This window comes from Sphingobium fontiphilum (assembly GCF_014196635.1).
GTDB lineage: Bacteria > Pseudomonadota > Alphaproteobacteria > Sphingomonadales > Sphingomonadaceae > Sphingobium > Sphingobium fontiphilum.
This window is the reverse complement of sequence record NZ_JACIEB010000002.1, coordinates 451,902-507,114: the sequence shown is the minus strand read 5'-3', so window position 1 is coordinate 507,114 and position 55,213 is coordinate 451,902. Positions and strand designations below refer to the sequence as shown.

The window sequence follows — 55,213 nt, the reverse complement described above, 5'->3', positions numbered from 1 at the left end:
GGGACTGGATCGATCCGACCCAGCAATTATCTCCGGGATCGCAAAAGGAGGACGAAAGAGCGCGTCTGACCGATAAGCCGATGGCTGCGCTGCCGAGAGATTTTTGCCCCATCCGTCGGACGCGGCCGCCATCAATCGCGGCCATGGCTGTCCCGGCCGCCTTCCGAAATGCGCAAAGGCAGGCTAAAGCGCGCCATGATCTCGATTCATCCGCTGTGCGACCTTCCCGAAATTGCCGCTGGCGACGACCTTGCAGCCCTGTTGCGGGGCAGCCTTGCATCGGCGGGCCTGCTGCCCCTGAAGGCAGGCGATGTGCTGGTGGTGACCCAGAAGATTCTGTCCAAGGCGGAAGGGCGCATGATCGACCTTGCAGCGGTCGAGCCGGGAGCGGAAGCAGTCGAACTGGCCGCAAGGACGCGCAAGGACGCGCGGCTGGTCGAACTGGTCTTGCAGGAAAGCGTCGCGATCGTCCGCGCGGCGCCCCATGTGCTGATTACCCGGCACCGGCTGGGCCATGTGATGGCGAACAGCGGTATCGACCGGTCCAATATCGGTCCTGGCGAAAGCGAGCGCGCCCTGTTGCTGCCGGTCGACCCCGATGGATCGGCCCGGCAACTGGTTGAAGCCTTGTCGGCGGATAGTGGCGGCCGCGTCGCGGTCGTCATTTCGGACAGCTTCGGGCGTCCCTGGCGCTATGGCGTGGTTGGCGTGGCGATTGGCGCGGCGGGGCTGCCTGCGCTGGTCGACCGGCGCGGCGATCAGGATCGGGACGGGCGGCGGCTGGAAGTGACGCAGATCGCGCTGGCAGATCAGATCGCGACCGCCGCCACCCTTGTCACTGGCGAAGGCGCTGAAAGCGTACCCGCCGCGCTCATTCGAGGCCTGTCGCTGCCCGAGGGCGAAAATGGCGCGGCCGCCATCGTCCGCCCGGCGGAGGAGGATCTGTTCCGGTAAGCGGGCGCGTCAGGCGGGGTCGGCATCTGGTTGGCGGGATGGGTGGGCGCGGGCCACCGCCTCAATCCTCGCCATCGCCTGTCCCACGCGCCGCAGCGTGGGAAACGGCTCCAGATCAACCCCGAAACGCTCGGCCGAATAGAGTTGCGGCACGAGATAGCAATCGGCCAGACCCGGATCGTCACCATGGCAGAAGGCGCCGTCATGGCGCCCGACCAGCGTCTCCAGCGCCGCAAATCCCTCCGCGATCCAGCGCCCGATCCAGCCGTCGACCTGGGCCTGGGTGGCGCCGAATTCCGCGCGCAGATGGCGCAGCACGCGCAGATTGTTGAGCGGGTGGATGTCGCAGCCGATCAGCGCCGCCATCGCCCGGACGTGCGCCCGTCCAAGAGCATCGGCGGGGAGCAGCGGCGGGGCCGGCCAGCGTTCGTCGATCCACTCCAGAATGGCCGGACTTTGCGTCAATATGCCCCCGTCCGTTTCCAGCGCCGGCACCAGTCCCTGCGGCGCGATGGCGCGATACTCCGCGCTGTGCTGAGCGCCTGTGCGCAGGTCGTGGCTCACTTGCGCATAGCTGATCCCCTTGAGGTTCAGGGCAATCCGGACCCGGTAAGCCGCGCTGGAGCGCCAATATCCATGGAGCCGGATCATGTCAGGCCGCCGGTTCCACGATGGCGCGGCATTCGCCAAAGCCGATGGATATGCGGCCATCCGCAACCGCTGTCGCCCGCATCAGAATCTCGTCGCCGTCCTCGATGAAGCGGCGCTCTTCCCCGGTCGGAAGGATGACCGCCTGCTTGCCGCCCTGCGAGAGTTCCATGAGGCTGCCGAAGCTGTCCGGCGTGGGGCCCGACAGGGTGCCAGTGCCCAGCAGGTCGCCCGGCATGAGGTTGCAGCCGTTCGAGGCATGGTGGGTGACGATCTGCTGCGCTGTCCAGTACATGGCTGATGCGTCGCCGCGCGACAGGCGATGCGGTTGCATCCCCGCGCTTCGCATTCCGGCGCTCGACACAAACGCCTCCAGTTGGATGGATAGCGCGCCTTGGGCCTGATCCTGCTCGTCCCACAGATAGTCGAGCGGTCGGGGATCGCCAGTCGGGCGCGGCGGCTGCGCCATGCGGAACGGGGCCATGGCTTCGGACGTGACCACCCAGGCGGAGATGGTGGAATGGAAGTTTTTCGCCAGGAACGGGCCCAGGGGAACATATTCCCACGCTTGCAAGTCGCGCGCGGACCAGTCGTTCAAAAGGCAGAAGCCGGCAATGTGATCGGCGGCGTCGCCAATGCTCACGGCGTCGCCCAGTGCGTTGCCCTTTCCGATCCAGACGCCCAGTTCCAGTTCATAGTCTAGCCGGGCGCTGGGGCCGAATGTCGGCGCGGCGGCGTCTGCAGCCTTGCGCTGGCCCCTGGGCCTGCGAACAGGCACGCCCGAAGGCCTGATCGAGGATGCGCGCCCATGATAGCCGATCGGAACATATTTATAGTTGGGAAGCAACGGGTTGTCCGGCCGGAACAATTTGCCGATATTCGTGGCGTGATGAATGCCGACATAAAAATCCGTATAATCGCCAATCGCCATGGGCAGGTGCATCTGGCACTCGCCGGCAGGGATCAGATGGGGTTCGACGCTCTCCCGAAAACCTGCATCGCACAATAGCCTGCTCAGCGCCTTGCGCAGTTCGGCGCGTCCGGGCGCTGGTTGCGACAGCAGGTGAACCACGCTGTCGCCGCCCAGCGCGTCGCGGCCGACCGGGAGGTGCTGCTCGAGCGCCGCCAGGTCGAGGATATGGTCGCCGATGGCGACACCCAACCGGCGGCGGCCCCCGCGATGCGTGAATAAGCCATAAGGCAGATTCTGGACCGGAAACTGGGAATGGCCGTTGGCGCCGACCACCCAACTGTCGAGCGCGGGATCATGGGTTTCGTCGATCGTTGGAAAAGTCACGCGCTTTCGCCTCTGTTGCGCCCGTGGGGCGGGGGAAGCCGCGCCTTGCCAAAGCCCGCCCAGCAATCGTCATAATCGCGCTGAAGCAGCGGCGTCGTCAGCGCGAAGCGGGTGGGTTGGAACACATGGCGGCTTTCGAACATGAACGCCATGGTGTCGGTGATCCGATGCGGTTTCAGATCGGCGGCGACCGCCGCCTCATAGCTGGCCAGATCGGGGCCATGGGCGGACATGCGGTTGTGCAGCGACGCCCCGCCCGGCGCGAAGCCTCCCGCCTTGGCATCATAGACGCCATGGATCAGGCCCATGAACTCGCTCATCACGTTGCGGTGGAACCAGGGTGGGCGGAATGTGTGTTCGGCCACCATCCATCGGGGCGGAAAGATCACGAAGTCGCAATTCGCCGTGCCCGGCATGTCGGATGGCGATGTCAGCACGGTGAAGATCGACGGGTCCGGGTGGTCGAAGCTGACGGTGTTGATCGTGTTGAAGCGCCGCAGATCATATCTGTAAGGCGCGAGGTTGCCGTGCCAGGCGACGACATTGAATGGCGAATGCGCCAGCGTCGTCGTCCAGAGCGAACCGCAAAATTTCTGAATGACATTAAAGGGCGCGTCGTCGTTAACGAACGCGGCGACCGGCGTTTCGAAATCGCGGGGGTTGGCCAGCCCGTTGGAGCCGATCGGCCCCAGTTCGGGAAGCCGGAACGCCGCTCCGTAATTTTCGCAGACATATCCCCGCGCCGCGCCATCGGGCAATTCGACCATGAAGCGAAGCCCGCGCGGAACAACCACGATCTGCTCGGGTTCGGCGGATATCACGCCCATCTCCGTCACGATCCGCAGCCGGCCCTGTTGCAGCACGATCAGCCATTCGCCGTCGGCACTGAAAAAGGCGCGCCGTCGCATCGACATATTGGCGGCATAAAGATGCACGCCGATGCCGACGCCGATTTGCGCATCCCCGTTGCCGCACAGCGTGACGAGCCCCTCCACAAAGTCGGTCGGCTCATCGGGCAGGGGCAGGGCGTCCCAGCGCAGCCGGTTGGGCGTTGGCGCCGCATCGTTAAAGGGGCCGGTTCGCAAATGCGATGCCTGATCAAACGGGACATAGGCGGGATGACTTGCTGACGGATAAAGCCGGTAGAGCCAGGATCGCAGATTGTCTCTGCGCGGGGCGGTGAAGGCGGTGCCCGACAATTGTTCGGCATAAAGGCCATAGGGCGGTTTCTGCGGCGAATTCTGGGTCAGCGGCAATGCGCCCGGCACGGCTTCGGTGGCGAAATGGTTGGCAAAGCCGGGCATCATGCCGCCTTCATCCCCGGCGCGCCCGGCGACTGGCGGCGGCATCCTCTCCCAGGCACTGTCCATAGCATCGTCTCATCTGATGTCTTTTGATACTATATGCGCCATTGCAAAATTGGTGTCAAATGATACCAGTTTTGCAATGGCCAATTCCCACCTGCCACTCGACAGCTTCATGCCCTATCGCCTCTCTTTCACGGCCGGGCTGGTCAGCGAGCACATCGCCCACGCCTATGAAACGCAATTCGGCATCGACGTGCCGCAATGGCGCGTGCTCGCCTGGATCGCTGAGCGCGATGGGATCACACAGCAGGAGATCTGCCAGCGGACGAGGATGGACAAGGTATCCGTCAGCCGCGCGGCGATAGCCCTCAACAGGCGCGGTCTAGTCGAAAGACGACCCCATGCGCGCGACGGAAGGTCGCATATGCTGGCCTTGACCCCGTCCGGGATCAGTCTTTACGAACAGATCGTCCCGCGAGCCAGGGAACTGGAATCCCGCATCTTCGCTCAGTTTTCCGACGAGGAAAGGGAGGGCTTCATGGCCATCTTGCGCAAGATCGATGCGGCGGCGACAGCCCTGCACAAGGCCGGGACGCCGGGCCATCCGCCCGACGACCGGCAGTGGCCGGAAGCCTTGGACGAATAGACGCGGCTACCGCTACGCCAGCGAGGATTGTCGCCGAGAGAAATATAGGCGTTCATGCACCTGTTGCCGAAACTCGAAAAATGGCCGCTCGCGCCGATTGGCCCTGCAGAAGCAAGAGGAATCCCGGCGCGTCCAGGTGCGCCGCAAGGGCAAGTCGCTATCTGCGACCTTGGGCATACGGGCCGACGCCTGGGCGATCGCAGCCGAAGCGCAAATCCTCGCTGGCGCGATTGTCGAGAGCCGGACATGTAACGGTTTTGGGCCGGTCAATTGAGAGTTTAGCGCACGATCAAGGAGGCCGACGAGATGATGAAGCATAGCGAGGAGTTCAGGCAGGAGGCTGTGCGTATTGCGCCGACCAGCGGCCGGAGATTGACGGTAGGGCGCAACGACCCTCGCGCCCATCACCTCATCGTCGCGGGCGCGTTGCGGCGGTGCCTGGCGACGATAGCAAACCTCATGTCGAGTCCTTCGCACAGAAGGGACGAGTTTTTTCAGGATGTCGCGTTCCGCCTTCATCTGGCCGTTCGCTGGAAAGGCACGCCCCGGATCGGCGGCGAACTCCCTTACCCATTTGCACAGCATGTTCTCGTGCACATCCACATCGCGAGCAGCCTGTGCCACCGCACACCGCGTTCGCGCACCAACCGCACCGCCTCAAGCTTGAACGCGCGGCTGAACTTCCTGCGTTGCATTGTGGACCTCCGACAGGTGAAATCATCCTGCCTCGGTATCCGCCAAACCGGCAGCAGGCCGCATCATCGACACCTCATTTGATTGCCAATCGGGCAGCATCCGAGCTGGCCTCCAGCAACCCCAGGCGGATGGTCGGCTGATTTGCGCCAACTGTGATCGGTTGCGCGACGAGGGTCTTACGGCTTCGCGCCAAGCGCAGATCGTAGGACCCGTAGCGGACCCGTTCAAAACTGAAAAATCCGTCAAATTCGGTCCTGATCGAGTAAGCGACGACACCTTTCGCGTCGACAAGCTGAAGCGCTTCGCCCGGCGCTTCCCGCCCATCAATCACCAGGCTGCCTTCCAGCGTCGCGGTGCCGACGATGCCTAGCTCGACCGGTGTCGCCACTCCGGCCCGCGGCACGGCGGATATGCCCTTTCCGCTCGCGACCTCGAAGGGATCGGCGATCGCGCCTTCGTCGAGCGAGACGCGCACCGGAACGGCAGGTTCCAGCCCTTCGATCAGCGCGACGGGGTCGCACGGCTTCCCATGCTTGCGCGCAGTGTCGCCGCGGCTCTTGCAGGTCGCGATAGGGACGTCGTTCACAAGAAGCCCAGGCGCTGCAATCAGGGGTTCGTTGGGCTGACGCGCGCCATCGCCGTTCGTGTCGCGATAGGCGCTGACCGCGATGCTGCCGCTCGCCGCCCGCGCGCCCGATCCGATCCGCCCGAACCGCCCTTGGCCATTGGCGCCGATGCTGAACTGGAGCGCCAGTCCCAGCGAGAAGGCGCCGCGGGTGTCTGCCTGCGCATTGCCGGTGACGGACGCAAAACCAAGATCGCGGGTGTAGGACAATCCCGCATAGGCGTAACGATCGCGATTGGCATATCCCAGCGTTGCCTGCGCTTCGCCGCTTTGGCCAAGCGAGCGGCTGGCCGTCGCCGCCGCGCCGATCATCCGGGGGCGGGGCAGCAGCGCCCAGTCGGCCTCGCCCCGCAGCCGCAAGGCGCCGAAGCGGCTGTTGAACAACAGGCTGGCGGTCGCCTCCGACCGGCCCGATCCACCAAGGGGCGTAACGCGTTGCCACCCCAGTGAGGCGCTGGCGGACAATGTGCGAGTCGCGATGGAGGCGCGCGCCTGCGCCTGCAACATTTTATCAGAACGCGAAATGGTTGAGCGCAGATCGAAATGCAGCGGCATGATGAGGCCGGCCATGCGCACCTGACGATCCAGCGCGACGGCCGTGACCGCGCGCTGCCGGGCATCCAGCCGCTCGCTGGCCATGCCGTGATTGCGGATCGCCTCAATGGTGAAGCTGGTCTTGAGCAGTTCGCCGATCGCATAGGCGCGCACCGCGCGTCCGCCGCCCTGCGCCTGCGCGATGGAAAATTCGGTCAGCATGCCAAGCATGCTGGCGCGCGCCGCCGCTTCGGCGAAATTCCCGACTTTTCCGCCTGGCAAAGGATGACGATGCGCCGCGATGGACAGCGATGTCCCTTTGCCCAGGCCGTATTCGAACCCGATATCGGACCGCCAGCCCGACCGCGCCGGCGCCGACCCTGGCGCCAGATCCGGCGATCCTGAAAAGCGGATCAGGTCGTGGCGATCCTGCACCACGGCGCCATACCACCAAAGCTCGCCCGGACCCGGCGTCTGGCCGGCGATATTGTAGCTGCGGCGTTCCCGCTTGACCTGGCCCTGCGGCCCATAGCGCACGATGTCGAAGGCATTGACGCCGGAGCGCAGGTCCACATCCTGAAATTCATAGCGGCCCGTGGCGCCGTCGGTCACGCTGCCCAGCAATTCGCCATTGCGATACAGTTCGACGTCCCATCCCTGCGGCAGGTCGCCGACAAAACTCACCTGGTCATAGCGCGCCGCCATGCCCAGCGGCCGGTTGGTGACGGTAGCGCCGCGCCCGGGTGTGGCGAGCGCGACCAGCCCCGTCGAGGGGCTGATGACGTCGCCAAGCGCAAATTCGGACGCATGCAAGGGGCCAAGAAGTGCGCGCTGAGCGCTCGCGCGATAAAGTTTGAGGCGCATCGACTGTGGCATCCCGGCTTCGTCGGATGCCAGCCGCATGTCGGCGGAGAGATAGCCAAGCTCGCCGGCTGCGAACAGTTCATACCGCGCGCGGCGCGTGACCGCGCCATCGACCGCGCGGTCGGCCGCCAGTGCGGCGCCGACGTCAATCGATGGCGTGCGCCAGAGGCGGTAGGGCAAAGCGACTTCGGGAAGGGCTTCGCGAGGCGCGACCGCCCCTTCCTTCAACCGGTAGGCCGCTTCCGCCCGCTTCATCGCCGCCTCGATCGGCAAGCCGCCTTGCGCAGTGACCGTCAGGATCGCATTGGCATCGTCCGCCACAAAGTCCACGCCGAGCCAGAGGCCGAGATCCTCCGCCCGCACGCACCAGCCCGAGCGGCTTTCCCAGATCGTGTCCGCCTTGAGCGCCGCATATTGGCCGCCGAACCGCACGTCGCCCCGCGCGCGATCGATGAGGATATGGCGTTGTTCGTCGAACGCCCAGCCTTCGGCGCGCTGGCCGTCCGGACTGACGGTGATCGCGACCTGAAGCGTGTCGATGACGTCGCGAAAGTCGAGACAGAGCCCGGCCGGGGTGTTGAACGCGCGTATGCCCTGCCCGATCTGCATCGCGCCGATTCGCGCGTCGAACAGCATGGCGTCATCGGGGTCGGTGCGCAGTTGCGCGCTCGCAGGGCAGGGGGCGAACAGCCCCAGCAGGGCGACCAGCAGCCACAACCAGGCGCGCCTGGCCGCCTGAACCGGCCTGACCATCGCAACGGACCCTTGCCGGCTTTAGCGGACGGGAACTTCGCTGGGCGCGCCGCCCCTGGCGGCGGCGTCATTCTCTACGAAGCGCGCCGACAGTGCGCCTTTGGCGCCTGCCAGCTTCTCCGGCGGCACGGGCACGAACAGGCTGCGTTCCTCGACTTCGGCATAGGCGGCGATGCCCTTCACCGTGACGACCGGCTTGGCCTGTCCTGCCGCCATCAGGTCGATCGAGCCATAGGCGGACCGGGCGCCGGTTCGCGCGATGGTGACGGTAACGCCGCTCTGTCCGTCCACGGCGCTGCGCTCTGCGCTTACGATGCGGGCTTCGCCCGCCACTTCGCCGATCCGCACGATGACGGGAATGGCGACGCCATAAATGGGCGTTAGCGCGATCGACATGCCATCGGCCGCTGGCGCTGTGCCGGGGGCGGGCGGAGCCACGGCGTCGGGCACGGCGCGAAACAGGAGGTGCGCGCGATATTCGCCCGGCGCGAGCGTCGGCGGCGCCCGCACGCCGATCCGCACCGTCTGCGCCTGCTGGGGCGCCAGCGTGACTTTGCGCGGGGCATAGTTGAGAATTTCGAGCGCCGCGGCTTCCGCCGGCGTGGCGGCCTGTTCGTCGACCGGCTTGATCTGGCCGGTGCGATCCATCCGCCGGAGCACCAGCGAGATGCGATAGGTCGTCGTGCGATCGCCTGTATTGCTGACGACGACCTCCCCGCCGCCGCCGCCGGGCAGCACGAGGCGGGTCGGCGCAACCAGCAGGTCGCCCTGCGCAAGCGCGGGTTCGGCGACCATGGCCGCACAGCAGGCAGCCGCAGCCGCCTTCAGAAATCTCCGAAGCATATATGTCACCCCTTGATCGATCGGCGTCGTTTCCAGCGTGCCGAGCGGGGGACATGTGCATGACAAATGGTTAGCATCCCGCTAACCATGATCCGCGCTACTGATATTCGACGCTGACCAGATAGCTGCCTTCATAGCTGCCCTCGGCCTGGTTGCTGCTCACTGTCAGGGCGCCGCCGACCGAGAAGGCGTTTTTGGCATTGCCAGGGCGCAGCACCATGATGTTCTGCGAAGGCGTAAGCTGGACGTCGAGCGTGGCCCCCCGGGCCGTGCGCAGCCGGGCGGGCGACAGCAATATCGCGACGACATAATCCTTGGCGCCGGTGATCGCGAACAGGCCCGGACTGGCGCCGCCCAGGCAGCGTATCCCCATGCAGGTGAGGGAACCGGACGGACTGAGGGTCGCCGTTCCACTGGCGCTGCTCGCCGCGATGACGCCGAAGCTGATGCTGCGAATTTCATCGATAGCCGGGCGGTTGTGCGGGTTGGCGGCCCAAGCCGAACTCGCTGTGCTGACGAGCAGGGTGAGCATGGCCAGGCGCAGCAACAGGCGCGTGCTGCCGGGCTGGCTCATTGGTAGTGGACCGATATGGAATATTGACCGGAATAGACACCGGCCGGCTGGTTTGCCGCCACCTTGAGCAAGCCGCCGATCCTGACCGTAGCATTGCCCCCGGCCAGCGTCAGATGGCGCGCAGAGACCGAGAGCGTTACCGGCATGGCATGCGAGGCGCCGTCCGACAACGTCACGGTGGGATCGTCGATCGAGACCGAGACGCTTTCGCCTGGAATGCCGGCGATAGCAAAGGCGCCCGCGCTGGCGGTGCCGAGGCAGTTCAGGCCTGGTCCGCAGACCCGGGCGCCGTTGGTGCGCACACGCACTGTCGAGGCGCGGGCGGACGCGAACAAGGCGCCGAAATTGAGATTGGCGGTTTTGGTTACGGCGACCGACCGCAGGATCTGGACGGTGGCTTCGCCCCGGCGGGCGTCGCTTCGGCGGCTGCTCGACACAGGGTCGTGATCTTCATCGCCTGCAATGGCCGGCATCGCGGCCAGACCGGCCGCCAGGAATGCACATAACAGGAAAATCGCGCGCTTCATCGTCGGCCCCCGCAACGCAGGTGCCAAAAGATGGTAAAGGCGGTCTTAACGCGGCGATATGTCGCCAATGACCGAACCGGACCACCGCCCAAGGTGGCCCGGTTCGAACAGCCCTGTCACTTACTGATAATTGACCGAGACCGAATATTGACCGGCATAGGTGCCGGCCGCCTGGTTTGCGCCGACATTCAAAGTTCCCGCGATCTTGAAGCTGCCCGTTCCGCCAGCCAGCGTCATCGAACTGGTCGACGTGTTGAGCGCAACGGTCATGGCGTTGGCGCCGCCGTCGGACAGGGTGATCGTCGGATTGTCGATGGCGACGGAGACGGTTTCGCCGGTCGAACCGGTCACGTTGAACGCGCCAGCGGTGGTCGTGCCATAGCAGGACAGGCCCGAACCGCATGTGCGCGTGCCGCTTTCGGCGATCGCCACGGTCGATGCCGTGCTCGATGCCAGCACCTTGCCGAAATTGAGGTCAGACGATTTGGCGACGGTGATCGCCTGCAGGATCTTGACGGTTGCATCGCCCGTCGCCGACGTTGCATGGGCAGGCGCCGTGATCATGCCGGCAGCCGACACCATCCCGGCAAGGCCGAGGCCCTTTACTATAAGCTTGTTCATTGGACACACCCCTTGAAGCAGATTTGGAGCCGGTCTCCAGCGACCGACGACGCCTTTTAGGCTTCCAAGTCTGCATTCACGGTTATCGGCCATGGTTAACGGCGCGTTCACCATCGACAAAGGCCGGACTGGTCCCGCCTGTCGTCAATAAGTCATTGATACTCAAACTTTATTTCATACTGGCCGGCATAGGAACCTAAGGACTGATCCGCGCCGATCGCCAATGTGCCGCCTATGGTCACCGTTTCTTGACCGTCTGAAAGCGCGATCTGACTCGTCGACAGCGAGGGCGTCAACCGAAGCGAATCGCCGCCGGGGCCGACCAGAACCACCTCGTCGGGCACCGAGACCGCCACGAGTGTATCAGATCCGGTCACGACGAAATGCGCCGGGGCCGCCTGCGCATCGCACAACCTCATGCCCGAACAGGCAATGTGCCCGTCGGTAAAGATTGTCACCGCACCACCGCCGGCCGACGGCATCACGCGCCCGAAGCGCAGCACGCTTGCCTGCTGCGCCGACAGCGTCCTCATTATCACCACCGACGCGGTGGCTTGAAAATTTGGCCGTGCCTGGGCGTTCGCGCTGCTGGAAAGCGGGAACGACACGGCCAGGAACAGAGCCGTCATCAAGGGGTGCAAGATGATCCGGCCTTTTTCCATGACCTGACTTATAGTTTCAGTGTCGTAGTAATACGTAAGGGGAATGGCTTAATTCCGGGTTAACCCTGAATCGGCCATCGCACGGCGTGACCGCTTACATCGCCAATTCGACGAATCCGCTGGCGTAGGCGAGCTTTATCGCTTCGGGCAGGCTGTTCACGCCGAGCTTCATCATCAGCTTGCCGCGATACACCTCCACCGTGCGGACGCTCAGTCTCAGCTTGTCGGCAATAGCCCGGTTTGCCTGACCGTCGATCAACAGTTTGAGCACCTCGGCTTCCCGTGCGCTGAGTTGAGAGAAGCGCGTGGCGCTGTCGGTCTGCATGTCCTCCAGGCGTTGACGCTCTTCCAGCCGGGCAAATGCCGGTCTGATCTTTTCATAGAGGCTTGGTGGCGGGCACGGCTTTTCGATGAAATCCATCGCGCCCAACTGCATGGCGCGCACCGCGTTGCCGATGTCGCCCGCAGCGGACATCACGATCGTGGGAAACTTGCCCAAGTCTTCGCCATATTGCGCCATCGTATCCAGCCCCGACATGGTCGGCATCCGCAGGTCGAGCAGAACGACGCCGGGCTGGATGTCGGGGCGGGCAGCGAGGAAAGATTCTCCCGACGGGAACGTCACGACGTTGACGGCAGGCAGGAAAGCAAGCGCTTCGTAAAACCAGTCGCGGGAAATATCATCATCATCAACGATATAGACAGATGGCATGCCGTGCTGAATCCTCGGAACGAACTAAGGTCTCAGGCACTGGACTGCCCGCCTTTTGGTTCGGATTGCGCCCCTCGATTTTATATCCAGTTTGGATATTCGTTAGCGGCGCGGTCTTGCGGTTTCAACGATCATTTGGCCTGTCCTATAGGAATGGGAACAGCCGCGCCCATTGCGCGGGCATCACAATCGGGTAACGACAGTGGCCAATGACGGATCTCGCTCTGTGGATGATGGAGCGGGTAGGGGGGCGGCCATGATCTACAGTGAGAAAGAGCGCCTGGATGCGCTGGCGCAGACCGGTGTGATGGACAGCGGCCGGGAGCCCGAATATGACGCCATTGTCAGCGCCGCCCAACGGCTGCTCAGGACGAAAATTGCACTCATTTCGCTGGTCGGCGAAAAGCGTCAATGGTTCAAGGCGCGATCCGGCATAGACATCGATCAGACCCCGCGCGAAATCGGCTTTTGCGGCCACACAATCGCCGCAAACGATATCCTGATCATACCCGACGCAAAGGCGGATCCCGGCTTTGCCCTCAATCCGGTCGTCTCCGGACCGCCTCATGTTCGCTTCTATGCCGGCGTGCCCGTCCACATCGTCTGTGGCAGGACCGACAGGCGTTTGCCGGTCGGTACGCTATGCGTGATCGACGACAAGCCCAGGCGCATGGACGACGACGATGTCGCGACCCTGCGCGATTTGGCGAAGGTCGTAGAGGCGCTGCTTGAGGCGCGGCGCTCTTCCCAGAACAGCATCGAGCTTGCGGCTGAGCGCGCGCAGGCGCTGGAGGCGTTGGAGACGACACACCGCCAGTTCCGTGATGCCGAAAAGCTGGCGAATATGGGGTCATGGCGGCTGTCACTGCGCGACAATACCGCTTACTGGTCGGAACAGACATATGCCATTCATGGCGTGCCGGTGAGCGAGGGAATTCCGCTTCATACCGCGCTGGATTTTTACCCACCCCATGCCCGCGCGCTGATGAAGGCGTGCATCGACAACACTATAGCGACGGGAGAGCCGTACGACATCGAAACCGAATTCATCAACGCATCGGGGCAATCTCTGCGGGTCCGGGCCATGGGCGCGCTCGAGAAAAAGGATGGCGTTCCGGTCGCGCTCGTCGGTGTTTTCCAGGATATAACCGCCCGACACCAGATGCAGCTCGAACTGATCGAAGAAAAGCGCAAGGCGGACGCGGCGGTGCAAGCCAAATCGCGATTCCTGGCGAATATGAGCCATGAGATCCGGACGCCGATGAACGGCGTGATCGGTTTTACCGACCTGCTGCTGGCCAGCGACCTGACGCCCAGGCAGAGGGGCTATGCCGAACTGATAGCCGATTCCGGCAAGGCGATGATGACATTGCTCAACCACATTCTCGACATTTCGAAAATCGGGGCGGGCCGGATGGACATAGCCGACAGCCAAGTGGATATTCGAAAGAAGCTGCGGCTATGCACCAGCCTCATCGAGCCGATCGCGCGATCCAAGAATGTCGATTTGCGGTTGAACATCGACCCTACGCTTCCGCAACTGATCAAGGGCGACCCGTTACGGGTTCGTCAGATCGTGCTCAATCTTTTGGACAATGCCGTAAAGTTCACGCCCGAAGGATCGGTGACCCTGAGAGCGCGCATGGAAACCAGGCATGATTCCAGGCGGTTGGTGCTGGAAGTGGCTGATACCGGCGTCGGCATCGCACCTGACCGACTCGATGCAATATTCGAGCAGTTTGACCAGGCAGACCCTTCGATCGCACAATCATTTGGCGGGACCGGATTGGGTTTGTCGATCAGCAGCGAGCTGGTCAAGCTCATGGGCGGCAGCATCGATGTGGAAAGCACCGTCGGCAAGGGCGCAACCTTTACAGTTTCGCTGCCTCTGGAAGTGGAAACCATATTCAGCGATTTTGCGCCTCCGTTGGATAATGATGAAGCCGATCGGCGCGCAGTTGGAGCGTCCAATCCACTTCGCGTCCTGATTGCAGAGGACCATGACATCAATCGGGTGCTCATGGTCGCGATGGCGCAGCAGGTCGGAATGGTCCCGAAAGTTGCCTCTGACGGCCATAGCGTGATTGAGATGGTCAAAAGCGCCGCAGACCAGGGCAAACCGTTCGATCTCGTGCTGATGGATGTGCAAATGCCGGGTTTGAGCGGGCTCGACGCCACCCGACAGTTGCGGCAGCTTGGCTATGATGCCGAAACGCTGCCGATCGTTGCGCTCACCGCAAATGCTTATCCCGAAGATGCCGCCATCTGCCTGGCTAGCGGTATGCAGGACCATATTGGAAAACCGGTGCGGATAGACGCGCTCAAGGCCGCCATAACCAAATTTGTACCGGCTGCTAAATCCGCGCCCGCGCAAGCCCGATCGTCGCCCAACGCCTCTCTACATGGCCGCTATGTCGACCGAAGGGCCGCGGTGCTCAGGCTGATTAATGCGATGATTGAGCAGGGTGAGGCAACAGATCCCGACATTATCAAACTCGCCGAAGAACTGCACAAATTTGCTGGGGTCGCTGGCCATTTCGGCGATGGAAGATCGGGAGAGGAAGCCAGATACTTGGAAAAGACGTTGCTTGCTGCGCCTCGCCATCGTCGTATCCGCATTATGCAGACCGGCCTGGATCGTCTGGGCAAATGATGACGGCAAGGGAGAGCCAGCCCTCTGACCTCCAGACATAGGTAATGTCGCCCGCCCATTTACGGCTAGGGGCATCGGCGGCAAAGTCGCCGTCCAGCCAGTTCACCGCAACACCCAGACGATGGAGACTCTCCGTCGAGACCTTGTGCTAACATCCTCTCCCTTCGCGCTTTTATCCGACTTGTCGGGGGGAAGGGAGGAGATGGTGCACCCAACTGGATTCGAACCAGTGGCCCCCAGATTAGGAATCTGATGCTCTATCCTGCTGAGCTATGGGTGCGCCCGGCTCCGGCTCTATTATGGCCCGCCTTCGGCGTCAATTCCTGGCTTTGGGCGGCACTACGGGGAAGGGCAGCGGGGCGACCGGCACCCCTTCCTCGATCAGCGAGCGGGCCTCTTCGGGGGCGACGTCGCCGTGGATGCGTTGATGATCCTGTTCGCCATAATGCATGGCGCGGGCCTGATCGGCGAAATCGCGGCCGACCCAGGTGGAATTTTCCAGCGCCTTGCTCTGCGCCTGCGCCAATGTCTCCATCAACGCGCGCATCTTCGCCATGTCCGGTTCGGTTCCCATGGGCACGGGCGCAGCCAGGCTCCGGGTCGGCGGCGATGCGGGGCGGCTGTTGGATTTGGGCGCGACGGCTGGCGCCATGACCGCCTTCGTCACCTGGCTGTCGCCGCAGACAGGGCAGCTCAGCAGGCCCCGTGCGCGCTGATCCTCATAATCGGCGCTGGAGCCGAACCAGGCTTCAAACACATGGCCAGCGCCCGCGCAGCGAAGGTCGAACACGATCATGCGATGTCCACCATGGCGGGCAGAGCGCGCCGATTGGCGATGGCGGGCACACGGGCGCGCACCTCGTCCACGCGGGCAAGGTCGATGTCGACCAGCGCCACGCCATTGTCGCGGCCCATGTCGAGCAGCACATCGCCCCACGGGTCGACGATCAGGCTGTGGCCATAGGTCTGCCGTCCGTCCTGATGGTCGCCGCTCTGCGCGGCGGCGATGACGAAGGCGCCCGCCTCGATCGCGCGGGCGCGCAGCAGCACATGCCAATGGGCCATGCCGGTCGGCACGGTGAAGGCGGCGGGGGCGAGCAGCACGATGGCCCCCGCGTTGGTCAGCGCCCGGTAAAGATCGGGAAAGCGCATGTCGTAACAGACGCTCATGCCCATGCGCGCCCAGGGGGTGTCGACCGCAACGACATGTTCGCCAGGGCCATAGACCGCCGATTCGCGCCAGCTTTCGCCATTGGCGAGGTCGACGTCGAACAGGTGGATCTTGTCATATCGGGCGCGAATCTCGCCGCGATGGTCGATCATCAGGCTGCGATTGGCCCAGCGCCCGTCGCTGCGTTCGTCGCGAAAGGCGAGCGAGCCAAGATGCAGCCACAGGCCATGGCGCGCGGCGGCTTCGCGGGCGGCGGCCAGCACGGGATCGTGCGCCTCGTTCTTCAACGTCGCCGCCGCGCGTTTGCGGTCGCGGTCAAGATAGCCCACCATTTCGGGGGTGAACATGATGTCGGCCCCTTCCGCCTTGGCCCGCGCGGCGGCGTCGACGATCGCGGCGGCGTTGGCGGCCGGGTCGATCCCGCTGCACATCTGGAACAGGGCGGCGCGCATTATGGATCAGAGGCCGAGCAGCGGGTCGAGCCTGCCCGAACGGTTGAGCGCGACCAGATCGTCGCAGCCGCCGACATGATGATTGTCGATGAAAATCTGGGGCACGGTGGCGGCGCCGGGCGCGCGTTCAAGCATTTCCTGCCGCTTTGGGCCGCCCATCGAGATATCATATTCGTCAAAGGCCACGCCCTTGCGCGACAGAAGATCCTTGGCCCGCGCGCAATAGCCGCACCATGATTTGGTATAGATCTCGACCCGCGCCATAATGCTCCAAATGCCTCCTGAAAAACCGAAATTGTGCGCCTGACGCCATTTGTCAATCGCCTGCATCCTCCGGCAACACCCGCGCCCAGCAAAGGAGGTGGACGCTGGCGGCCCCTTTTTGCCGCAGCAGGCGGGCGCAGGCTGCGGCGGTGGCCCCGCTGGTGTGAATGTCGTCGATCAGCAGCACCGCCCGCCCGCGCACATCATGCCCGTCGGCCAGCGCAAAGGCGCCGCTGACGGCGCGCGCCCTTTGCCGGGCGTTCATGCCGCGCAGCGGCGGGGTGCGCCTGATCCGCCGCAGCCCGTCGCGATCCTGCGCCACGCCGGTCAGCCGGGCGAGTTGGCCGCCGATCAGTGCCGACTGGTTGAAGCCGCGCCACCAGAGCCGCCAGCGGTGTAGCGGCACCGGCATGATGAGCATGGCGTCGCGGCCATCAGGGAGCACATGCCGCGCCATATGGCCGGCGATCAGCCGCGCAAGGCCGATGCGCCGCCCATATTTGAGGCGCAGCGCCACCGTCCGCGCGACATCGCCATAGGCCAGCACGGCGCGCGCGCTGTCCCATGGCGGCGGCGCGGCGATGCATGCGCCGCATTCCGCGCCTTCGCCCCTATCATGGTCGAAGGGCGCGCCGCACCGCGCGCAACAGGGCGGCCCGAGAAAACGCATCTTGCCCCAGCAATCGAGGCAGAAGCCATGTTGCTCCTGCACGATCACGCCGCAACCGGGGCAGCGCGGCGGCAGCGCATAATCGAGCGCGAAGCGGCAGGCGGCGCGGGCGGCGGCGGGGAGCGCGACTGGGACCATCGCCCCCCTTGTCCTTCCTCGCGCGCGGTTGCACAAGGCCGCGCATGAGCGCCCCCGTCGTTTTCGATCCCGCCCTGCGCGCGCGCCGCCGTGATCGCGCCGCGCCGGGTTTTGCCGACCATGATTTCCTTTATCGCGCGATGCTGGACGAACTGCTCGACCGGCTGGGCGATGTGCAGCGGAACCTGCCCGATGCGCTGGTCATCGGTTGCCCCGATGATAGCGCGCGCATGGCGCTGAGCGCGATGGGCAAGGCCGTGACCTGTGTCGATCCCGGCGCGGTCAACGCCGCCGCGCGCGGGGGCATTCAGGCGCAGGAGGATGCGCTGCCCTTTGCCGAAGGAAGTTTCGACCTGATCCTGTGCTGCGGCACGCTGGACAGCGTCAACGACCTGCCCGGCGCTCTCATTCAGATGCGGCGGCTGTTGCGGCCCGACGGGCTGATGCTGGCGGCGTTTGCGGGTGCGGGATCGTTGCCCCGCCTCCGCGCCGCGCTGATGGCGGGGGAGGGCGACCGGGCCGGGCAGCATATCCACCCGCAGGTGGATGTGCGGGCGGCGGGCGACCTGCTTTCCCGCGCCGGTTTCGCCATGCCGGTGGCGGACGGCGATACGCTGACCGTGCGTTATTCCAGCCTGTTCGCGCTGATGGATGATCTGCGCGGCATGGGTGCGGGGCAGGCGTTGATGTCGCGCCCGCCGATGCTGACGCGCGCCGTGCTGGCGCGGGCGGCGGCGCATTTCGCCGCCGCTGCCGACCCCGACGGCAAGACGTCCGAGCGGATCGCGGTCATTTATCTGAGCGGCTGGGCGCCCGACCCCAGCCAGGCGAAACCCGCGCGCCGGGGTAGCGCCACGGTGTCGCTGGCGCAGGCGCTGAAATCGAAAGAGTGACGATCAGGCCGCGAGGCGCAGGAAGGGGACCGGCTGGGTCGATTTGAGGACGATGGGGTGGCCTTCGGTCGCTTCGAACAGCTCGCCGTCCAGGATCACGCTGCTGCGGTCGCCCTCGATGCGGATCATGTCGCCCTGTTCGAAATGGACGCCCTGCATCCGCGCCTTGCCCACCCGGCCGGAAAGGCTGGCCCATAGCAAGCGCAAAAGGGCGGGGGCGCTCTGGTCGACGGCGACCAGCTTCATATGGCCGCGCGCGCCATCGCCCGGGCGAGCGCCGAGCAGCAGCTTTTCGAGCGTGGTGACGATCAGCACCGCGAATCGTCCGACCAATTGGCCTTCGCGGATCAGGGAAATGCTGACCGGCCGGGCCGACGGCGGCATGTAACGCCCGCGAATGCCCAGAAGCAGCGACGCCAGCACGGCCAAGGCCGTGAGAAAATGGCTCAGCCCATTGGACAGGCCCAGCGGATAGATGCGGTTGCGGCAGTAAAGCATGTAATCGGCCAGCCCCGCGCCGCCCAGGAACATGCCCAGCACCGGCCGTTCGGCGCGACCATCCGACAGGGCGATCAGTTCGCGGGCGACGACATGGTCCTCCACGCCCGCCTTGGCGATCTCGACGATGCGCTCCAGCGCCTTGATCGGATCGCCATGGATGCCAAGGTCGAGCGCGATCAGGTTGGTCTTGCCATTGGGCAGCACCGCGATGGGCGGCGCGCCGCCCTGAAAATGCTGGCCCTGATAGAGTTCGGTCAGCGCCGCCTGAACCGTGCCGTCGCCGCCATTGATGACGATGACGACCGGATCGACGCGGGCGATGGTTTGCAGCGCCCGGCCGATCTGGTCGACATGTTCGACCTCATAATGGAAAATGTCGGGGTGGTTCGCGCAATAGCTCCGCACGCGCGGCAGGGTTTGCCGGTTGCCCGTCGATTTGGGGTTGGACAGGAGTGCGACGCGAACCATGGCCCCTTACATATATTGGAGTTTGATGGAGATGCGGGTCACGCCCGGCCCGGCATGGAACGCGGCCTTTTCGACCCCCGGTTTGCCGAGGTTGAAGATGTTGATCGACGGATTGTTGGAAAATCCGCCGCCATCCTGGCTGATGTCGGTCTTGCCATTGCCGTTGCGGTCATGCCGCACCGCGATGGCGTAGCGCCCCGGCTGGGGCACCGGCAGACAAAAACGCATGGCGCCGCTTGCCGGGCGGGCGCCGGTTTCGATCCGGTTGATCCATTCGCCCTTCGCCAGCCAGGCCGCTTTGGTCGCCGGATAGGATTGGATACGCACATTGCCCGTGCCGCTGGCGAAACCGCTGACGTCGACCAGCACGGCCGGACCGCGCGCAGATGCGGCGCACCGGCTCATGTCGTTTCCGATCTCCTGCCTCTGGGACAGGGCGGGCGTGGACGCGATGAGCGCCCCGACCGTCAGCAATCCCGATGCAAATTTCAACATGACCTCTCGACTCCTGGTAGCTATAGCCTGCCCGGTGATCCGGACGGCGAGCCCCTGTTCGCCCCGCTGGTTGGATTCGGATATGGGCCGGGTTTGCGGCCAAAAAATGGTGATGGAACGACGACATATTGAAAATGCTGAGCGCCGTTGACCGATATCTGGCCCGACTGATCGCCGTGCCCATGCTGGGCACGCTGGTCATCGCCGCGATGCTGCTGGTTCTGGACAAGATGTTGAGCCTGTTCGATTTCGTCGCTGCCGAAGGCGGACCGGTCAGCGTTGTGTGGCGGATGCTGGCCAATATGCTGCCCGAATATCTGTCGCTGGGCATCCCCATCGGGTTGATGCTGGGCATTTTGCTGGCGTTCCGGAAGCTCGCCTTGTCGTCGGAACTGGACGTGATGCGCGGCGTCGGCCTGTCCTATGGCCGGTTGTTGCGGGTGCCCTATATGTTCGCGATCGCGCTCGCCCTGCTCAATTTCGGCATTGTGGGTTTTGTCCAGCCACTGTCCCGTCACGCCTATGAAGCGTTGCGGTTCGAATTGCGGTCGGGGGCGCTGGGCGCATCGATCAAGGTTGGCGAGTTCACCAGCCTGGGCAAGCGGATGACGCTGCGCATCGAGCGCAGTCGCGACGAGGGCCGCGATCTTCAGGGTATTTTCGTGCGCGCCGCCAACCGCAATGGCCAGACGCTGGCGGTGACGGCGGAACAGGGACGTTTTCTGGCGACGGATGACCCCGACACCATCATCTTTCGCCTCAGGAACGGCGTGCTGGTGAACGACGCGCCGGGCTATGAAAGCCCGCGCATCCTCTCCTTTTCCAGCCATGACCTGCCCATCGACCTGCCGCAGATCGAGAATTTTCGTGGGCGCGACGTCGACCGGGAAAAGACGATTCCCGAACTGGTGCTGCTCAGCCGCTCGCCCGGCACGCCCGACAAGCTGCGCCACGAAGTGCGCGCCAATTTCCATTTCCGCATGGTGGAAGTGGCGATGATGCTGCTCTTGCCGCTTGCGGCGCTGGCCTTCGCCATCCCGCCCAAGCGGTCGACATCGGCGCTGGGCGTGTTCCTGTCGATCATCTTCATCGTCACCTATCACAAGGTGAACCAATATGGCGAAAGCATCGGCGCCCTGGGCAGGATCGACCCGATCATCGCCCTGTGGGGACCTTTCCTGATATTCGGCGGGATCATATTGTGGATGTATCATGTCATCGCCCATCGCCCCGGCGGCCAGCCCATCGGCGCGCTGGAGGTGGTGTTCGCGCGGGTCGGCAAGATGGTCGGCCGGCTGGTGCGCCGGTCCCGCCCTGTGGCCGAAGCGGATAGCTGAAGGATGCGCGCATGATCCCGGTCCAGTGGCAATTCTTCCCCTCGCGCCAGGTCAGCCTCTATATGGCGCGCCTTTTCGTCACTCGCACATTGGCGGTGCTGGCTCTGCTGGTCATCGTGCTCCAGACGCTCGACCTGCTGGGGCAATCGGGCGACATCCTTGCCCATCCGGGCAATGGCGACGCGCAATTATGGCAATATGTGGCGTTGCGCGCGCCTCAGATCGTCGCGCGCTTCCTGCCCTTTTCGGTGTTGCTGGGCACATTGGTGATGCTGGTGGCGCTCAACCAGAACAGCGAGATCATATCGCTCAAGTCCGCGGGGCTTTCCGCGCATCAGATATTGGCGCCGCTGGTCGCCGCCGCCCTGTGCGTCGCGGGGATCAGCTATGCCTTCAACGAACGGATCGTGACGCGCGCGACCGCGACGCTGACGGCCTGGCAAGCCGTGGATTATGGCCCGATCCCGACCGATTCGGGCCTGAAAATCAATGCCTGGGTGCGCGACGGCAATAATCTGGTGTCGGCAGCGTTCGTCGCCGGGCGCGGCAAATCAGTGCAATTGCGCAAGGTCGAGATATTCAACCGCGTCAACAACAGCTTGACGACCATCATCCGCGCGCCGCGCGGCCGATATGACGCCAGCCGGGGCGAATGGCGGCTGGAGGGCGCGCGTCAGTTCGACGTGGCGCGCGGCACGTCGCGCGACCTAGGCACAATCTGGTTCGGCCGCGACATCCGCCCCGACCAGTTCACGCTGGCCAAGGTCGATCCCGACGCATTGACGTTCAGCCAGTTGCGGGCGGCTATCGCCGACCTGCGGGACGCGGGGCGGCCGGTGGCGGAGTTGGAGGCCAATTTGTGGCACAAGCTGTCCGGGCCGCTGTCCGCCCTGCTGATGCCCATTTTGGGGTCGGTCGCGGCCTTTGGCCTCGCGCGTTCGGGGCAGCTCTTCCTGCGCGCGGTAATGGGCATGGCGCTGGGCTTTGCCTATTTCGTCGCCGACAATTTCTCCCTCGCCATGGGCAATCTGGGCGCTTATCCGCCCTTCCTCGCCGCTTGGGCGCCCTTTTTCCTGTTCCTGCTGCTGGGTGAAACGGTGCTGTTCCGCACCGAGGAATGATGCTTGTCGCGGCGCGCCCACGGGCGTAGCAGATCGTCGCCCGATATTCCCGAAAGACTGCCCATGACCATCACCGTCACCCCTGTCGCCAGCAAGGCCGATCGCAAGGCTTTCGTTGAACTGCCCTGGCGCATTTATGCCCATGATCCGGCCTGGGTGCCGCCGCTCAAGGGCGAGGCCTATGACCTGATTACGCCGGGCAAAAATCCCTTTTTCGAACATGCTGAGGCCGCCTATTTCCTGGCGCGGCGCAATGGGCGGGTGGTGGGGCGCGTCGCCGCCCATATCGACCATCTGGCGCTGTCCATGCCGGTGGAGCAGGGCATGGGGCCGGGCGCCGGCAATTTCGGCCTGTTCGAGGCGGAGGACGCGGAGGTCGGCAAGGCGCTGATCGCGACGGCGGAGGATTGGCTGCGCGGACGGGGCATGACGCGCGTACTCGGGCCGATTTCGCTGTCCATCTGGGAAGAACCGGGCCTGCTGATCCAGGGGCATGACCATGCGCCGACGGTGATGATGGGCCATGATCGCCCGGAATATCAGGCGATGATCGAGGGGGCGGGCTATAGGCCCGTCAAGCAGCTCAAGACCTATGAACTCGACATTACGAAGGATTTCCCGCCGCTGATCCAGCGGATCGTGGCGTCGGGTGAAAAGAACGACCGCATCCGCATCCGACAGGTCGACAAGACGAAATTCGATGCCGAAGCCGCGATCATCCTGAACATATTGAACGACGCCTGGGGCAGGAACTGGGGTTTCGTGCCGATCACCGATGCCGAGATCGCCCATACCGGCAAGAAGCTGAAGCCGATCGTGTTCGAAGACCTGATCATGGTCGCGGAACTCGACGGCGAGCCGGTGGCGTTCATGATGACGCTGCCCGACCTCAATGAGGCGATCAAATCCTATAATGGCGCGCTCTTCCCCTTTAACTGGGCGAAGCTGCTGTGGTGGCTGCGCAAGCCGCAATGCCGAACCATGCGCGTGCCGTTGATGGGCGTTGTCCAGCGGTTGCAATCATCGCGCATGGCGAGCCAGCTGGCCTTCATGATGATCGAATATATCCGTCGCAACGCCATCACGCGCTACGGATCGACGCGGGGCGAGCTCGGCTGGGTGCTGGACGATAACCAGGGCATGAACGCGATTGCCGACGCGATCAGAGGCGAGGTCAACAAGGTCTATCAGATTTACGAAAAGCCGCTCTGACGCGGCTTGCGCCAAGTGCGGGCCATATAGGGTGGCCCGCTTGGCTTCATGATCGTTGGAATGATGGTGCGGGCGGTCGGAATCGAACCGACACTCCTTTCGGAACCGGATTTTGAGTCCGGCGCGTCTACCAGTTTCACCACGCCCGCACGGCCGGTTGGCGCTCGCGAAAAGCGGCCAAGGATTGACGTCGCGACGCTATAGGTGCGGCGGAAACAGATTGCCAGTCTTAATTGCGGGGCGTTCGACAAGCCGCGCGGCAGGCGATCGCGCGGGATGGCATGCCCCAGAACAGCTTCGGCGGGCGGCCCTGGACTGGGCGCCCGCCGACACGATTTCATGGGCTGGAGGCTTCAGGCCCCGGCGGGCGCAGCGTCGCCAAAAGGCCCCTTGCGCTTCCCGACCTTGGGGATGGAGGAACCGGCGGCGGGTGTGAAGGGCCGCTTATCATCCTTGTCCGGGCGGGCAATGTCCTCGCCCGCGATCAGCTTGCGAATATCCTCGCCCGACAATGTTTCATATTCGAGCAGCGCCTGCGCGATGAGGTGCAACTGGTCGACATGATCGGACAGGATTTGGCGGGCGCGGGCGAGGCCGCGTTCGACGAACGCCCTCACTTCGCTGTCGATCAGACGCGCGGTTTCATCCGACATAGGCTTGGAACGCTGCACCGAATAGCCGGTGAAGCTGTCCTCGCTTTCGGAGAAATCGAGCGGCCCGAGCTTGTCGGACAGGCCCCATTTGGTGACCATGGCGCGGGCGAGGCGGGTCGCCTGCATGATGTCGTTGGACGCGCCCGAACTGACCTTGTCATAACCGAAGATCATTTCCTCGGCGACGCGGCCGCCAAAGGCCACGGCGATGTCGGCGTGCATCTTGTCGCGATGATAGCTGTAGGTGTCGCGTTCGGGCAACGGCTGCACCATGCCCAGCGCAAAGCCGCGCGGGATGATCGTCGCCTTGTGGATCGGATCGGCCGTGGGTTCATGGGCGAAGACCAGGGCATGGCCCGCCTCATGATAGGCGGTCATTTTCTTTTCGTCCTCGGTCATCACCATGGAGCGGCGTTCCGCACCCATCAGCACCTTGTCGCGGGCGTCGTCGAACTCCTGCGCGGCGACGAGCCGCTTGCCGCGCCGGGCGGCCAGCAGCGCCGCTTCGTTGACGAGGTTGGCAAGGTCGGCGCCCGAAAAGCCCGGCGTGCCGCGCGCGATGGTGCGCGGATTGACGTCGGGGGCCAGCGGCACCTTCTTCATATGGACGGCGAGGATTTTCTCGCGCCCTTCGATGTCGGGGCGCGGCACCTGAACCTGCCGGTCGAAACGGCCGGGGCGCAGCAGTGCGGGGTCAAGCACGTCGGGGCGGTTGGTCGCTGCGACGATGATGATGCCTTCATTGGATTCAAAGCCATCCATTTCGACCAGAAGCTGGTTCAGCGTCTGTTCGCGCTCGTCATTGCCATTGCCCAGGCCCGCGCCGCGATGACGGCCGACGGCGTCGATTTCGTCGATGAAGACGATGCAGGGCGCATTCTTCTTGGCCTGTTCGAACATGTCGCGCACGCGGCTGGCGCCGACGCCGACGAACATTTCTACAAAGTCGGAACCTGAAATGGTGAAGAAGGGCACGCCCGCTTCCCCGGCGATGGCGCGGGCGAGCAGCGTCTTGCCGGTGCCGGGCGCGCCGACCAGCAACGCGCCCTTGGGGATTTTGCCGCCCAGGCGCGCGAACTTGCTGGGATCTTTCAGGAATTCGACGATTTCCTGCAATTCCTCACGCGCCTCGTCGATGCCCGCGACATCGTCGAAGGTGACCTTGCCATGTTTTTCGGTCAGCAGCTTCGCCTTGGACTTGCCAAAGCCCATCGCGCCGCCCGCGCCGCCGCCCTTCTGCATCTGGCGCAGCACGAAGAAGGCGATGCCCAGGATCAGCAGGAAGGGCAGCGACTGATAGAGCAGGATCTGCCAGAAGCTCGGCTGTTCTTCCGGCTGGCCGGAATATTTGACATTATTGTCGTCGAGCAGGGTGGCGAGGCCTGGGTCGTTGACCGGGACGGTGGTGAATTTCTGGCCATTGGCGAGAATGCCGGTGATGCGGTCGGTGGCGACGGCCACTTCCTTCACCTGGCCTTCGGCCACCTTGGCGCGAAATTCGGAATAGGCGATGCCGGTCCCGCCAGCCGCTGCGCCGCGGTTGTCGATCAATTGCACGAACAGAAGCAGGGCGACGATGACGCCCGCCCAGATCATGGCGCTTTTTATCCAGGGGTTGGCCTGGGGTTCCTTGTCGTCGTTCATGGCACTCTCTTTCAACCCACAAGATAGGCGAGAACCGCCAAAGCGCAAGCGGCGCGGACCATTCGCATTCAGCCCGTCGCCATGGCCAGCGCAATGGTGGCGAGGATCAGCGATGTCCCCGCGCACAGGCCGCACAGCATATAGCCAAGATAGAGCAGCACCGGCGGATGCGGGCGCGCCAGCCGGTGATTGCGGGTCAGCACCGACAACACGATCGAGATCGCAAAGCCACAGGTCACAGCCGCAAATTCGAACATGCCGGTCTTTCCATGAGGGATGTTGGACCGGATGCTAACCGATTCATGGTTAACGCCCAGTCACCGGGGCTGGGGAACAAGGTCAGGCGGTCGGCACATGCGGCGCGTCGTCGCCTTTAATCAGGTCCGTCGGGCCGGGGCGGGCGACAAAGTCCAGCCATGCTGGTCGCCCGCGAGCAGCCAGTCCCCGATGCTGCCCCTGCCGCCCGCCAGCGCCGAAGCGATCAGGCGATCGACGGTGTCGCCCCGGGGCGGGGCGGCGGACGGGTCGGCACGATGCAGCATGTGCAGCAGCAGCCGCCGCAGCAGTTCGCGCGGCAGGTCGGTGCGGTCGAGCCGGATGGCGTCGCCTTGCCCGCTGACGTGGCGCGCGGCAAGATCGGCGACGACCCAGTCGAGCGCTGCTTCGCATTCGGAAAGCGCGGCGGCGGAGCGGGCTGCGGCGCGCGGATCGAGCCAGTCCGCCTGCGCCAGCCGGGCGCGCAACGCCGCCCGGTCGAACCGGGGGTCAGCATTGCCGGGATCGGTGGCGAAGGGCATCGCGCGCACCACCACATAGTCCAGCAGGTCGCCCTTGCGACAGTCGAGCAGCGGGCGGATGATGGCGCCGTTGCGCGGCCGGATGCCCGCCAGCCCGGAAAGCCCCGCGCCCCGGTTCAGTCGCATCAACATGGTTTCGATCTGGTCGTCGGCATGATGGGCGGTCAGCAGCCAGTCGACGCCATGGCGGATGCGCCAGTCGTTCAGCGCGGCATAGCGCGCCGACCGTGCCCAGTTCTGGATGTTTCCATCGGGCGGCGACGCGGGATGCAGCGTTTCATGCGACACGCCCTGCGTCGCGCACCAGCGGGCGACCATCGCTGCTTCACCGGCGCTTTCTGCGCGCAGGCCATGGTCGACCGTCGCCGCCATCACCCGGCCGGGGAAAGCGCGCGCTGCCAGATCGAGCAGGGCCATGCTGTCGGGGCCGCCCGAAACGGCGATGCCCAGGCGCATGGCGGGATCATCGCCGACCATACGCGCCATGGCGGCGCGGAAGGCGGGATCGACCCCGGCGGGATCGCTCACCGGATCAACTGCACTTGGCGCGCACGCGGCCCTTTTCCATCATGCCGCGCAGGGTGGACGACAGACCCTCGCCATAGACCTGCTCAAGTTCCGCATAGACCTTGCAGGCGTCGGCGGGCTTTTTCAACTGGATCAGCGCTTCGCCCAGATAGGTCAGGCTGTCGGCGGCGCGATCGCCGCGCGGGCGCTTCTGGTAATTTTCGTAGAATGCGACGGAGGCCAGCGCGGGCTTGCCATCGTCGAGATAGGCGCGGCCGAGCAGATTATTGGCGCGGCTGGCGACAGAGCTGTCGCCATATTTGTCGACCGTCGCCTTCAACTGGGCCTGGGCCTCGGGATAGAATTTCGCATCCCACAGGCGAAAGCCATAAGTATAGGCGTCGGCAGCAGCGTCGCCGGTATCGGGGCGTTCGATGGCGGCGACGGCGGTCTTGCGCGCGTCGGAGGGCGCGGCGGCGGCGGGCGTCGGGACTGGCGCTGGCTTGGCTGGCGCCGGCTTGGCGGCGGCGGGCTTTGCCGGGGCCGGGGCTGGCGTCGGCGCTGGGGTGAAGGGCGCGGGCGTCGCCGCCGGGGCGGGCGGGGGATCGGCCGCCAGCAGGCGCGGTTCGATCTCCGCCTTGTAGCGGTTGAAGCCTTCCTCAAGCTGTTTGAGTTTGTAGGCGTTTTCCTCGGTCGCGCCGGTCAGCGCGGCCAGTTGCGATTCCAGCGCGGTGACCCGCGCCATCAGGTCGGAAACGGGCGTCGATGCGGGTGTGCCAGATGAAGGCGCAGGCGTCGCGGGGCGGGTGATTTCCGCCTCGATCGGCGCGCCCGCCGGAAAAACCTTGCGCTGCACCGCGCGCATTTCCCTCTCCAGCCGGTCGACCCGGACATCCACCGTCTGGGCCAGAACCGGAGCCGAGAGGGCGAGTATCGCGGCCGACGTGGTCAGCTTGCAAGATAGCGCGAGCGAAGGGTAACGCATGGTAGATCCCCGACTATATGTGTCTGGCCTTTAACCATAGGCGCTAAATCGCCGCGGTAAAGCGGTCGATTTGGTTCAATTGCCCGGCGACGCCAATCCGCCCTCCGGCGCGGCGGGCGCCGGGGCCGGTGTCGTTGCTGGCGGCGTGGTGGGTGCGGCGGCCGGGGTCGATGCCGGGGCGGTGGATTCTGAAGGCTCCTGCGCAACCGTTCGCGGGCGGCTGGGTGCGGGTGTCCGACGAACGGGCGCGGGCGTCACGGCCGGGGGCGTCGCCTGCGCAGGCGCTTGGGCGGCGCGCGCCAGCAATGCGGCGGCGCTGACGGGGACGTCGGAAATGCTTCGGTCGGGCGGGCCGAGCGGCGGCACGGCGACGCCGCCGACAGTCACGGCCAGCGCCTGCGGCCGCCCGGTCAGAATCATCGGGTTGCTGGCGTTGGCGGGAATGGTGAAGGTATCGCCCGCCTTCATCGTTCCTTCCTTCAGCCGCTCGCCCGCATCGTCATAAATGCGCAGCCATACGTCCTGACTGGCGGTCAGCACTACCGGACCCGCTGTAGCAGGAGCAGGGGCGGAGGCGGCCGTCCGCTGCGCCGGCGCGTTCGGCTCAACGCCGATGTCCTGCGCTGCTTCCTGCGCCGTCGGTGCGGTGAACATCTGCGTCCGCCAGATGCCGAAACCGGCCGCCACGATCAGCGCGACGATGGCCGCCGTCCAGGCGAGCAAGCGCGTGGGCACGCGCGCCGGATCGGCCGGTTCGAACATTTCATAGCGATTGGCGCCCATGTCGGACGCATGCACGGCCTGACGCACCTTGGCGGCGATCGCCACTTCGTCGGCCCCGACGGCGCGGGCATAGGCGCGGGCGAAGCCGATGGCGTAGGGGATGCCGGGCAGGGCGGAAAAATCATCCGCCTCGATCGCTTCCAGTTGACGCTGGGCGACGCGTGTGCTGGCCGCCACCTCCGCCAGGCTCATGCCCTTTGCTTCGCGGGCGCGGCGCAGGGTCGCGCCGGGGCTGTCCATATCCAACGATCCTTGCATGGCGGCAGGGATGCCGCCTTCGATGGGGGTTTCGTCTGTCATGCTGCTCCGCGACTTTTCAGGCGCCGCCTTCTCTCATCCTGTGCGCCGCATTGTCAACGCCGCTCGGGGGAATGTCGCGGTCAGTTTATCTCTATTTCGCGCAGCTTTGCCCATGAAGTCAGGCGGGCGCGAATATCGGTGGCGCCATCGGCCAGCCATTGGCGCAAATCCTGCTGCAGCGCGGCGGCGTCGATCGAGCGGATCATCGCCTTGACCGGTCCGACCGACGCCGGGGTGATCGACAGGCGACGGATGCCAAGCCCGATGAGCGCCATCGCCTCCAGCGTGCGCCCGCCCATTTCGCCGCAGACGCCCACGGGCACATTGTGCGCGTCGCAGGCCAGGACGACCCGGTTGATGAAGCGCAATATGGCGATCGACAGCCAGTCATAGCGTTCGGCGAGCTTGGGATGCGCGCGATCGGCGGCGAACAGGAACTGGGTCAGGTCGTTGGTGCCGATCGACAGGAAATCGAGCTTCGGCAAGAGGATATCGAGCACTTCGGCAAGGGCCGGCACTTCCAGCATCGCGCCATAGCGGACCGCGACCGGCAGCTTTTTCTTGTGCGTGGCCAGCCAGGCGCGCTGATGTTCGACCAGCGCCCTCGCCGCGTCAAATTCCCACGGCTCGGAAATCATCGGGAACATGACGTGCAGCACCTTGCCCGCCGCCGCTTCCAGCAGGGCGCGGGCCTGCACCTTCATCAGGCCGTCGCGTTCCAGCGCCAGCCGCAGCGCCCGCCAGCCCATGGCGGGATTGTCTTCCTGCTCGTCATCCTCGCGCTGCATATAGGGCAGCGCCTTGTCGCCGCCGATGTCGACGGTGCGGAAGATGACGGGGCGGTCGCCCGCCGCATCAAGCACGTCCTTATAGAGACGCTGCTGCTTTTCGCGCTGGGGCAGGGTGGCCGACACCAGGAACTGGAATTCGGTGCGAAACAGGCCGATGCCGTCTGCGCCAACGACGTCCAGCGCCTGCGCATCCTCGCGCAGGCCAGCGTTCACCATCAGCGCGACTCGCTGGCCATCGGTGGTCACCGACGGCAGGTCGCGCATGGCGGCGAACTCCGCCCGGCGTTTCTGGGTGACGTGCAGCTTGCTCTCGAAAGCCTCGTCCATGTCGGCGGACGGGCGAATGATGAGCGTATTGGCGGCGACGTCCATCAGGATGAGGTCGCCTTCGTTCACCCGGTGGCGAATGTCGCGCACGCGGCCCAGCACCGGCACGCCCATGGCGCGCGCAACGATGGTGACATGCGCGGTCAGCGATCCTTCCTCCAGGATCACGCCCTTCAAGCGCCGCCGATCATATTCCAGCAGTTCGGCGGGGCCAAGATTGCGCGCGATGAGGATCGCGTCCTGCCGCAGGCCCAGTTGCGCCGCCGTGCCCAGTTGCCCCGACACGATGCGCAGCAGCCGGTTGGCCAGATCCTCCAGATCGTGCATCCGGTCCTGCAACAGCGGGTCGTCGATCTGGCGCATCCGCATTCTGGTGTGCTGCTGCACGCGCTCGATCGCCGCCTCGGCGGTCAGGCCGCTGTCGATCGCCTCGTTGATGCGGCGGCTCCAGCCCTCGTCATAGGCGAACATCTTGTAGGTCTGGAGAACCTCCTGATGCTCGCCCTCGGTGCCGAATTCGGCCTGGCCGGTCATCCTGTCGATCTGTTCGCGCATCCGCGCAAAGGCGGTCAGGACGCGCTGGCGTTCGGCCTCGGTATCTTCCGCCACCGTATGTTCGATGTGGATGCGCGGCTGGTGAAAAACGGCGTGACCGCGCGCCATGCCGAGCACCAGTTGCAGGCCGGTCATCACATTGGCGCCGGTATCCTGCACCCGCGTGTCGAGCGGACCGTCATCGGCCAGTTCGGCGTTGGCGATCAGTTCGGACAGCACCATCGCCACCGTCTGGAGCGCCTCGATCTCCACATCTTCATATTTGCGCGGCTCGACATGCTGGACGCACAGCACGCCGATCGCCCGTTCGCGCCGCACGATCGGCACCCCGGCGAAACTGTGGAAACGGTCTTCGCCGGTTTCAGGACGATAGGAAAAGTCGGGGTGGCTGGCCGCCTCGTCCAGGTTCAGCGCCTCGACATTGGTGGCGATCAGGCCGACCAGCCCTTCGCCCATGGCCATGCGGGTGACATGCACCGCCTCCTGGCTGAGGCCGCGCGTGGCGAACAGTTCCAGCACCCCTTCGCGCACCAGATAGATGGAGCAGACCTCGCTCGACAGCGATTGCCCGATGATCTCCACCACCTTGTTCAGCTTGGCCTGCGCGCCGGTGCGCGCCGCCATCACTTCCTGCAGGCGGATCAAAATCTGGCGGGCGGCGGTGACGGGCGAACTGGGCATGATAATGGGCTATCAGATCATTTCGCCGCTTGCCATGCGCTTTCGTTTTGCAGAGCGGCAAGTCAGGCTTTGCGGCAAAGCGCAAAAGCAGGCCAATATCGCGTAACTGGCCTGCTTTGCGGCTGCGGAAAAACATGGTTGCTTCGTTGCTGGACTGTGAAACCCTAGGACTCGCGAGAGCGGAGGATGAGTTTATGACCCAGGCGTTGTCGAAGGAATGCGAACAGGATCTGATGGACCGGGGCTATTCCCGTCGCCAGATCGGCAAGGTGGCCGCCATGCTGGGCGCGGGCGTCGCCCTGGCGCGCTTTTCGGAAGCGACCGCGCAACAGGCGGCCAAGGCCGTGGAGGGCGCGGTGCGCATCGGCGCCAATGAATGCTGGACCGGCCCGTTCCCCGTCGCCGCCGAAGCCGCCATGAAGCGCGTGACCGAGGGCAACTGGTATGAGCCGACCAATGAGCATGCGACGCTGCTGAACGCCGTCGCCAGCGTGGAAGGCGTGCCGGTCGACCGCATTCTGGCCTGGCCCGGGTCCAGCGATCCGCTGAGCCGCGTGCCCGTCACCTTCGCGTCGCCCACGCGCGGCATCGTGACCGCCGATCCCACCTATGAAGCGATCTGGCGCACCGGCGCCTGGATCGGCGCCAAGGTGACGAAGGCGCCGCTGAAGCCCGATTTCAGCCATGACGTGAAGGCGATGCTGGCGGCCGACCCCAATGCGGGCGTCTATTATGTCTGTTCGCCCAACAACCCGACCGGCACGATGACGCCGCTGGCCGACATTCAGTGGCTGGCCGACAACAAGCCCAAGGACGCGATCCTGCTGGTCGATGAAGCCTATATCCACTGGTATGACGGCCCGAACGCGGCGTCGCTGGCCGCCGCGCGCGACGATGTGATCGTGTTGCGCACCTTCTCCAAGCTGTTCGGCATGGCCGGCATGCGCCTCGGCCTCACCATCGCCAGCCCGGCGCTCACTGACAAGATGATGCGCTATGACGGCGGTCAGGTGACCGGCATGTTGCCGATGACGGCTGTCGCCTGCGGCATGGTGTCTGTGACGCAGGCCGACCTGATCAGGGCGCGCCGCGCGGAAATGACCGCCAACCGCAACGAAACCGTTGACTGGCTGAACAAGAAGGGCGTCAAGGCGTTGCCTGGCAGCCACGCCAACATGTTCATGGTCGATTGGGGCAAGCCCGCCAAGGACATGCAGGCCGCGATCATGGCGGAGAATGTGCAGATCGGCCGCAGCTGGCCGATCTGGCCCAATGTCTCGCGCGTGACCGTGGGGTCGGCGACCGATATGGTCGCCTTCCGCAACGCGGTGGCGAAGGTGCTGAAGCTCTGACCGGCCTTCTCGTCCAAAATTTTAACATTCTGGGCGGCGGCGCATTGTGGAAATGCGCCGCCGCTTCGTCTTTGGGGAATGAAAACATCCAAAGCTGATGCTGAAGGGACGGACGACATGACCATGATGCTGGAACTGGAAAAGGACGCCAAGGAAGACCTGATGGAGCGCGGCTATTCGCGGCGCCAGTTGGGCCGGGTCGCCGCGCTGATCGGCGCGGGCGCCGCCGCGCACCAGATGCTGCTCGCGCCCGCCTTCGCCCAGCAGCAGGCTGGCCGCGGCATCAAGGGCGCCGTGCGCATCGGCGCCAACGAATGCTGGACCGGCCCCTTCCCGTCGGGCATCGGCGCGATCGCCGAAGCCGGCACCTTCGGCAACTGGTATGATCCCGACAATTATCGCGGCGAACTGGTCAAGACCGTCGCCGCTGTCGAGGGCATTCCCGAATCGCACGTCATGGTGTGGCCCGGCTCGGGCGGCCCGCTGGTCAGCTCGGTCGCGGCTTTCTGCTCGCCGACCAAGGGCCTGGTGACCGCCGACCCGACGTTCGAATCGGCCTGGCGCACCGCCGATTTCATCAAGGCCCCCATCGCCAAGGCTCCGCAGGCCATTGGCAAGGGCCATGACGTGAAGGCGATGCTGGCCGCCAACCCCAATGCCGGGCTCTATTATATCTGCACGCCCAACAACCCGACCGGCACGATCACCCCGCTGGCCGACATCCAGTGGCTGCTCGACAACAAGCCGGCCGACGCCATGCTGCTGGTCGACGAAGCCTATATCCACTTCTCGGAAGCGCCCAGCGCCGCCAGCCTGATCGGCGCCCGCAAGGACATTATCGTCATGCGGACCTTCTCCAAGCTGTTTGGCATGGCCGGTATTCGCCTGGGTCTGACCTTCGCCGATCCCGAAGTGCACAAGCGCCTCAATCTGTTCGGCCCCACCGCGGGCGGCCTGTCGATCACCGCCATGGCCTGTGGCAATGCGGTTTACACCGAAGCCGACCTGATCAAGGCGCGTCGCGCCGAAATGACCGCCAACCGGGAGGAAACCATCGCTTGGCTGACGAGCAAAGGCATTGAGGTGCAGCCGGGCAGCCATGCCAACATGTTCATGGTCAACTGGAAGAAGCCCGCCAAGGAAGTGCAGGCCGCGATGCTGACGACGCCCGAAAAGGTGCAGATCGGCCGCAACTGGCCGATCTGGCCCAATGTTTCGCGCGTGACCGTGGGTTCGGCCGCCGACATGGCCAAGTTCCGGTCCGCCGTCGCAACCGTGATGAAGGTCTGACGCGCGCACTTCCTGGATAATATGTCAGCTAAGGGCGTCCGGCGCGAACCGGGCGCCCTTTTCGCGTCGACCGGCCCTTTTCTGTCCCGCTCGACTGGCTTAACCCGACGCCCATGACCAATTTCGCCATTTCCGCCCGCGATGTCCGCGACGCCGCCGACCTGCTGCGCGGCGTCGCCGTGCGCACGCCTCTGCTCGAAAATGCGGCGCTCAATGCGCGTATGGGCCGGCGCGTGCTCATCAAGTTCGAAGGGGCGCAACATGGCGGCGCGTTCAAGTTTCGCGGCGCCTATAACCGGCTTGCCCGGATCGCGCCGGAACGGCGGGCGGCGGGGGTGGTCGCCTGGTCATCGGGCAATCATGCGCTGGGCGTGGCGAATGCGGCGCGGATGTTGGACATGCCCGCCACCATCGTGATGCCCGCCGATGCGCCCGAGATCAAGGTGGCGGGCACGCGCGCGCTGGGCGCGGAAATCCTGTTCTATGACCGCTTTACGGAGAGCCGCGAGGCGATCGCGACCGCGCTGGCGACGGAGCGCGGGGCGACGCTCGTGCCGTCCTTTGACGATCCGCTGGTGATGGCGGGGCAGGGGACGGTGGGCCTGGAGATCATGGAGCAGGCGGCGGAAGCCGGGGCGGCTCTGTTCGCCATCCTCGTCTGTTGCGGCGGAGGCGGCCTGATCGCCGGGGTTGCGACGGCGGTGTGTGAAGCGATGCCCGATGTGGCGATCTACGCCGTGGAACCCGCAGGTTTTGACGATACCGCCCGGTCGCTGGCGAGCGGGCGGCGCGAGGCGGTTACGCCCGACGCGCGCAGCATCTGCGACGCCTTGCTGGCGCCGATGCCGGGGGAACTGACTTTTCCCATCAATCACGCCCTGCTGACGGGCGGGCTGGCCGTCACCGACGCACAGGTGCGCGCGGCCATGCGCTATGCGTTCGAGACGTTGAAGCTGGTGGTGGAGCCGGGCGGCGCGGTGGCGCTGGCGGCGCTGCTCCAAGACCTTGCCCCGCGCTCGGATGCGCCCATCGCCATCGTCCTGTCGGGGGCGAATGTTGATGCCGCGCCCTATGCGGCGATCCTGCAAGGGACGGATTGACCGCAGGCCGCGCATGAAAAGACGCGGCCGGGCCTTGCAACAAATGATATACTATATCATATGCGCCGCGCGATTGGATGTTGAAGGCTCGGTATGGATATGCGTTTGTTGAAGAACCGTCTGGACGACGGGCTGGATGGTTTAGCGGTCTGCGCATCCTTTGCCTGCATGGTCCATTGTCTGCTCCTGCCGGTATTGCTTGGGCTGCTGCCTGCGCTGACCGCGAGGATTGATCCAGGCCCGCATTTCCATGCCATCGTGCTGGCGCTGGCGGCGCCGACCAGCGCCTTTGCCCTGTTGTCGGGATGGCGTCGGCATGGTCGGCCTGTGCCGTTGGCGGCGGGCGTGCTGGGCCTGTCGTGCATGGCGGCTGGGCTGGCGCTGGGTGAGGAGGGGCTGGCTGAAACGGCGGCGACGTTGGCGGGTGGCCTGATGCTGGCGGCCGCGCATCTGGGCAACTGGCGCTATCGGCGGCGGGCCTGCCCGGCTTCGGCGCGCTGAGGCAAAGCCGTCAGCGCATCGCCTCCGCCGCGGCGCAGGCCAGCGCGTCGGCGCGCTCATTTTCCGGGTGCCCGGCATGGCCCTTGACCCAGATCCAGCTAAGCTGATGGCGCGCCGCCGCCTTGACCAGCGCCTGCCATAGCTCGACATTCTTCACCGGCTTGTTGTCGGCCGTGCGCCAGCCCTTTTTCTGCCAGCCGAAAACCCATTTGGTGATGCCGTCCAGCACATATTTGCTGTCGGTGTGCAGGCGCACGACGCAGGGGCGCTTGAGGGCGTTGAGCGCCTCGATCGCGGCCATCATCTCCATCCGGTTGTTGGTCGTGTCCGCCTCGCCGCCTGACAGCTCGCGTTCCTTGTCGCCAAAGCGCAGCACAGCGCCCCAGCCGCCGGGGCCGGGATTGCCCTTGCACGCGCCGTCGGTGAAGATGTCGACCTGAGGAAGATCGCTCATGCGCCGAGCAGCACCGCCGGATCGGCGCTGGCGTAAAAATCCAGCCGCCGCTGGAAGGCAAGCGGATCCTTGCGCGTGACCAGCGCGTCGGCGGGCGTGTTGATCCAGTCATAGGCGCGCGTCAGCAGGAACCGCAGCGCCGCCCCCCGGCACAATATCGGGAAGGCGGCGCGTTCGGCGTCGGTCAGGCCGTGCGTCGCGGCATAGCCCGCGCCCATCGCTGCCGCGCGATCCGCAAAGAAGGTCGCGCCGTCATTGCTGAAGCACCAGGCGCTGTGGGTGACGGCAAGGTCATAGGCGCGGATGTCGGTGCAACTGAAATAAAAGTCGATCAGCCCCGTCACCGCATCCCCCAGCATCAGCACATTGTCGGGGAAAAGGTCGGCATGGATGACCGAACGAGCAAGGTCGCCGGGCCAATGGACATCGAGGTAGCTCAGTTCCTGCGCGACGCGGGCTTTCAGGCCCGGCGCGATCACATCGAAATCATCGCCGCATTTCGCCGCCAGATCATGCCATCCGGCAAGGTCGAGCGCGTTGCGCCGCTTGCCCGCAAAGCCCTCTGCCGCCTTGTGTAGTTCGCCCAGGGCCGCGCCCGCCGCGCGCGCCTGATCGGGTGTCGGTTCGGTGACGGAAATGCCGGTCAGAAATTCGATCAGGCAGGCCGGGCGTCCGCCGAGCTGTTGCAGCCTGTTGCCCTCGCGATCCGCGATGAAGCGGGGAACCAGGCAGCCGCGCGCGCCCAGATGGTCGAGCAGGTCCATGAAGAAGGGCAGGTCGGCTTCGTCCACCCGCTTTTCATAAAGGGTGAGGATGTAGCGATGGCTTCCAGACTGACCTGCGCCATCCGCTCCCGTGGTTTCGAGCAGGTAATTGCTGTTCTCCACCCCTTCGGCGATGCCCTTGGCTGACACCAGCCGGCCGGCGTCGTAGCGGGTGAGGAAGGCGTCAATCTCCTCGGCTGGAACATGGGTATAGACGGCCATGGCTTATGCCGCCTCCAGCCCGCGCGGCAGCTTGAACGCGACGGTTTCCCGCGCGGTTTCAACCTGTTCCTCGGTGATCGCGAATCGTGTGCCGAGATGGTCGACCACCTCGCGCACCAAAATTTCGGGCGCGGATGCCCCGGCGGTGATGCCGACCGTCTGCGCGCCGCCCAGCCAGTCGAAATCGATGTCCTGCGCGCGCTGGATCAGCCGGGCGGGGATGCCCGCGCGTTCGGCCACCTCGACCAGTCGCAGCGAGTTGGAACTGTTGGGCGCGCCGATCACCAGCATCGCGTCGCACCGCCCGGCGATGGCCTTCACCGCCGCCTGCCGGTTGGATGTGGCGTAACAGATATCCTCGCCCTTGGGCGCGGCGATGGTGGGGAAACGCCGTTCAAGGATGGCGACGATGGCGGCGGTATCGTCGACCGACAGGGTCGTTTGCGTCAGGAAAGCCAGATTGTCGGTGTCCTGCGGCGCGAAATTCTCCGCGTCCGCCTCCGTCTCGATCAGCGTCATCGCCCCTTCGGGCACCTGGCCGAATGTGCCGATCACTTCGGGATGGCCGCGATGGCCGATGAACAGGATATGGCGACCGGCCTCCACCTGCCGCTCCGCCTGGCGGTGCACCTTGCTGACCAGCGGGCAGGTGGCGTCGAGAAAGGGCAGGTCGCGCGCCTGCGCGTCGGCGGGCACGGTCTTGGGCACGCCATGGGCGGAAAAGACGACCGGCATCCCGTCTGGCACCTGGTCCAGTTCCTCGACGAACACCGCGCCCTGCGCCTTCAGATTGTCGACCACATATCTATTGTGGACGATTTCATGGCGGACATAGACAGGCGCGCCATATTTTTCGATCGCCTTTTCGACGATGACGATGGCGCGGTCGACCCCGGCGCAAAAGCCGCGCGGCGCGGCGATCAGCAGCTTCAGGGGCGGGCGGGCGGCGGGGGCGTCGGCGGTCATGTCCGGGCACTTAGGCGAAAGGCGCGCATGATGAAAGGGGCGCTTCACAGCCGGTCCTGCTTTCGGTTGCGCGGGGGGCACATGCCGGATAATGAGGCCCATCGCCTGTTCCCAAGGGATTGCCCAGTGATCGTATCTTTCCGACCGACATTTTCCCGTATCGCGCTGACCGGCATGGCGGCCCTGGCCCTTGCGGGCTGCTCGCGGAAGGGGGAAATCGACGCGACCGGCGGCATCGTCGCAGTGCGTTCGGCCTGCCCGTCGGCGGCGGTGCCGGCCTATACCGGCGACGTGACGCTGTTCAATCCGCCGCAGAGCACCGATTCCCGCGCGATCGACGTGGTGGCGAACATCACCGACCTGCGCTCTACCTGCACAGACGGGCCACAGCTTTATACGCAGGCGACCTTCGTCGTGAACGCTCGCCGCACCGACGCCGCTGATGCGCGGCAGGTGACGTTGCCCTATTTCTCTGTCGTGACGCGCGGCGGCGAAGCCGTGATCGCCAAGCGGGTTGGGCAGGTGACGCTCAATTTCGCGCCCGGCCAGTATCGCACCAGCGCCACCGCCACGGCGGCATCCTATGTCGACAAGGCGGCCGCGACGCTGCCCGCCGATATCCAGGATCTCATCACCCAGAAGCGCAAGGCGGGCGACGCCGATGCGGCGCTCGACCCCTTCGCCCGGCCGGAGGTGAAGGCGGCGTTGCAGCGAACCAGTTTCGACCTGCTCGTCGGTTTCAACCTGACGCAGGATCAGTTGCGATATAACGCGACCCGCTGAGGACGAACCCCAATAACCGTTCGCCCTGAGCATGTCGAAGGGCTGTTCTTCTGTTCCAGAAAGTGCAGGGCCCTTCGACCGGCTCGGCCCGAACGGGTTCAAAGCTTTTCGAGGAACTGCCCCCGTGTCTCTCTATACCCGTTTCACCGCCCATCTGAACGCCGTGCTCGACGCGCTGGAGGCCGAGGGCGCGTTGCCGCCGGGCCTCAGCCGCAAGGCGGTGACGGTCGAGCCGCCGCGCGACCCTTCCCATGGCGACATGGCGACCAATGCCGCCATGGTGCTGGCCAAGCCCGCAGGCACGAACCCGCGCGCGCTAGCCGAAAAGATCGTCGCCGGGCTGGAGGCGCTGGACGCGGTGGACAGCGCCGCCATCGCCGGGCCGGGCTTCATCAACCTGCGGCTGACCGACGCGACCTGGACCGCCGAACTGGAGGCGATCCACGCGGCGGCCGACGTCTATGGCCGGTCCGACAGCGGCGCTGGCGTCATCGTCAATGTCGAATATGTCTCCGCCAACCCCACCGGCCCCATGCATATGGGCCATTGCCGGGGGGCGGTGGTCGGCGACGCGCTCGCCACACTGCTGGAGGCGATCGGGCACAAGGTCATCCGCGAATATTATATCAACGACGCGGGCGGGCAGGTCGATGTGCTCGCCCGGTCGGCGCATCTGCGCTACCGCGAGGCGTTGGGGCAGGATATCGGCGACATTCCCGAAGGCCTCTATCCCGGCGACTATCTGGTCCCGGTGGGTCAGGCATTGGCGGCCGAACATGGCGACCGCTTCGTCGCCGCGCCGGAGAGCGAATGGCTCGTCACGTTCCGCACCTTTGCCGTCGCGCGGATGATGGACATGATCCGCAGCGACCTGGCGCTGCTGGGCATTCATCACGACATATTCTCGTCGGAAGCCGAATTGCAGGCGGCGGGCAAGCCCGAGGCCGCCGAAGCCTGGCTGCGCGAACATGATCTTGTCTATGACGGCGTGCTGGAAGCGCCCAAGGGCGAGACGCCCGAAGACTGGGAGCCGGTGGAGCTGCCGCTGTTCCGGTCCACCAAGTTCGGCGACGATCAGGACCGGCCCATTAAAAAGTCGAACGGGTCGTGGACCTATTTCGGGGCCGACATGGCCTATCATTACCAGAAGGCGCAATCCGCCGACCAGTTGATCGACATATGGGGCGCGGACCATGCGGGCACGGTCAAGCGCATCCAGGCCGCCGTCGCGGCGCTGACCGAAGGGCGGGCGCGCTTCGACGTGAAGCTCATTCAGATGGTCCGCCTGCTGCGCGATGGCGAGCCGGTGAAGATGTCCAAGCGCGCGGGCAATTTCGTGACGCTGGCCGATGTGGTGGGCGAAGTGGGCAAGGATGTCGTGCGCTTCACCATGTTGACGCGCAAGGCCGACGCGCAGATGGATTTCGATTTCGCCAAGGTGGTGGAGGCGTCGAAGGACAATCCGGTCTTCTACGTCCAGTACGCCCATGCGCGCATTGCCTCGCTCGGTCGGCGGACGCAGGAGGCCGGGATCACGCTGCCCGCTGTCGACCTGTCCCGGCTTGGGACGGTGGAGCTGGGCCTCGTCAAGCTCGCCGCCCAGTTTCCGCGCGTGGTGGAAGGCGCCGCGCAGGCCCGCGAACCGCATCGTATCGCCTTTTATCTCAATGACTTGGCTTCCGCCTTCCATGGCTGGTGGAATGTCGGCAACGATGATCCGTCGGCGCGGGTCATCCTGCCCGATGATCCGGCGCTGACCGCGACGCGGCTTTTCTTGGCGCGGGGAATAGGGCAGATCATTCGCAACGGATTGGCGTTGATGGGCGTCACCGCCATGACAGAGATGCAGTGAAGACAGGGATTTTTCGGCGATGGGCGATTATGGGCGCGGGCAGCTCGACCTGGATGACGAGGACCGTCTCCCCTGGCTGGAGCCCGCGCTGGACGATGAGCAGGAAGATCGCGTGTCGCCGCTCAGCCTGCTGGGTTTCATCCTGATCGCGCTGGTGCTGATCGGCGGGGTGGTCACCGGCATATGGTGGCTGCAAAACCGGGGCGAAGGCCTGGCGGACCAGGGCACGCTGATCGCCGCGCCGGAGGGCGACTATAAGGTGCTCGCCAACGAGGCCGACGCCCGCAAATTCCAGGGCGAGGGCGACGCCAGCTTCGCCGCCAGCGAGGGCGTGACCCGCGACGGCCATATCGACGCCAGCCGGATGCCCGAAGCGCCGATCACCCAGACCACTCCGCCCAGGGAGCGTCCCGCCCCGCCCGCCGCGACCCGCCCGGCGGCCAGCGTGACCGCGCCCGTCGCCGACGCGACCGGCAGCAAGCCGCAGGCGCCCGCCGCCAAGGCTTCCCCCGCCGGCGCGATGATCCAGTTGGGCGCCTATGGCAGCGAAAGCGGGGCGAAGGACGCCTGGTCGCGGCTCAGCCGCCGTTTCGCCTATCTCGCGCCGCTGGCGATGGCGGTCGAACCCGCCGAAGTGAGGGGCAGCACCGTCTATCGCCTGCGCGCGCTGTCGGGCGCGCAGTCGGCGACGTTGTGCGGCAAGCTGAAGGTCGCGGGCGAAAATTGCATCGTCGTCAATTGAGCAGCGGCCCGGCCACAAAGCCCTTCGACAGCCGCCGCTCCAGCCGCTACCATCGCGCCTATGAAACCCGTGATCTTTGGCCTGTCCGGGCCGGAACTGACCGCCGACGAGCGCGCCTTCTTCGCCGAAGCGGAACCGGCCGGTTATATCCTGTTCCGCCGCAACATCGTGGACCCTGAGCAACTGCGCGCGCTGACCGACGATCTGCGGGCGCTGCACGGGTGCGATGACCTCCTCATCATGATCGATCAGGAAGGCGGCCGGGTGGCGCGGATGCAGCCGCCGCACTGGCCCGCATTCCCGCCGATGGAGATTTTCGACCGGCTTTACGACATTGCGCCGTCCAGCGCGATCGCGGCGGCGCGGGCCAATGCGGCGGCGATCGCCGCGACCCTGGCCGACGCGGGGATCAGCGTCGACGCGCTGCCGCTGCTCGACGTGCGGCAGGACGGGGCCAGCGACATCATGGGCGACCGCACTCTGGGCGCGGAACCGATGCGGGTCGCGGCGCTGGGCCGCGCAGTGCTGGAGGGGCTGGCCGACGGCGGCGTGGTCGGCATCGTCAAGCATATGCCGGGCCATGGCCGGGCGCTGGTCGACAGCCATCTGGAATTGCCGACCGTCACCGCCAGTGAAGAGGCGCTGGCAGTCGACCTGGCGCCATTCCGCGCGCTGCGCGCCGCGCCGATGGGGATGACGGCGCATATCGTTTACACCGCCTGGGATGCGGAGCGCCCCGCCAGCCTGTCGCCCTTCGTGATCGAGGAGATCATCCGCGGACGAATCGGCTTCGACGGGCTGTTGATGTCCGACGATCTGGACATGAAGGCGCTGAAAGGGGACATTCCAGCGCTCGCCGTCGGGGTGGTCGCGGCCGGATGCGACCTGGCGCTCAATTGCTGGGGGCGGATGGGCGAGATGGTCGGGATTGCAGAGGCGCTGCCCGACATCAGCGAAGCCTCGCGCGCCCGGCTCGACCGCGCCATGGCCAGCGTGACGCGCGGCGGCGATCCATTGTCGCTGGACCGCCTGATCGCCACGCGCGACGCGCTGATCGGCCTCGTTCCGGCATGATCGGCTGATGGCCGACCTGTTCACGCCAGCGCCCTTGCCGCAGCTGCCCGGCCCGGAGGTGCTGACGGTCAGCTTCGAAAGCTGGGAAGGGCCGCTCGACCTGTTGCTGGCGCTGGCGCGAACGCAGAAGGTCGACCTGCGCGAAATTTCCATTCTGGCGCTGGTCGAGCAATATCTGGCCTATATCGAGGGCGCGCGGGCGCTGCGGCTGGAACTGGCGGCCGATTATCTGGTGATGGCGGCCTGGCTCGCCTATCTCAAATCCGCGCTGCTGCTGCCGCGCGAAGCGCAGCCGGAGCCTAGCCCGGAGGAACTGGCGCTGCGCCTGACATTGCGGCTGCAACGCTTGTCGGCGATGCGCGATGCGGGCGCGCGGCTGATGGCGCGCGACCGTATCGGCCGCGACGTGTTCGTCCGCCCCGCGCCCGAAGGGCTTCGCACCATCCGAAAGGTGCAGTGGGACGCCAGCCTGTTCGACCTCATCCGCACCTATGGCCGGGTGCGGGCGCGCGCACGGACGGTCGTGCATGTCGTCGCCCGGCGGCCGGTGATGACGCTGGACGAGGCGATAAGGCGGGTGGGGGCGCTGGTCGGCGCGTCGATCGATTGGCACCGGCTGGAGGATTTTCTGCCCGAAGGGCTGGATGCGGCGCTGGGCCGGTCGGCGCTGGCCAGCAGTTTCGTCGCCGCGCTGGAACTGGCGCGGCAGGGGCGGGTGGATATATGGCAGGACGGCATGTTCGCGCCGCTCTATCTGCGCGCCGCCAATCGGGGCGGGGAGAGGGCATGATCGGGGAGCCGGACGATTTTGCCCGCGCGGTGGAGGCGGCATTGTTCGCGTCGGACCAGCCGCTCAGCCTGGGGCAGTTGCGCCAGCATGTGGGCGAGGGCGGCGACCTGCCCGCCGCGCTCGCAGGACTGGCGGCGGATTATGCCGGGCGCGGCGTCAACCTGGTGGAGCGCGGCGGCCGCTGGCATTTTCAGACCGCCGCCGATCTGGCGCATATTTTGCGGCAGGAACGCGACGAACCGCGCCGCCTGTCGCGCGCGGCGATGGAGACGCTGGCGATCATCGCTTACCATGAGCCGGTGAGCCGCGCGGAAATCGAGGCGATTCGCGGGGTTCAGGTGGCGAAGGGCACGCTGGACGTGTTGATGGAGGCGGGGTGGGTGCAGCCCGCCGGGCGGCGCGAGGCGCCGGGGCGGCCGCTGATTTATGCGACCACGCCCGATTTTCTGTCACATTTCGGGCTTAGCAGCCGCCGCGACCTGCCCGGGATCGACGACCTGCGCGCCGCCGGGCTGCTCGACCCCATCGATCTGGCGATGGAAGAGGCTCTGGCGGGAACGGGCGGCCAATACGTTGTAGAAAATGATGACGAGGAAGCCTAATATGGCTTCATATCGGGAGAATTAAGATGGGTTCCTTTTCGCTGATGCACTGGGTGATTGTGCTCCTGGTCATCATGCTGCTGTTTGGCGGCGGCCGCATTTCCGGCCTGATGGGCGACGTCGCCAAGGGCATCAAGAGCTTCAAGAAGGGCATGGCCGATGATGAGGACGCGCCCGCAGCCAAGCCCGCGACCCGCATCGAGGGCCAGCGCGCGCCCGAAGCGGACAGCGTGAGCGCGACCGAAGAAAAGACCAAGGCCTGAACGCGGCTCTGGTCAGGCGTTAACGGCGCATGTTCGACATCGGTTCGACGGAGCTGCTGCTCATCGTCATCGTCGCGGTGGTCGTCATCGGCCCCAAGGATTTGCCGCGCGCGCTTTACAAGGTTGGCCAGATCGTCGGCAAGGCGCGCGGCATGGCGCGCCATTTCCGCACCGGCATTGATGCCATGGTGCGCGAAGTGGAGCTGGAGGAGCTGGAAAAGAAATGGGCCGACCAGAACCGGCGGATCATGGCGGAGCATCCGCCTGAAACCGTGCCGGGCGCCGTGATGGAGGCCCTGCCTTCTCCCGTCGCCGGGACGGACACGGCTTCGCCCCCCGTCAAGCCGCCTTTCGTCGCGGAATCGGCGTCGGTCGAAAAACCGCCCTATGTGGCCGAACCCGCGCCTGCCGCCTCGCATGACAGCCCGCCCTATGTCGCCGGGCCGACTCCGGCCAAGGGGGATGGCGCGACATGATGGATATTGACGACAGCAAGGCGCCCTTGCTCGACCATCTCATCGAACTGCGTTCGCGCCTGCTCAAATGCGTCTATGCGCTGGTCATCACCGGCGCGGTCTGTTTCTATTTTTCCGAACATCTCTTCGCCTTTCTGGTGCAGCCGTTGAAGGAAGCCTTTGGCGACGGCGGCGGGCGGCTCGTCTACACCAAATTGTACGAAGCCTTTTTCGTGCAGGTGAAAGTGGCGTTTTTCGGCGCTTTCCTGCTGTCCTTCCCGATCATCGCCAACCAGCTCTGGGCCTTTGTCGCGCCGGGGCTTTACGCGAAGGAGAAGAAGGCGCTGCTGCCCTTTCTGGTGATGACGCCGGTGCTCTTCACCATGGGCGCGGCGCTGGCCTATTATGTGGTGATGCCCACGGCCTTCCATTTCTTCCTGCAATTTCAGGGCAACAGCGGCGGCCTGGAGGTGGAGGCGCTGCCCAGCACCGACGCCTATCTGACGCTGGTGATGCAGTTCATCCTGGCCTTTGGCATCAGTTTCCTGATGCCGGTATTGCTCATGCTGCTCAACCGGGCGGGGTTCGTCACCCGCGCGCAGTTGATCGGTTTGCGCCGCTACATGATCGTTGCGGCCTTCATTCTGGCGGCGGTGCTGACCCCACCCGATGTGGTGTCGCAGCTGATGCTCGCCATCCCGCTGCTGCTGCTCTACGAAATCACGATCATAGCGATCTGGTTCACCGACCGCCGACAGGCGAAGGAAGCGGCGGCGGCAGACCCCGCCTGATCGCGCGCATGCGCCGCCGCCCGCTCTCCTCGCGGATTTAATCTGCCGCGTCTTCCACAGCCTTCCCCGCGCTTTGCACGTCGCGGCCGGCGCCCTCAACAGTGTTGCAGGCGGCGAGCATCAGCGATCCCGACAGCATCAGGGCGGCGATCCATTTCTTGGTCATAGTCTGTCTCCTCATGTCGGCCGCAGAGGGGAGCGGCCGTTCCGGGGCGAGGGTGGTAACGCGCATTTCGGCGGCGCGTTCCAGCAAGCGCTGGCGGCGGGGGAATGGCTGATTGGGATTGGGCGAAAAAATTTTGGGCCTGGAACGCGTCGGGGGGGGGATTTGCGTTCCAGGCCCATCATTTGTGGATAGCAAGAGCGGGGGGCAAAAGATTTGCTATCCGAAGACAAGAACCCTCGACGGACCAAAAGGGTTCCCGCGCACCCGAAAAATTTTGGAAAATATTAAGGCGCGATTCCAGCCGCTTCGATGGTTGGCCCAGCGTTAACAGCAAAAAGATCAGATTATGGGCTGGCCGGTGTTGCGCCATTCCGGCCGGATCGTCGATTCCGGCAGGCTTTCCTGCGGCTTTGCACCCGACGCACGCGCGCCAGGGATGGGCGCGGCGGGGACCGTATAATATGGCGCCGGTCCCATGATTTCACGCGGGGCGGCGGGCATTGGACGGGCCGACCAGTCCCGCCGCGCTGGACCGGAAAGCCATTCGCGCCCGGCATAGCGGATGGAAAAGGCCGACGGCAGGCCGCGCGGGCCGGGCAGGCGATAAAAGATATGGGCGCCCACCACGGCGACCGGGGTCAGCGTGCCCGACCAGTTGGGGCGCACCGCCAGCGTGTGATAATGGGTCGCCAAGCCGACCGGCGCATAGACGGCCCCGGCCAGCGCATCCTGCGCCACGCGACGTGCGCGCGCCCATTGGGCGGCCTGCGGGGTGCGGGCCATGGCGCCATCGCAACTGAAGGTGAACTGGCACAGCATGTCGGTGCGTTCCGACCCTTCATAGACGACGCCGCAGACGGTGTTGGGCCATAGCGGGCTACGCACGCGGTTGAGCACCACCTGCGCGACGGCGCGCTGGCCCTCGTCCGGTTCGTTCGCGGCTTCATAATAGATGGCGGAGGTCAGGCAATTCATCGCCCGATAGCTGTCGAGGGCGGTGGCGCCCCGGAACGATATGGCGGGCGCGCTCGTCACCTGCCGGGCGAGTTTCAGCAGGTGGGGGGCGGGCTGCGCGCCGGGAACCGGATCGAAAGCGCCTTCGGCGAAGAAGAAGGCGGAGCCGGGGAAATTCTGATTCGCGCTTTCGGTGCGGTCGGGCGTGGTGGGCGCGCCCGATAGCAGGTCGAGCGGCGCGGCGGGCAGCAGATGCGGCACGACAAGCAGCGCCAGCGCGACGAGCAGCGCCGTCACTCGACCTATCAATGCCTTATCCATCGCATGCGCTTTCATCGTCCCGGCCCTTAGCGCAAAATCCTTATTCTTTCCTGCCCCGATTTCGGGGCGTGCCGGGATGAGACAGGCTGGCGCGCAAATATTAACGCGCGCGCCTTCCCCAGGGCCAAAGCGCGACTTGGCGCGGATGGACATTCCCTTGCTTGGCAAAGCGCCGCACGCTCCGCTATGCCGTCGCCATGCTCGTCCAGAACAACAGCCTCGACCTGATCGGCAACACCCCGCTCGTGCGCCTTGCCGGTCCTTCCCAAGCCAGCGGATGCGACATTTACGCCAAGTGCGAATTCGCCAATCCCGGCGCATCGGTGAAGGATCGCGCCGCCCTGTTCATCGTCAACGATGCCGAGGAAAAGGGGCTGTTGCAGCCCGGCGGCACGATCGTCGAGGGCACGGCGGGCAATACCGGCATCGGCCTGGCGCTGGTCGCCAACGCCAAGGGGTATAAGACGATCATCGTCATGCCTGAAACCCAGAGCCGCGAGAAGATGGACACGCTGCGCGCGCTGGGCGCGGAACTGGTGACGGTGCCGGCCGCAGCCTATTCCAACCCCGGCCATTTCGTCCATACCTCGCGCCGGATCGCGGAAGAGACGCCGGGCGCGATCTGGGCCAACCAGTTCGACAATATCGCCAATCGCAAGGCGCATATCGTCGGCACGGCCGAGGAAATCTGGACCCAGATGGACGGCCGGATCGACGGCTTCACCTGCGCGGCGGGCACCGGCGGCACGATTGCGGGCGTTGGCCTTGGCCTCAAGGCGCATGACGAGGATATCACCATCGCGCTGACCGATCCCTTTGGCGCGGCGCTTTACAATTATTACGCCCATGGCGAATTGAAGGCCGAGGGCAGTTCGGTGGCCGAAGGCATTGGACAGGGGCGCATCACCGCCAATCTGGACGGCGCGCCGATCGACACTCAGTTCCAAATTTCCGATGAGGAAGGGCTGGAGTGGGTCCGCCGCCTGCTGAGCGAGGAAGGGCTGTGCCTGGGCCTGTCGTCGGGCATCAATGTCGCTGGCGCGGTGGCGCTGGGTCGGCGGTTGGGGCCGGGCAAGCGGGTTGTCACCATCCTGTGCGACACCGGCTTCCGTTACCTGTCGACCCTTTACAACCGAGAATGGCTGGCGGCGAAGGGCTTGACCATCTTCCCCTGGCTGGCGCAAAAGGATTGATCGTCGCGCGGATCGCGGCGACAGCAGGAAGGCCGACAAGCCGTCATGGCACAGCATGATCGCCGCCAGGAAGCGTTGCAGCGAATCCAGATCGGCCTGACCGGGGTGGCCGGCGTCATCCTGCTTGTCGGGCTGGCCAGCATCGTCATCGACAAGGCGCGGCTTGGCGACGCCGCCGCGCCGCCGCCAGCCGTGCCGACCCTGTCCGCCAATGCGGTCGCGCCCAAGGAGCCGCTGGTGGAACTGGGCGTGCAGCCCGCCGCCGATCAGGCGCAAGTGGTGCCGGATCTGGTGCCCGATCCCAACCTTACCCAACCCATCGATAACGACCAGCCAAAGCCGTGAATCGCCGGCTGTCGGTGGCGGCATGGTTCGATGGCGCTTTGCGGATGTTGATCGCCGCCGTTTCCGGCGCCCGTTCGCATCTGTTTCTCTCCCCCATCCGTCCGCGCCCCGACGCCGGAGTGATGGCGCGCGCCCGTGCCTGCAATGCTTTGGGCCGGGCTGGGATGGGCAGAGTTGGGGCGGGCATGGGCGCGGGTCGCGAAATGGCTGAAATCCGAGGATGTCGCGCCAGGGGACGACGACGATCCGAACTGGGAATAGATGGGAATTGGCTTGAAAACCAGGTTTGAACAGCTTTTCCCAGCTTTGCCCGCTTTTTCCCTTTTCACCGACCCGGATGCTTGATACGTAAATCGGCATTGGGGATCTCAGGCTTTGGTGAGTCCTGTGCGCCGGGCGTCGCAATCGCGGTTCCGGCGGCGGGAGGCCTGCGCCCCCGCAACAGGGCGATTTTTCAGGGGTGTCGGAACTCATTCTCTATTCGGGCAACGCATTCAGCGTCGCGGACGGCAAGGGCCGGTTCGTGCTGCCCCTGGAGATGCGCAAGCTGGTCCGGATGGCCAGCGGCGGCGACAATCGCCTGTGCCTGTCCATCCATTTTGACAATGGTTGCGCCACCGGCTTTGGTCTGTCCCACAAACTGCACCTGTTCACCGAGGTGGAGGAAATGGAGCGCGCCGCGCGCGAGGCGGGGCGGGCCTTCAACGCCGATCTGGAACATGAAAGGCGTCTCGGCACGATCGAGGACGTGAATTTCGACGATGGCGGCCGTTTTGCGCTGCACCCCGACATCAAGGAGGAGGCGGGCATCACCGACGCCGCCTTCTTCTATGGCGTGGGCCGCTATTTCCAGATCTGGGATCCGCAACGGCTGGCCGACAGCCCCGAACGGCCAATGCTGATCCGCAACAAGGCGCGCCGCTGGCTGGAACAGCGCGCAGCGGGAGCGATCAAGTGAGCCGGGTCGAAGCCCCCGCCGCCGCCCATGTCCCCGTATTGCTGGATGAAGTGCTCGCCGCCCTCGCCATTGCCCCGGGCGAGGTGCATGTCGACGGCACATTCGGCGCAGGCGGCTATTCCAGCGCGATGGCGCGCGCGGGCGCGCAAGTTTTCGCCTTTGATCGCGACCCCGACGCGATCCGTGAAGGGCGGGCTGTGGCCGACGCCCACGGCATTGCCCTGATCGAGGGCGAATTTTCACGCATGGCGGAATTGCTGGCGGAGCGCGGCATCGACAAGGTGGCGGGCGTGGTGCTCGACATCGGCGTGTCGTCGATGCAGCTCGACCGGGCGGATCGCGGCTTTTCGTTCCAGTCGGACGGGCCGCTGCTGATGACGATGAGCCAGACGGGCGAGAGCGCCGCCGATTTCCTGAACACCGCCCCGGAGCAGGAGATCGCCGACGTCCTCTACCGTTATGGCGAGGAGCCGCGTTCGCGCCGCGTGGCGCGCGCCATCGTCGAAGCCCGGCCGCTGGAGCGCACGGGCGAACTGGCGGCCGTGGTACGCCGCGCGCTGGGCCACAAGCCGCACGAGAAGAAGGATCCGGCGACTCGCGCCTTTCAGGCGATCCGCATCCATGTGAACCGCGAACTGGAGGAGCTGGAGCGCGCGCTGGAGGCGGCCGAGGCGCTGCTGGTCGAGGGCGGACGGCTGGCGATCGTCACCTTCCACAGTCTGGAGGACCGGATCGTCAAGCAGTTCCTGCGGGGGCGCAGCGGCGGCGAATCGAGCGGCTCGCGCCATATGCCCGAGCGAACGGCGACCTTTGCCCCCACATTTCACCGCCCGGCCAAGGCCGTGCGCCCCGGCATGGCGGAACTGACGCGCAATCCCCGCGCCCGTTCCGCCACGCTGCGCAGCGCCGTCCGCACCGCCGCCCCGGTTCCCGCTTCCCTTACCGCCAGGAGTGTTGTGCGATGATCGCCGTCAAGCGGTTGCAGAGCCTGTTCTGGGTGTTGCTGGTCGCGCTGGGCGCGCTGGCGACCTATCTGGTGTCGCTGGGCGTCGGCACCGAGCGCAATGAGTTGATGCGGGTGCGGGCGCGGATCGAGGCTGCCCGCGCCGACATCCGGTATCTGGAAACGGAATTTGGCGCGCGCGCCTCCATGCGACAGCTTGAACGCTGGAATGCGGAGGATTTCCTCTACACCACGCCCACCGCTCAGCAATATCTGGAGGGGGAGCGGGCGCTCGCCCGGCTGGACGGCATTCAGCCCAACGGCCCCGCCTATGTCGCCCCGCCAGTGATGGTGGCGATGGTGGAAACCCCCGCGGACCTGCCCTCCGCCCCGCAGGCCGCGCCTGCGAGCCCCGCCGCCAGCCAGATCAGCAGCGACATCGCGATCATCCGCACCGCCCATGCGCAGGACGATGTCCCGGCCGCCGCTGCGCCCGCCGCCAAGGCCAAGGTGAAGGCCGATCCCGCCGACACATCCCGTCCCAATCCGGTCGCGCGCCGGGCGGAGCGCATGGCGATGCTGGACGCCAAGTTGCTGGACGACAATACGCTGGGCGATTTGAGCGCGCGCGCCGCGCGTGAGCGCAAGAAGGACCGCTGATGGCCACCGTCATCGTCCAGCCGCCGCATGTCCGCGCCGGGCGGCAACGCGTCAACCGGACCGCCATCGCCCATAACCGGCTGATGCTGCTGCTATTGCTGTTCGTGGCGATCACCATGATTGTCGTGGTGCGGCTGAGCTGGGTCGGGATTTTCGCTGGCGGCGGCGCGAGTGACGGCGTCGGCATAATGGCGCCTGCCCGCGCCGACATCACCGACCGCAATGGCGAGCCGCTGGCGCGTACGATGGACGCCTGGTCGATCGCGGTGCGTCCGTCGAAGCTGATCGGCGATCCGCGCGAACTGGCGCGCAAGCTGCACGAGATTTTCCCCGACGAGGCGGAGGATGCGCTCTATGCCAAGCTGACCGGCAAGGGCTGGGCCTATCTGCGTCGCCGGGCGCTGCCCGAACAGGTGGCGGCGGTGAACGCACTGGGCGAGATCGGCATCGAATTTCCGCGCGAGAAGGAGCGGCTCTACCCGCAACGGACGCTGGCGGCGCATGTGCTGGGCTTTGCGCCCAAGGCGGACGGCACCGGCGGCATGGGGGTGGAGGCCGCGTTCAACGACCGGCTGACCGATCCGGCGTTGCGCGGCAAGCCCTTCGCCATTTCCATCGACAGCCGGGTGCAGGCGGCGCTGGAAAGCGAGCTTTACGCGCAGATGGTGGCGCAGAGCGCCAAGGGCGCGGGCGGGATCGTGCTGGACGCGAACACCGGCGAAGTGATCGCCATGGCGTCGATCCCGGTGTTCGACCCCAATAAGCTCAAATCCTACCCCAACGCCAAGTGCAGCGAATCGCCGCGCTGCAACCATATGGTGCAGGCCCGTTACGAACTGGGTTCGACCTTCAAGCCGCTCTCCATCGGCGCGGCGATGGACCGGGGCGTCGTCACCTCCATGGCCAAGCGTTATGACGCGACCGAACCGTTGCAGGTCGCCGGCTTCCGCATCAAGGACGACCACCCGATGCGCCGATGGCTGAACGTGCCCGAAACGCTGGTGCACAGCTCCAACATCGCCACCGCGCGCATCGCCGATGAACTGGGCGCCGAGCCGCTCCAGCATCTGTATCGCGAACTGCATTTCGACCAGCGCCCGGCGATTGAACTCAAGGAACGCGCCAAGGGCATCTGGCCCAGCAGTTGGGGCCGCATCACCACCATGACCGTGTCCTATGGCCATGGCATCGCCGTCACTCCGCTGCATCTGGCCAGCGCCTATGCCGCGCTGGTCAATGGCGGCATGTGGCGTCCGGCGACGCTGCGCAGGCTGGAACCGCAGGATGTGCCCCAGGGGCGCCGCGTCTTTTCCGCCGCCACCAGCGCGCGGATGCGGCAGTTGTTGCGGATGATCGTCGCGGAAGGTACAGGGCGTAGCGCCGACGCCAAGGGTTACCGGGTGGGCGGCAAGACGGGTTCCGCAGAAAAGCCCGAAGAGGGCCGCTATAACAAGAGTTCGCTGGTGACGACGTTCGCCTCCGCTTTCCCGATGGACAATCCGCGCTATGTCGTGCTCGCCATGATGGACGAGCCCAAGGGCAATGCCGAAACATTCGGCCTGCGCACGGCCGCCTTCACGGCCGCGCCGGTGGTGAAACGGGTGATCGAGCGCACCGCGCCGATGCTGGGCGTGCTGCCCGACGAGCATCGCGATGTGGAGATTTCGGACCTGAAGCCGCTGCTCTGGAAAGCCAAGGGAGAGGAATGATGCGTCTGGGCTCGCTGGTCGAGGGGCTGTCGGGCGACGCGCTGCCGGGTGGCGGGGCCGATGCGCTGGTCACCGGCTTCGCCATCGACAATCGCAAGGTCGCGCCGGGAACCGTGTTCGGGGCCTTCCAGGGGCTGCGTGTCAATGGCGAGGATTATATTCCTGCCGCCATCGCCGCCGGGGCCGTCGCCATCGTCGCCCGGCCGCAGGCGCGGGTGGAAGGGGCGATCCATATTGCCGACGATAATCCGCGCCGCCTGTTCGCGCAGATCGCGGCCCGTTTCTTCGCGCCGTTTCCGGACGTGACGGTCGCCGTCACCGGCACCAATGGCAAGACGTCGACTGTCGAACTGGTGCGGCAGATCTGGCGTATGCTGGGCCATCATTCCGCGTCTATCGGCACATTGGGCGTCACCACCTCCGTCGATCAGGTGTCGACCGGCCTCACCACGCCCGACATCGTCACTTTCCTGTCCAACATGTCGGGGTTGAAGCGCGAGGGCATCACCCATGCCGCGTTCGAGGCGTCGAGCCATGGCCTTGCCCAATATCGCACCGAAGGGCTGCCGGTGATCGCCGGGGCCTTCACCAACCTGTCGCGCGACCATCTCGATTATCATGGCGACATGGACAGCTATTTCGACGCCAAGATGCGCCTGTTCGACGAGGTCGTGGGCGATGGCGGCGCGGCGGTTGTGGGGGCCGACGACGAATGGTCGGCCAAGGTGATCGAGAGGGTTGCGAAGCGGGGGCTTCGACTGCTGGATGTCGGGGTGAAGGGGCGGGCCGTGCATCTGGCGGGCCGCACCCCGACACAGTTGGGCCAGATGATGGAGGTCGAGGCCGAAGGCAAGCTGTTCAAGGTCAACCTGCCGCTGATCGGCGCCTATCAGGCGGCCAACGCGCTGACCGCCGCCGGCCTCGCCATCGCGACCGGCGCGGATGCGGCGAAGGTCATGGAATGTCTGGCCCGCGTTCAGCCGGTGCGGGGGCGTCTGGAACGCGCGGTCATCAGCCGGGCGGGCGCGCCGGTCTATGTCGATTATGCCCATACCCCCGATGGCCTGCGCGCCGCGATCGAGGCGCTGCGCCCGCACACCAGAGGTCGCCTGATCGCGCTGTTCGGCGCAGGCGGGGATCGCGATACGGGCAAGCGGCCGCTGATGGGGCGGGTGGCGGCGGAACTGGCCGATCATGTGATCGTCACCGACGACAATCCCCGGTCGGAAGACCCCTCCGCCATTCGCGCCGCCGTGATGGCGGGCGCGCCGGGCGCTGTCGAGATCGGCGGCCGCCGCGCCGCCATCGCCGCCGCCATTGCCGATGCCGGGGCGGACGACATTGTGCTGCTGGCGGGAAAGGGGCATGAGCAGGGGCAGATCATCGGCGACCGGGTGCTGCCCTTTGACGATGTGACCGTAGCGCGGGAGTGCGCGGGTTGACGCCCTTGTGGACATCGCAGGCCATCGCGCAGGCCACAGGGGGCGTCGCTTCGGCGCCCTTTGCCGTTTCGGGCGTCGCATTCGACAGCCGGGAAGTCGGGCCGGGCGACCTGTTCGTCGCGATGAAGGGCGAGAGCACGGACGGACACCGCTTTGCCGATCAGGCATTCGCGCGGGGCGCGGCCGGGGCCATTGTCGGCACGCCCGTCGACCAGCCCCATATCCTCGTTCCCGACACCGCCCGCGCGCTCGAGGCGCTGGGCGTCGCATCGCGCAAGCGCATGGGCGGCAAGGTGATCGGCGTTACCGGATCGGTGGGCAAGACCGGCACGAAGGAGGCGCTGTATCAGGCGCTTGACCGCGCCGAACCGGGGACCGTCCACCGCTCGGTCAAAAGCTATAACAACCATGTCGGCGTGCCGCTCAGTCTCGCGCGGATGCCAGCGGCCTCCACCCATGGCGTGTTCGAAATGGGGATGAACCATGCTGGCGAACTGTCGGCGCTCACCCGCCTCGTCCGGCCCCATGTCGCCATCGTCACCGCCATTGCGCCCGCCCATATCGAATTTTTCGGCAGCGAAGAGGCGATCGCCATCGCCAAGGCGGAGATATTTGAGGGGCTGGAGCCGGGCGGCACGGCCATCATCCCCTATGACAGCCCGCATGTCGCCACCCTGTATAACCATGCCGAGCGTAATGCCGCGCGCATCCTGACTTTTGGCCGGGGCGATGGCGCGGATGTGCGCGCGACCGAGGCTGTGGCGGCGCCGGGGGGCGGATCGCTGGTCACCGCGCGACTCCCCGAAGCGGAACTCTGCTTCACCGTCGCCGCGCCGGGCGACCATTGGGTCTCGAACGCG

The 55,213-nt window shown here is 65.6% G+C and carries 56 protein-coding genes, 2 tRNA genes and 2 pseudogenes (1 of these 60 running past the window's edge); 29 read left to right on the top strand and 31 right to left on the bottom strand.

The genetic code is table 11. The features are described 5' to 3' along the window. Positions 1 to 195 precede the first annotated feature (195 nt). Positions 196 to 954, top strand: coding sequence for a coenzyme F420-0:L-glutamate ligase (gene cofE / locus GGR44_RS06790; protein ID WP_183954763.1), 759 nt, complete (start codon positions 196 to 198; stop codon positions 952 to 954). Positions 955 to 963: 9 nt separating this feature from the next. On the opposite strand, the gene maiA is transcribed toward cofE, so the two are convergent. From maiA to hmgA, 3 genes are read right to left on the bottom strand one after another with little or no spacing between them, the layout of a single operon-like run. Continuing rightward, positions 964 to 1,605 (bottom strand): maleylacetoacetate isomerase, encoded by a 642-nt coding sequence (maiA, locus tag GGR44_RS06785; protein WP_183954761.1) that lies wholly within the window; start codon positions 1,603 to 1,605, stop codon positions 964 to 966. A gap of 1 nt (position 1,606) precedes the next feature. Next, positions 1,607 to 2,899 carry a fumarylacetoacetase gene (gene fahA / locus GGR44_RS06780; RefSeq protein ID WP_183954756.1) on the bottom strand — a complete coding sequence of 431 codons (1,293 nt, stop codon included), beginning with the start codon at positions 2,897 to 2,899 and terminating at the stop codon, positions 1,607 to 1,609. Then, positions 2,896 to 4,203, bottom strand: coding sequence for a homogentisate 1,2-dioxygenase (gene hmgA, locus GGR44_RS06775; RefSeq protein WP_183954877.1), 1,308 nt, complete (start codon positions 4,201 to 4,203; stop codon positions 2,896 to 2,898). The genes fahA and hmgA overlap by 4 nt, the downstream gene beginning before the upstream one ends. Before the next feature lie 142 nt (positions 4,204 to 4,345). On the opposite strand from hmgA, the gene GGR44_RS06770 reads away from it, so the two are divergent. Both GGR44_RS06770 and GGR44_RS06765 read left to right on the top strand, forming a co-directional pair. Next, positions 4,346 to 4,852, top strand: a complete 507-nt coding sequence (locus GGR44_RS06770) for a MarR family winged helix-turn-helix transcriptional regulator (RefSeq protein WP_183954754.1) — start codon at positions 4,346 to 4,348, stop codon at positions 4,850 to 4,852. A 97-nt stretch (positions 4,853 to 4,949) separates the two neighbouring features. Then, positions 4,950 to 5,126, top strand: coding sequence for a hypothetical protein (locus GGR44_RS06765; protein ID WP_183954752.1), 177 nt, complete (start codon positions 4,950 to 4,952; stop codon positions 5,124 to 5,126). A 157-nt stretch (positions 5,127 to 5,283) separates the two neighbouring features. On the opposite strand, the pseudogene GGR44_RS06760 reads toward GGR44_RS06765, so the two are convergent. The 8 genes and pseudogenes from GGR44_RS06760 to GGR44_RS06725 all read right to left on the bottom strand — a co-directional run. Next, positions 5,284 to 5,547, bottom strand: a pseudogene (locus tag GGR44_RS06760) (transposase); the annotation flags it as partial. A 74-nt stretch (positions 5,548 to 5,621) separates the two neighbouring features. After that, the gene (locus tag GGR44_RS06755; protein ID WP_183954750.1) at positions 5,622 to 8,324 is read right to left on the bottom strand and encodes a carboxypeptidase-like regulatory domain-containing protein; all 2,703 of its coding nucleotides are present in this window, start codon (positions 8,322 to 8,324) and stop codon (positions 5,622 to 5,624) included. Between the two features lie 21 nt (positions 8,325 to 8,345). Then, positions 8,346 to 9,167 (bottom strand): fimbrial biogenesis chaperone, encoded by an 822-nt coding sequence (locus GGR44_RS06750; RefSeq protein ID WP_246344334.1) that lies wholly within the window; start codon positions 9,165 to 9,167, stop codon positions 8,346 to 8,348. 97 nt (positions 9,168 to 9,264) lie between these two features. After that, a complete protein-coding gene (locus GGR44_RS06745; RefSeq protein ID WP_183954748.1) occupies positions 9,265 to 9,741 on the bottom strand; it encodes a DUF4402 domain-containing protein in 477 nt (158 codons plus the stop codon). After that, on the bottom strand, positions 9,738 to 10,268 hold the full coding sequence (locus GGR44_RS06740) for a DUF4402 domain-containing protein (protein ID WP_183954746.1): 531 nt from the start codon (positions 10,266 to 10,268) through the stop codon (positions 9,738 to 9,740). The genes GGR44_RS06745 and GGR44_RS06740 overlap by 4 nt, the downstream gene beginning before the upstream one ends. A gap of 120 nt (positions 10,269 to 10,388) precedes the next feature. After that, on the bottom strand, positions 10,389 to 10,889 hold the full coding sequence (locus GGR44_RS06735) for a DUF4402 domain-containing protein (RefSeq protein WP_183954745.1): 501 nt from the start codon (positions 10,887 to 10,889) through the stop codon (positions 10,389 to 10,391). Positions 10,890 to 11,041: 152 nt separating this feature from the next. Beyond that, positions 11,042 to 11,518 carry a DUF4402 domain-containing protein gene (locus GGR44_RS06730; protein WP_183954743.1) on the bottom strand — a complete coding sequence of 159 codons (477 nt, stop codon included), beginning with the start codon at positions 11,516 to 11,518 and terminating at the stop codon, positions 11,042 to 11,044. Between the two features lie 127 nt (positions 11,519 to 11,645). Next, the gene (locus GGR44_RS06725; protein ID WP_183954741.1) at positions 11,646 to 12,263 is read right to left on the bottom strand and encodes a response regulator transcription factor; all 618 of its coding nucleotides are present in this window, start codon (positions 12,261 to 12,263) and stop codon (positions 11,646 to 11,648) included. A gap of 256 nt (positions 12,264 to 12,519) precedes the next feature. On the opposite strand from GGR44_RS06725, the gene GGR44_RS06720 reads away from it, so the two are divergent. Then, positions 12,520 to 14,916 (top strand): ATP-binding protein, encoded by a 2,397-nt coding sequence (locus GGR44_RS06720; RefSeq protein WP_183954739.1) that lies wholly within the window; start codon positions 12,520 to 12,522, stop codon positions 14,914 to 14,916. On the opposite strand, the pseudogene GGR44_RS16825 reads toward GGR44_RS06720, so the two are convergent. The 6 genes and pseudogenes from GGR44_RS16825 to GGR44_RS06690 all read right to left on the bottom strand — a co-directional run. Continuing rightward, positions 14,912 to 15,061: pseudogene (locus tag GGR44_RS16825) on the bottom strand (IS3 family transposase); the annotation flags it as partial. The gene GGR44_RS06720 and the pseudogene GGR44_RS16825 overlap by 5 nt on opposite strands. 58 nt (positions 15,062 to 15,119) lie before the next feature. Continuing rightward, positions 15,120 to 15,196, bottom strand: a tRNA-Arg gene (locus GGR44_RS06710). Positions 15,197 to 15,232: 36 nt separating this feature from the next. Next, on the bottom strand, positions 15,233 to 15,712 hold the full coding sequence (locus GGR44_RS06705; protein WP_183954737.1) for a DUF1178 family protein: 480 nt from the start codon (positions 15,710 to 15,712) through the stop codon (positions 15,233 to 15,235). Further along, complete coding sequence (locus GGR44_RS06700; RefSeq protein ID WP_183954735.1) at positions 15,709 to 16,539, bottom strand: carbon-nitrogen hydrolase family protein; 831 nt, start codon at positions 16,537 to 16,539, stop codon at positions 15,709 to 15,711. Before GGR44_RS06700 ends, GGR44_RS06705 begins: the two co-directional genes overlap by 4 nt. A 6-nt stretch (positions 16,540 to 16,545) precedes the next feature. Further along, entirely contained in the window at positions 16,546 to 16,803 is a 258-nt protein-coding gene (gene grxC / locus GGR44_RS06695) for a glutaredoxin 3 (protein WP_183954733.1), read from the bottom strand. Positions 16,804 to 16,855: 52 nt separating this feature from the next. Further along, positions 16,856 to 17,611, bottom strand: coding sequence for a ComF family protein (locus tag GGR44_RS06690; protein WP_183954731.1), 756 nt, complete (start codon positions 17,609 to 17,611; stop codon positions 16,856 to 16,858). A gap of 44 nt (positions 17,612 to 17,655) precedes the next feature. On the opposite strand from GGR44_RS06690, the gene GGR44_RS06685 reads away from it, so the two are divergent. Next, positions 17,656 to 18,504 (top strand): class I SAM-dependent methyltransferase, encoded by an 849-nt coding sequence (locus tag GGR44_RS06685; protein WP_183954729.1) that lies wholly within the window; start codon positions 17,656 to 17,658, stop codon positions 18,502 to 18,504. 3 nt (positions 18,505 to 18,507) lie between these two features. Here GGR44_RS06685 and GGR44_RS06680 read toward each other — a convergent pair whose 3' ends face one another. Together GGR44_RS06680 and GGR44_RS06675 are read right to left on the bottom strand one after the other, a co-directional pair. Further along, complete coding sequence (locus tag GGR44_RS06680) at positions 18,508 to 19,473, bottom strand: diacylglycerol/lipid kinase family protein (protein ID WP_183954727.1); 966 nt, start codon at positions 19,471 to 19,473, stop codon at positions 18,508 to 18,510. Between the two features lie 6 nt (positions 19,474 to 19,479). Beyond that, complete coding sequence (locus GGR44_RS06675; protein ID WP_183954725.1) at positions 19,480 to 19,968, bottom strand: DUF2141 domain-containing protein; 489 nt, start codon at positions 19,966 to 19,968, stop codon at positions 19,480 to 19,482. A 134-nt stretch (positions 19,969 to 20,102) separates the two neighbouring features. Between GGR44_RS06675 and lptF the strand changes: the two genes are divergently transcribed. From lptF to GGR44_RS06660, 3 genes are all read left to right on the top strand, one after another. Beyond that, positions 20,103 to 21,305: an LPS export ABC transporter permease LptF gene (gene lptF / locus GGR44_RS06670; protein ID WP_183954875.1), complete on the top strand. Its 1,203-nt coding sequence runs from the start codon at positions 20,103 to 20,105 to the stop codon at positions 21,303 to 21,305. Positions 21,306 to 21,316: 11 nt separating this feature from the next. Continuing rightward, a complete protein-coding gene (gene lptG, locus GGR44_RS06665) occupies positions 21,317 to 22,426 on the top strand; it encodes an LPS export ABC transporter permease LptG (RefSeq protein ID WP_246344333.1) in 1,110 nt (369 codons plus the stop codon). 63 nt (positions 22,427 to 22,489) lie between these two features. Then, positions 22,490 to 23,638 (top strand): GNAT family protein, encoded by a 1,149-nt coding sequence (locus GGR44_RS06660; RefSeq protein WP_183954723.1) that lies wholly within the window; start codon positions 22,490 to 22,492, stop codon positions 23,636 to 23,638. 64 nt (positions 23,639 to 23,702) lie between these two features. Here the strand turns inward: GGR44_RS06660 and GGR44_RS06655 are convergent. The 7 genes from GGR44_RS06655 to ptsP form a co-directional block, all read right to left on the bottom strand. Next, a tRNA-Leu gene (locus tag GGR44_RS06655) sits at positions 23,703 to 23,787 on the bottom strand. Between the two features lie 204 nt (positions 23,788 to 23,991). After that, a complete protein-coding gene (gene ftsH / locus GGR44_RS06650) occupies positions 23,992 to 25,935 on the bottom strand; it encodes an ATP-dependent zinc metalloprotease FtsH (RefSeq protein WP_183954721.1) in 1,944 nt (647 codons plus the stop codon). Between the two features lie 68 nt (positions 25,936 to 26,003). Then, positions 26,004 to 26,192, bottom strand: coding sequence for a hypothetical protein (locus GGR44_RS06645; RefSeq protein WP_183954719.1), 189 nt, complete (start codon positions 26,190 to 26,192; stop codon positions 26,004 to 26,006). 120 nt (positions 26,193 to 26,312) lie between these two features. Then, positions 26,313 to 27,218, bottom strand: coding sequence for a tRNA lysidine(34) synthetase TilS (tilS, locus tag GGR44_RS06640; protein ID WP_183954873.1), 906 nt, complete (start codon positions 27,216 to 27,218; stop codon positions 26,313 to 26,315). 46 nt (positions 27,219 to 27,264) lie between these two features. Beyond that, on the bottom strand, positions 27,265 to 28,224 hold the full coding sequence (locus GGR44_RS06635) for a tetratricopeptide repeat protein (RefSeq protein ID WP_183954717.1): 960 nt from the start codon (positions 28,222 to 28,224) through the stop codon (positions 27,265 to 27,267). A 75-nt stretch (positions 28,225 to 28,299) separates the two neighbouring features. After that, positions 28,300 to 29,307: a helix-turn-helix domain-containing protein gene (locus tag GGR44_RS06630; RefSeq protein ID WP_183954716.1), complete on the bottom strand. Its 1,008-nt coding sequence runs from the start codon at positions 29,305 to 29,307 to the stop codon at positions 28,300 to 28,302. 80 nt (positions 29,308 to 29,387) lie between these two features. Next, positions 29,388 to 31,661: a phosphoenolpyruvate--protein phosphotransferase gene (gene ptsP, locus GGR44_RS06625; RefSeq protein ID WP_183954714.1), complete on the bottom strand. Its 2,274-nt coding sequence runs from the start codon at positions 31,659 to 31,661 to the stop codon at positions 29,388 to 29,390. A gap of 194 nt (positions 31,662 to 31,855) precedes the next feature. Between ptsP and GGR44_RS06620 the strand changes: the two genes are divergently transcribed. From GGR44_RS06620 to GGR44_RS06605, 4 genes are all read left to right on the top strand, one after another. Beyond that, complete coding sequence (locus GGR44_RS06620; RefSeq protein ID WP_183954712.1) at positions 31,856 to 33,013, top strand: pyridoxal phosphate-dependent aminotransferase; 1,158 nt, start codon at positions 31,856 to 31,858, stop codon at positions 33,011 to 33,013. A 117-nt stretch (positions 33,014 to 33,130) separates the two neighbouring features. Next, positions 33,131 to 34,303 carry a pyridoxal phosphate-dependent aminotransferase gene (locus GGR44_RS06615; RefSeq protein ID WP_183954710.1) on the top strand — a complete coding sequence of 391 codons (1,173 nt, stop codon included), beginning with the start codon at positions 33,131 to 33,133 and terminating at the stop codon, positions 34,301 to 34,303. Positions 34,304 to 34,416: 113 nt separating this feature from the next. Continuing rightward, complete coding sequence (locus GGR44_RS06610; protein WP_183954708.1) at positions 34,417 to 35,403, top strand: threonine ammonia-lyase; 987 nt, start codon at positions 34,417 to 34,419, stop codon at positions 35,401 to 35,403. Positions 35,404 to 35,502: 99 nt separating this feature from the next. Continuing rightward, positions 35,503 to 35,904 carry a MerC domain-containing protein gene (locus GGR44_RS06605; RefSeq protein ID WP_246344332.1) on the top strand — a complete coding sequence of 134 codons (402 nt, stop codon included), beginning with the start codon at positions 35,503 to 35,505 and terminating at the stop codon, positions 35,902 to 35,904. Between the two features lie 10 nt (positions 35,905 to 35,914). Here the strand turns inward: GGR44_RS06605 and rnhA are convergent, their stop codons facing one another. From rnhA to ispH, 3 genes are read right to left on the bottom strand one after another with little or no spacing between them, the layout of a single operon-like run. After that, positions 35,915 to 36,358, bottom strand: a complete 444-nt coding sequence (rnhA, locus tag GGR44_RS06600) for a ribonuclease HI (RefSeq protein WP_183954704.1) — start codon at positions 36,356 to 36,358, stop codon at positions 35,915 to 35,917. Further along, positions 36,355 to 37,344, bottom strand: a complete 990-nt coding sequence (gene thrB / locus GGR44_RS06595; RefSeq protein WP_183954702.1) for a homoserine kinase — start codon at positions 37,342 to 37,344, stop codon at positions 36,355 to 36,357. The genes rnhA and thrB overlap by 4 nt, the downstream gene beginning before the upstream one ends. Positions 37,345 to 37,347: 3 nt before the next feature. After that, positions 37,348 to 38,310, bottom strand: a complete 963-nt coding sequence (gene ispH, locus GGR44_RS06590; RefSeq protein ID WP_183954701.1) for a 4-hydroxy-3-methylbut-2-enyl diphosphate reductase — start codon at positions 38,308 to 38,310, stop codon at positions 37,348 to 37,350. A gap of 174 nt (positions 38,311 to 38,484) precedes the next feature. Between ispH and GGR44_RS06585 the strand changes: the two genes are divergently transcribed. The 9 genes from GGR44_RS06585 (at position 38,485) to tatC (ending at position 45,662) form a co-directional block, all read left to right on the top strand. Beyond that, a complete protein-coding gene (locus GGR44_RS06585; RefSeq protein WP_183954872.1) occupies positions 38,485 to 39,093 on the top strand; it encodes a hypothetical protein in 609 nt (202 codons plus the stop codon). A gap of 124 nt (positions 39,094 to 39,217) precedes the next feature. Further along, positions 39,218 to 40,945, top strand: a complete 1,728-nt coding sequence (gene argS / locus GGR44_RS06580) for an arginine--tRNA ligase (RefSeq protein ID WP_183954699.1) — start codon at positions 39,218 to 39,220, stop codon at positions 40,943 to 40,945. Between the two features lie 19 nt (positions 40,946 to 40,964). Beyond that, complete coding sequence (locus GGR44_RS06575; protein WP_183954697.1) at positions 40,965 to 41,687, top strand: SPOR domain-containing protein; 723 nt, start codon at positions 40,965 to 40,967, stop codon at positions 41,685 to 41,687. A 60-nt stretch (positions 41,688 to 41,747) separates the two neighbouring features. Beyond that, positions 41,748 to 42,761, top strand: a complete 1,014-nt coding sequence (gene nagZ / locus GGR44_RS06570) for a beta-N-acetylhexosaminidase (RefSeq protein ID WP_183954695.1) — start codon at positions 41,748 to 41,750, stop codon at positions 42,759 to 42,761. A gap of 7 nt (positions 42,762 to 42,768) precedes the next feature. Continuing rightward, entirely contained in the window at positions 42,769 to 43,551 is a 783-nt protein-coding gene (locus GGR44_RS06565; RefSeq protein ID WP_183954693.1) for a segregation and condensation protein A, read from the top strand. Further along, entirely contained in the window at positions 43,548 to 44,153 is a 606-nt protein-coding gene (scpB, locus tag GGR44_RS06560; protein WP_183954691.1) for an SMC-Scp complex subunit ScpB, read from the top strand. Before GGR44_RS06565 ends, scpB begins: the two co-directional genes overlap by 4 nt. A 26-nt stretch (positions 44,154 to 44,179) precedes the next feature. Next, a complete protein-coding gene (locus tag GGR44_RS06555) occupies positions 44,180 to 44,416 on the top strand; it encodes a twin-arginine translocase TatA/TatE family subunit (RefSeq protein WP_183954689.1) in 237 nt (78 codons plus the stop codon). Positions 44,417 to 44,445: 29 nt separating this feature from the next. Continuing rightward, the gene (gene tatB, locus GGR44_RS06550) at positions 44,446 to 44,892 is read left to right on the top strand and encodes a Sec-independent protein translocase protein TatB (RefSeq protein WP_183954687.1); all 447 of its coding nucleotides are present in this window, start codon (positions 44,446 to 44,448) and stop codon (positions 44,890 to 44,892) included. Beyond that, the gene (gene tatC / locus GGR44_RS06545; protein ID WP_183954685.1) at positions 44,889 to 45,662 is read left to right on the top strand and encodes a twin-arginine translocase subunit TatC; all 774 of its coding nucleotides are present in this window, start codon (positions 44,889 to 44,891) and stop codon (positions 45,660 to 45,662) included. The genes tatB and tatC overlap by 4 nt, the downstream gene beginning before the upstream one ends. 37 nt (positions 45,663 to 45,699) lie before the next feature. Here the strand turns inward: tatC and GGR44_RS06540 are convergent, their stop codons facing one another. Next, positions 45,700 to 45,828, bottom strand: coding sequence for an entericidin A/B family lipoprotein (locus GGR44_RS06540; RefSeq protein WP_183954683.1), 129 nt, complete (start codon positions 45,826 to 45,828; stop codon positions 45,700 to 45,702). 339 nt (positions 45,829 to 46,167) lie between these two features. Continuing rightward, positions 46,168 to 47,103 carry a cell wall hydrolase gene (locus GGR44_RS06535; protein ID WP_246344331.1) on the bottom strand — a complete coding sequence of 312 codons (936 nt, stop codon included), beginning with the start codon at positions 47,101 to 47,103 and terminating at the stop codon, positions 46,168 to 46,170. A gap of 197 nt (positions 47,104 to 47,300) precedes the next feature. Between GGR44_RS06535 and GGR44_RS06530 the strand changes: the two genes are divergently transcribed. The 8 genes from GGR44_RS06530 to GGR44_RS06495 form a co-directional block, all read left to right on the top strand. After that, a complete protein-coding gene (locus GGR44_RS06530) occupies positions 47,301 to 48,296 on the top strand; it encodes a cysteine synthase A (protein ID WP_183954871.1) in 996 nt (331 codons plus the stop codon). A gap of 45 nt (positions 48,297 to 48,341) precedes the next feature. Then, positions 48,342 to 48,641: a hypothetical protein gene (locus GGR44_RS06525; RefSeq protein WP_183954680.1), complete on the top strand. Its 300-nt coding sequence runs from the start codon at positions 48,342 to 48,344 to the stop codon at positions 48,639 to 48,641. 460 nt (positions 48,642 to 49,101) lie between these two features. Further along, positions 49,102 to 49,599: a division/cell wall cluster transcriptional repressor MraZ gene (locus GGR44_RS06520; protein WP_183954678.1), complete on the top strand. Its 498-nt coding sequence runs from the start codon at positions 49,102 to 49,104 to the stop codon at positions 49,597 to 49,599. Continuing rightward, complete coding sequence (gene rsmH, locus GGR44_RS06515; protein WP_183954676.1) at positions 49,596 to 50,564, top strand: 16S rRNA (cytosine(1402)-N(4))-methyltransferase RsmH; 969 nt, start codon at positions 49,596 to 49,598, stop codon at positions 50,562 to 50,564. The genes GGR44_RS06520 and rsmH overlap by 4 nt, the downstream gene beginning before the upstream one ends. Continuing rightward, positions 50,561 to 51,202 carry a colicin transporter gene (locus GGR44_RS06510; RefSeq protein WP_183954675.1) on the top strand — a complete coding sequence of 214 codons (642 nt, stop codon included), beginning with the start codon at positions 50,561 to 50,563 and terminating at the stop codon, positions 51,200 to 51,202. Before rsmH ends, GGR44_RS06510 begins: the two co-directional genes overlap by 4 nt. Then, the gene (locus GGR44_RS06505; RefSeq protein ID WP_183954673.1) at positions 51,202 to 52,911 is read left to right on the top strand and encodes a peptidoglycan D,D-transpeptidase FtsI family protein; all 1,710 of its coding nucleotides are present in this window, start codon (positions 51,202 to 51,204) and stop codon (positions 52,909 to 52,911) included. The genes GGR44_RS06510 and GGR44_RS06505 overlap by 1 nt, the downstream gene beginning before the upstream one ends. Further along, positions 52,911 to 54,353 (top strand): UDP-N-acetylmuramoyl-L-alanyl-D-glutamate--2,6-diaminopimelate ligase, encoded by a 1,443-nt coding sequence (locus tag GGR44_RS06500; protein WP_183954870.1) that lies wholly within the window; start codon positions 52,911 to 52,913, stop codon positions 54,351 to 54,353. The genes GGR44_RS06505 and GGR44_RS06500 overlap by 1 nt, the downstream gene beginning before the upstream one ends. Next, positions 54,350 to 55,213, top strand: the 5' portion of a protein-coding gene (locus GGR44_RS06495; RefSeq protein WP_183954671.1) for a UDP-N-acetylmuramoyl-tripeptide--D-alanyl-D-alanine ligase. The gene runs 516 nt beyond the window's last position; the window shows 864 of its 1,380 coding nt (coding positions 1-864); its start codon is at positions 54,350 to 54,352; its stop codon lies beyond the right edge, outside the window. The genes GGR44_RS06500 and GGR44_RS06495 overlap by 4 nt, the downstream gene beginning before the upstream one ends.

Coding starts and splice junctions, on each gene's coding strand:
- GGR44_RS06660 (WP_183954723.1), top strand. CDS start 22,490: ATGACCATCACCGTCACCCCTGTCGCCAGCAAGGCCGATCGCAAGGCT.
- ftsH (WP_183954721.1), bottom strand. CDS start 25,935: ATGAACGACGACAAGGAACCCCAGGCCAACCCCTGGATAAAAAGCGCC.
- rnhA (WP_183954704.1), bottom strand. CDS start 36,358: ATGAGCGATCTTCCTCAGGTCGACATCTTCACCGACGGCGCGTGCAAG.
- GGR44_RS06605 (WP_246344332.1), top strand. CDS start 35,503: ATGCGTTTGTTGAAGAACCGTCTGGACGACGGGCTGGATGGTTTAGCG.
- GGR44_RS06705 (WP_183954737.1), bottom strand. CDS start 15,712: ATGATCGTGTTCGACCTTCGCTGCGCGGGCGCTGGCCATGTGTTTGAA.
- GGR44_RS06720 (WP_183954739.1), top strand. CDS start 12,520: ATGATCTACAGTGAGAAAGAGCGCCTGGATGCGCTGGCGCAGACCGGT.
- GGR44_RS06620 (WP_183954712.1), top strand. CDS start 31,856: ATGACCCAGGCGTTGTCGAAGGAATGCGAACAGGATCTGATGGACCGG.
- GGR44_RS06680 (WP_183954727.1), bottom strand. CDS start 19,473: ATGGTTCGCGTCGCACTCCTGTCCAACCCCAAATCGACGGGCAACCGG.
- GGR44_RS06525 (WP_183954680.1), top strand. CDS start 48,342: ATGGCACAGCATGATCGCCGCCAGGAAGCGTTGCAGCGAATCCAGATC.
- GGR44_RS06690 (WP_183954731.1), bottom strand. CDS start 17,611: ATGGTCCCAGTCGCGCTCCCCGCCGCCGCCCGCGCCGCCTGCCGCTTC.
- GGR44_RS06770 (WP_183954754.1), top strand. CDS start 4,346: ATGGCCAATTCCCACCTGCCACTCGACAGCTTCATGCCCTATCGCCTC.
- grxC (WP_183954733.1), bottom strand. CDS start 16,803: ATGGCGCGGGTCGAGATCTATACCAAATCATGGTGCGGCTATTGCGCG.
- GGR44_RS06565 (WP_183954693.1), top strand. CDS start 42,769: ATGGCCGACCTGTTCACGCCAGCGCCCTTGCCGCAGCTGCCCGGCCCG.
- GGR44_RS06645 (WP_183954719.1), bottom strand. CDS start 26,192: ATGTTCGAATTTGCGGCTGTGACCTGTGGCTTTGCGATCTCGATCGTG.
- GGR44_RS06505 (WP_183954673.1), top strand. CDS start 51,202: ATGGCCACCGTCATCGTCCAGCCGCCGCATGTCCGCGCCGGGCGGCAA.
- GGR44_RS06575 (WP_183954697.1), top strand. CDS start 40,965: ATGGGCGATTATGGGCGCGGGCAGCTCGACCTGGATGACGAGGACCGT.
- hmgA (WP_183954877.1), bottom strand. CDS start 4,203: ATGCCCGGCTTTGCCAACCATTTCGCCACCGAAGCCGTGCCGGGCGCA.
- GGR44_RS06615 (WP_183954710.1), top strand. CDS start 33,131: ATGACCATGATGCTGGAACTGGAAAAGGACGCCAAGGAAGACCTGATG.
- GGR44_RS06725 (WP_183954741.1), bottom strand. CDS start 12,263: ATGCCATCTGTCTATATCGTTGATGATGATGATATTTCCCGCGACTGG.
- tatC (WP_183954685.1), top strand. CDS start 44,889: ATGATGGATATTGACGACAGCAAGGCGCCCTTGCTCGACCATCTCATC.
- GGR44_RS06700 (WP_183954735.1), bottom strand. CDS start 16,539: ATGCGCGCCGCCCTGTTCCAGATGTGCAGCGGGATCGACCCGGCCGCC.
- scpB (WP_183954691.1), top strand. CDS start 43,548: ATGATCGGGGAGCCGGACGATTTTGCCCGCGCGGTGGAGGCGGCATTG.
- GGR44_RS06530 (WP_183954871.1), top strand. CDS start 47,301: ATGCTCGTCCAGAACAACAGCCTCGACCTGATCGGCAACACCCCGCTC.
- GGR44_RS06635 (WP_183954717.1), bottom strand. CDS start 28,224: ATGCGTTACCCTTCGCTCGCGCTATCTTGCAAGCTGACCACGTCGGCC.
- nagZ (WP_183954695.1), top strand. CDS start 41,748: ATGAAACCCGTGATCTTTGGCCTGTCCGGGCCGGAACTGACCGCCGAC.
- GGR44_RS06630 (WP_183954716.1), bottom strand. CDS start 29,307: ATGACAGACGAAACCCCCATCGAAGGCGGCATCCCTGCCGCCATGCAA.
- GGR44_RS06535 (WP_246344331.1), bottom strand. CDS start 47,103: ATGGATAAGGCATTGATAGGTCGAGTGACGGCGCTGCTCGTCGCGCTG.
- GGR44_RS06730 (WP_183954743.1), bottom strand. CDS start 11,518: ATGACGGCTCTGTTCCTGGCCGTGTCGTTCCCGCTTTCCAGCAGCGCG.
- GGR44_RS06740 (WP_183954746.1), bottom strand. CDS start 10,268: ATGAAGCGCGCGATTTTCCTGTTATGTGCATTCCTGGCGGCCGGTCTG.
- GGR44_RS06500 (WP_183954870.1), top strand. CDS start 52,911: ATGCGTCTGGGCTCGCTGGTCGAGGGGCTGTCGGGCGACGCGCTGCCG.
- GGR44_RS06755 (WP_183954750.1), bottom strand. CDS start 8,324: ATGGTCAGGCCGGTTCAGGCGGCCAGGCGCGCCTGGTTGTGGCTGCTG.
- GGR44_RS06745 (WP_183954748.1), bottom strand. CDS start 9,741: ATGAGCCAGCCCGGCAGCACGCGCCTGTTGCTGCGCCTGGCCATGCTC.
- GGR44_RS06610 (WP_183954708.1), top strand. CDS start 34,417: ATGACCAATTTCGCCATTTCCGCCCGCGATGTCCGCGACGCCGCCGAC.
- GGR44_RS06685 (WP_183954729.1), top strand. CDS start 17,656: ATGAGCGCCCCCGTCGTTTTCGATCCCGCCCTGCGCGCGCGCCGCCGT.
- cofE (WP_183954763.1), top strand. CDS start 196: ATGATCTCGATTCATCCGCTGTGCGACCTTCCCGAAATTGCCGCTGGC.
- ptsP (WP_183954714.1), bottom strand. CDS start 31,661: ATGCCCAGTTCGCCCGTCACCGCCGCCCGCCAGATTTTGATCCGCCTG.
- GGR44_RS06585 (WP_183954872.1), top strand. CDS start 38,485: ATGGCGGCCCTGGCCCTTGCGGGCTGCTCGCGGAAGGGGGAAATCGAC.
- lptG (WP_246344333.1), top strand. CDS start 21,317: ATGATCCCGGTCCAGTGGCAATTCTTCCCCTCGCGCCAGGTCAGCCTC.
- GGR44_RS06750 (WP_246344334.1), bottom strand. CDS start 9,167: ATGCTTCGGAGATTTCTGAAGGCGGCTGCGGCTGCCTGCTGTGCGGCC.
- GGR44_RS06510 (WP_183954675.1), top strand. CDS start 50,561: ATGATCGCCGTCAAGCGGTTGCAGAGCCTGTTCTGGGTGTTGCTGGTC.
- ispH (WP_183954701.1), bottom strand. CDS start 38,310: ATGACCGCCGACGCCCCCGCCGCCCGCCCGCCCCTGAAGCTGCTGATC.
- maiA (WP_183954761.1), bottom strand. CDS start 1,605: ATGATCCGGCTCCATGGATATTGGCGCTCCAGCGCGGCTTACCGGGTC.
- tilS (WP_183954873.1), bottom strand. CDS start 27,218: ATGGCGCGTATGGTCGGCGATGATCCCGCCATGCGCCTGGGCATCGCC.
- thrB (WP_183954702.1), bottom strand. CDS start 37,344: ATGGCCGTCTATACCCATGTTCCAGCCGAGGAGATTGACGCCTTCCTC.
- GGR44_RS06540 (WP_183954683.1), bottom strand. CDS start 45,828: ATGACCAAGAAATGGATCGCCGCCCTGATGCTGTCGGGATCGCTGATG.
- lptF (WP_183954875.1), top strand. CDS start 20,103: ATGCTGAGCGCCGTTGACCGATATCTGGCCCGACTGATCGCCGTGCCC.
- GGR44_RS06735 (WP_183954745.1), bottom strand. CDS start 10,889: ATGAACAAGCTTATAGTAAAGGGCCTCGGCCTTGCCGGGATGGTGTCG.
- tatB (WP_183954687.1), top strand. CDS start 44,446: ATGTTCGACATCGGTTCGACGGAGCTGCTGCTCATCGTCATCGTCGCG.
- GGR44_RS06555 (WP_183954689.1), top strand. CDS start 44,180: ATGGGTTCCTTTTCGCTGATGCACTGGGTGATTGTGCTCCTGGTCATC.
- GGR44_RS06675 (WP_183954725.1), bottom strand. CDS start 19,968: ATGTTGAAATTTGCATCGGGATTGCTGACGGTCGGGGCGCTCATCGCG.